This window comes from Avibacterium paragallinarum, from assembly GCF_900450705.1.
GTDB lineage: Bacteria > Pseudomonadota > Gammaproteobacteria > Enterobacterales > Pasteurellaceae > Avibacterium > Avibacterium paragallinarum.
The window spans coordinates 683,238-736,123 of record NZ_UGHK01000002.1 but is presented as its reverse complement, the minus strand read 5'-3'; the positions used below and the strand labels follow the sequence as shown (position 1 = coordinate 736,123).

The window sequence follows — 52,886 nt, the reverse complement described above, 5'->3', positions numbered from 1 at the left end:
GTTCTGCCGTTATCAGCTCTAATTCATTCACTCCGGCAGATGCCAATACTTTTTCAAGCGGTGTGCCAGTGAGTTCAATTAACTGACGAATTTCTGCTACTTTTTCAGGCGTGGCGTGAATGATAGTTGTCGCAGTGGTGTCAATGACCGTTGGTTTTGGCGTTACATTTAACGGTTCTTTTTGATTTTCTACAATGCGTTCAGCTTCGTCTTGGTCGTAAATACCTGTAAAGCCAAAAGCTAACCTTGCACATTGAATCATTGCCTTGTGGCGTAACATCCTTTTAGGGTGCGTTCTCCAAGGGCCTTGTATATCACGATAGCATTCACTCATATATTCTGTAATGCTAATCGGTCTTGATCTATCTTTACGATAAATACGACAAGTACACTTTTCTTCGTCTAAATCGAATTCAATACCGTCAAATTGAGGGTTTTCATTTAAAATCCTTGCCCATCCATCAATACCAACAATTGGTGTAATACCGCCCCCTTTATCAGGGAAGGCATAAATTTCTTTTGTCCAAGGATTTAAGCCATATTGATTGGCTACAATTAAAAGTGCGGCCATCTGGCTGTCATTTACATCGCCTTTGAATGCCGTGTTTTTCAGGGTTTGTATTAAACCTGAACTGTCTGCAATTTCAAAGCGTTCAGCGAGTTTTTGGGTTAAAGTTTGAAGTGCTGTTGTCATTTTATTTTCCTTTGTTTGCTATTAAATCTGTTGTTATTCCACAATAATGCCCGTCGCAGTCTGAGCCTAAATCGAGTTCGTACGCACACCACAACAAGCCGATAATCATTAAAATTTTGAACATAATTTCACCTTTTGGCTGAATTTAGGTTGAGCAAAACCGCCACACGTTTTTTAAAGTGCGGTCGGTTTTGGATTAGATGTTAAAACTCGGTTCGTTTTTTATGTTGGGCTTTAACGTGTCGATTGATGATTTCTCTTGCTTGTTGCAGGTCTTTCTCTATATTCGGTGTGAAGACAAATAAGTAGCCCTGTTGAGCTGGCTCTCCCTCTGTGCAGAAATCGCCGATCAACTTGCCTTTCCCTACCTCATCATTGAGAGATGTGCCAAGTACTGCACGTTGATAATCAGAATATTGCAAGCCGTAGCAGTAAATACGCATCAATAGTTGCAATAATTCGTTATTTTCGGGTTCTGGCAAAGCGAGTTGTTGCTGTTTCACTTCACCTTTGTGCATTGCCAAGAAAGCACGCAAGACAACGAGATGAAATTTCGGGCTTATCCACATTGCATAGGATAGGACGAGTTCTTCGCAAGCGTAAGACCCCATACCATTTTTAACAACCAAAATCGTATTGCGTGGTTGGTTTTCGTTCTCCATCTCTGCAATAAGTTCTTTTGTTTGGTCAAGGCGAAGAAATTGATTTGGACGATGTTTACTTTCACCACCACTGGCAATATGTAGATCATTTAATGAGAATAAGCCATTATTTTCACGGATTGAAGTTTTTAGAATAGTTACGTTTGACATTTTTTATACCTATTGGATAGAAGTTTATAATCCAATCACTGTAAGTAGGGTGATCGGGCTTCACTTACACTGCCAATAGTCAGCTGGGGCTTATTCAGATGTGTTGTATATCGCCCTCTCGACCCGATCTTTGAGCTGCGCAGATCTGCGCAGGTAGAATTTAGGTATAAAAAATCCGCCATTCGGTCGGGTGCGGATAGCCGCTATTGGTAAATTGTGTAAGTGCGGTTATCTTAATCCGAAGTAGGGCGGTTGTAAAGTCTTATTTTTTCACAATCGTTGCCGTAATTCCCAACGCTTTAACTGGAGCGAAATATTCTCTTAATTGTTCAAGCGTTCCTGTAAATGGGATTTCTTGAGCAGGGATTTTAAGAATAAATTGCGTTGTCGCTGGTGGCGTTGCTTGGCTTGGCGTTTGCGGTCCACTATTCGCCGTATTTTCATTGATGTTTTCCTGTTGGCTGTGGGCGTTTTCTTGTAACTTCGCTTCCGCACGGGCTTTTGCCTCTTGCTCCGCTTTGGCTTTGATTTCCGCTTCGCGTTTTTCTTCTTCGGCAATTCGTGCTTGAATGATGGGTTCAAGCTCGTCATCGCCAGTAATCAGATTGAGCCAATCCTTAAAGAGATACTCATAAGAGATAGGGATTAGCTTACGACGCGCAGAAAGTCGAGCAGCTTCGGTTGCAATTTCTGCCCCGATAAGGGTTTCTTCGGCATTTACAGCTTTCGTGAGAGTGGCAAGAGTGCTACGGCGTTTGGTTGCTTCGTCTAAGCGTTTTTTAATCGTGGCTTTTGAGATAACCTGTTCAAGTGCAATGCACACATCGTTTTCAAAGCCTGATTTGACGACGGCAAGTCGTTCAAATGCGTCATTAACAATGCTCGCTTTGATTTCCGCTTCTTTGGTTTTCACCAGCTTTTCACGCTCTAAACGAGCTTGGCGGAAACGTTCTGCTATCGCTTGAGCCTGTTCAATAAGCTGTTTAATTTCGCCATTTTGAGCATTGGCAATGGCTTCTTTAGTGCGTTTTTCTAGCTCGGTTAAATCTTTAATGTCTTGCTTTGCTTGGGCGAAGTCGTCATCCGTTTCAAATCTGTTGCTAAGCCCGGCAAGATAGTTTTCGGCTTGTTGTTGGAAGGTGGAAATGTTGGTAGAAAGCACTTTGCTTTCGGTGGATAAAATTAAATTGAATTCCATTATTAAATCCTCTGAATGATTTTTTGCTTGGCTAATTTCTCGATGGCTTGTTGTCGGTAGGGGAGGTAATCCGCCCCGCTTCCTACGGCAAGCCAAAATAAATCGTTGTCGCACAGGGTTTGGGTGAACTCGTCAAAGAGCGTTTCATCGCCCTTTCTGATTTGCTCGTCAATGCGTTGGATTTCTGCTTGTAACCGTTCTTCAAAGCCATCTTCAGCGTAATGGGCTTCTAACAATCGGTCGCTTTTGCGATCATAGGTTTGTGCGATTTGTAGGTAACTCATTGTTCCTCTCCTGTGCTTGTGTCGCCTTGACCATATCCGCAAGCATTGCGAACATTTCAGGTTCAAGCGTAATAGTTTGGGCGTTGGCTTTGCGGTCAAGCATTAGCCGTACTTTGCCGTTTTTGTCCACGAGATAACCATTCAAGCCATAAGGCGTAAACGGCTTGCGTGGCGTGACTTTTTTACGTTGGGTTTTAATCGTTACGGTTTGGATTTCTTGTGGGCTTTCGGTGTTCATTGTGGCTTCCTTTGTCTGTGTGGGTTCTTCTTTTCGCATTGGAATAACGGACAACTCACGCGTATTTTGGGGCTTTAGTGTGGCAGTTTTCCATTTGTCATCTGGCATTGCGGGCAGAATAACTTGATAAGGAGAAGTTTTTTCAAGGTCGAAGTTTGGAATAACCGTTGAGGTTTTCACCGCTCCTGAATGTTGTAAGTTGTAGCTATCAATAATTTTATTTAGACGGTTGATTGCCACTTTTTGATTCACCATTTTTAATGTGGCTTTCCATAATTTGTCATCAATCCAACATTCACCGTGCCAATAAAATGAAACAGGGTCTTGAATGAGTTTGTAAAGATACTTGCGTTTTTTACTTGCCATTGTTTATTTCCTCTTGCAAAAGTGCGGTGTAATTTTTGAGGTATTTTTCAGCCTCAACGGTTAAATTGGGCGGTAAGTCGCCTTGTTCTTGTTGCCACTCAAGGTTGGCTTGGCGTTCCATTTCGGCGAGTTGTTCAGTGCTGAAACCTTGCATTGCGTAGTAATCTTCCGCCGTTTGTGCGTAGGCATCGGCAAGGCTTAGCACGGTGATAATGGCAACAAGAAAGAGTAGGGTTTGTAGTGTATGTTTAATAAGATCGTTCATTTTTGTTTCCTTTTTAATTGCTTTGTGATGGTTTGAGCAAATTGCTTTGCCCACTGATAAGCCTCTTCTTTATTTGTAAAACGTTTCCGCTTCCGTGAGATTTGATGTGGATATCCATCAATGATTTGAAATATCCTCACATCACCACGAAAACAGTCGTGCCGTTTATGTTTAATGTCGTGGCGAAATCCTTTAGTTGAGCCATCGTGGTAAGCACTGCTATGTACGCGATAAATTGGCATTGTTCTTCTCCATCTGTTTTAGATGTCTGAGTAAATAACTTACTTCCGGTTTTAGTAAGCGTTGAGTTTCAAAGGTCAGTAGTTTTCGTCCCGTTCGATAAATTAGTTCATGCGTGAAATGTACTGCGAAGAGTTGGCGATTAATGTCGTCTATCTGTAGGGTGGTTGGATTATCAAACACGGCGATATACAGTTTATTGTTGTGATAAAGGCTAACCTCACCATATTGCGTTGCAATCTGACTTGTGGTGATGTTCTCACCTAATTTTGATTTAACGTAATCTGCCACCAATGTTTCATAACCACGCTGTTTCATCTCTGTTTCCTTTTTAATCAAATTACTGAATTTAGGGTGTAGAAAACCGCCACACGGTTCACAGGGAAGTGCGGTCGGTTTTGAGTTAGATTTTAAAATTCGCTTCGCGTCTTATGCTGGGCGTGGACGTGTCGATTGATGATTTCTCTTGCTTGTTGCAGGTCTTTCTCTATATTCGGTGTGAAGACAAATAAGTAGCCCTGTTGAGCTGGCTCTCCCTCTGTGCAGAAATCGCCGATCAACTTGCCTTTCCCTACCTCATCATTGAGAGATGTGCCAAGTACTGCACGTTGATAATCAGAATATTGCAAGCCGTAGCAGTAAATACGCATCAATAGTTGCAATAATTCGTTATTTTCGGGTTCTGGCAAGGCGAGTTGTTGCTGTTTCACTTCACCTTTGTGCATTGCCAAGAAAGCACGCAATACGATTAAGTGGAATTTTGGGCTTATCCACATTGCATAGGATAGGACGAGTTCTTCGCAAGCGTATGTTCCGCCGTGCGTACCTCGCAGAGTTTTCACCGCTTTTGTGTTAGGTTCTTCACTTTCGATTTCGGCGATAAGCTCTTTTGTTGTATCAAGACGAATAAAAAGGTACGGTTCATTTTTCTTTAATCCGCCACTTGCCAAATGAAGATCTTTTAAATTGAATAAATTTTCGTAACTACGAACGTCAGTGTTAAGAATTGATAAATTTGACATTTTATGCCTCTAGATGTTTTCAAGTTAATTTGTCCGAACACTTAAGTAGGGTGATCGGGGTTCAACTTACCGCATCTAGACGGCGGAACTTATTCAGATGTATTGTATATCGTTCTCTCGCCCCGATCTTTGAAAACCACATATCTGTGGTTTTTCTAAATGTGAGATTTTTCACATTTAAATTTTAGGCATAAAAAAACCGCTATGCTATCGGGTGCGGATAACCGCTAGATGTTGTAAGTGCGGTTATCTTAATCCGAAGTAGGGCGGTTTGTCAAATAAAAAATAATTAGTAAATACTAAATAAATCTTGCTTATTTATGAAGTATAAACTACAATAATCTTGTTTTTGGAATGGTTCTAAAAATGAGAAGCCCGACTGAAATCGGGCATCAAAAAAGGAGTTAGGATATGTGTTTGAAGCTCGCAATCCTAATTATCCTGCTAATGGTGGCAATGCCAGCATTCTAGGATAAACCTGCGGGGGATATGTGGAAGTGTCCCCCAATGGCTCCTACTATAAACCGTTAATTTATTAAATGCAAGAGGTTAATATGTCTCGTGGTCGTCCTAAGTCAGGTTTAACGCGTCAAGAACAGCAAGAAAAAAGCGATAAAAAACGCGGTGTGCGTTTGGCTGGCTTTAAGCTGAAAGAAGAAACCATTTCACGCTTAGCAGAATTAAGCGAACGCACAGGGAAATCTAAAACCGCCCTAATTGAAGAGATGATTTGGAATTATTAAATTTACCGTTGTTTTAATCCGAAGTAGGGCGGCGGTTGTCAATGTTACTTGTTTAATTCGTGATGATAAAGTTTATGTGAGCTAACCACTTTACCAATTAAGGCAATGACAAAACTATGTTGCGTTTCCTTATCTTGATTTTTAAAATAAGTATATAGTTTTACTTCAGGGCTTTGCCCTTCAAGAAATTCATCAATTAAATAAATATGATCTTGGAGATTCATTATGATTACCTTTGCTTATGATTGCCCCCATTGTGGCGTTAAACATGGGGGATTTGAGATTAAAACGTACTATGAAAATGATAAATTTACTAATTATTCTATTTTCTCATTATTAGCCACTTGTAATACCTGCAGTAGTGCGATTATTGGTGATCTTGCAGTACAAGATGATTCACATTCTAAACAAAAGCTAAACAAAATTCGCTCTCTTTTAACTAGTAAAAATAATTACAATTTACAGGAGTTATCCGATGGGAGATGGATTCAATTCTATCCTAATAATACGAAAACTGCAGAAATTCCCGAATATTTACCTAGTTCGGTAGAAGAAGAGCTTCTGACAGCTGAAGATCTTTTTTTACAAGTAAAAGCTAAACCGCATTTTGTCAAAGCTTCTGGAAATGCATATCGCTCAACTTTAGAGCGTGCATTGTGTGAATTAGCAGAGAATGATAGCAGAGCAAAATTAAATAAGCGTATTGAGAAGTTATTTGAAGAGGGAAAACTTACCAAAGATTTGAAGAATTTTGCATTGCATATTAGAACATTAAGTGCTGAAGCTTCTCATACCTATAATGATTTTACACTCGATGAATTGGAGGAGCTAAGATTATTTAGCCAACTCTTTTTACAATATACTTTTACCTTGCCAGCAATGATCCCTGAGAGCTCAAAAGATGATATTGATAAAAATAAGAGCTAAATTCCTTCAATACTCACTAATTAATATGAGCAATATTTTTTAGATTTTGCTAAAAAAGCCCACCTGTTACAGTGGGCAACCTTAGGAGTATGTCTGCACGGGGTTTAACGCCTTCCGTGTGGGCGTATTAGTTGTTCAACCTTGATTTAGCGACTTCAATCAAAAGTTGATATTCTCTTTTCGTTTTTTCATCGTGAACTTCCGCGGATTTTTTCAAAAACTCCTCAACAGAGCCACTAAAACAGCCTCTAGTAGCCCACAATACTCCTTGCTTAGTTTTAAATACGGTTAATGTACCGTACTCCGTACCCACGTTTGAAAACCAGACAATATCAGATCTTTCACACACCACGGCATCACCGGACACCACGGCATCGCCGGACACCTTGGCATCACCGGACACCACGGCATCGCCGTACACCTTGGCATTACCGTACACCTTGGCATTACCGTACACCACGGCATCACCGCACACCACGGCATCACCGTACACCTTGGTATTACCGTACACCTTGGCATTACCGCACACCACGGCATCACCGCACACCACGGCATCACCGTACACCACGGCATCGCCGTACACCTTGGCATTACCGTACACCTTGGCATTACCGCACACCACGGCATCACCGGACACCACGCCATCACCGGACACCACGGCATCGCCGTACACCTTGGCATCACCGTACACCTCGGCATCACCGGACACCACGGCATCGCCGTACACCACGGCATCGCCGTACACCTTGGCATCGCCGGACACCTTGGCATTACCGTACACCTCGGCATCGCCGTACACCTTGGCATTATCGTACACCACGGCATCACCGGACACCACGGCATCGCCGTACACCACGGCATCACCGGACACCACGGCATTATCGTACACCTTGGCATTACCGTACACCCAGGCATCACCACTCTGATCTAAGTTTGACTCTTTCTCGACATATCCACCCAAATCACCAGCACTAACGCCGATTGATGCGATTACTACTAAAGCTTTTATGCGATAGAGTTTAATTTTAGTTGTAAATCCGATCTCAATATATTCATCGGTTAATTCATATTTTTTCACTGCGTTTCTCCTATTTCTCATCTCATTCAGAACCGCACGCAAAGCCACGATGAAAAAGACTAAAAACGAGCGGCTAAGAATGCGGTTTTGAATGAAAGTTATGACAAGGCACACTAACTACGGCAAGAAGATTGGTCTAAAATAATCCGTAGATAATGACTCAGTGTGCCTTGTGATAAATTGGCGACCGCAGTAGGACTTGAACCTACAATCTCAGGTGGTGACAGCACCTTAGCTTATCCTTTTGCTATGCGGTCCTTTTGTTGCTGTTGCTTTTTGAGTTTTATCAATTTTTCTCGTAGTTGAATAAACACATTAAAAGTTTGTTTCACACTGCTGTCTAATTCGTGGTAATTCAGCTTATGTCGCCATAGCATTTCATTACGACTGATTAGTTCTAAATTAGATAACTCACAATTTTGAATATTGCCGTCTTTAAACCACAAAACAAATCCTTGAGGGATTTTGCCAAAGGCTTGCTCCCAGATAACACGTGATTTTCTTTCATAACGCTTAACTCCTGTTTTTATCAACACGGCTTTTGCCATAGGGCAAAATCGCTCGTAACCAATAGGCTTTAAATGTTCTCCTTTTTTAAATCGCCCATTTCTACCAGTCAGCCAACCTCTTTTAGCACACAGTACCCTAATTACTTGTGCGGTCTGATTACGGTTAAACTTTTGATTAAATAGTTTGGTTAATTCCGCTTGCGGTAAAGTGCAATTTTCTTTGATAAAGGCTAACTCTTCTTTGGTATATCGATTGCAATGTTGAACCGTTGAGATAATTCCTAATCGTTTTTTTAGCTTTCTAAAAACCTGCCTATTCTTTAGCAAACCAAATTGTTGATAAAAGACCTGAATGAGATCTTTAGGAGCTAAATCTTTATGTTCACGGATAAAAGCAATATGTTCATCAGTAAACCTAAAGCGTTTTTTTGTCATTTTGTGCCTTTGATATTCTTAAAAAATCGGGTGCATCTGCCTCAATAGTGCGGTCACCGAAAAGCTGCATTGCTTTAATGGCTGTATTAGAATTTTGAATGATATTCGATGCAATACCAGATACCGCATTCGCTCTAGCAATTTCCCTTTTTAATTCTTCATCTGTTAAATCTTCATCTAACAATTTTTCTAATTGACTAAAAAGATGGTTGTTTAAATCAGTAATTTTATTTTTCATCGTCTAAATCCTCATTAACTCCTGACAACCACGGCGGATTTTTTGTGTGGCCCGCACGGTATTTACGCCGATTTCGCCTTTGTGGTAATTCGGTTTGACGGCTTGAAATTGAGCCGCCGCTTTTTCAATTTGGGATTTTGACGGAATCGGCAACATTACAAGTGCGGTCTTAATTCGGTCAGGTTTTCCCGTTTTGATTTTTTTCTGGCGAGATTTGGCAAACATTCTTGCTAATCTGCCAGCCTTGCCCATTGAGCGAATTTCTGCCTTTTCGCAGTATTTTTTGCTCGCTGGGTTACGTTCAATGACGATATTCATCATTCACCTCCGTTGTTGTTATTTATTCAATGCCGCACTTGTCTAACGTTCATCTCGGCTCGGTATCACGGTTGATTCTTTGCATTGCATTCCTCTCGGTTCTGCTGCCTTGGTTCTCCGTAAATACGGCATTGAATAAATAAGCCTGTTTGCCTCAGCCCCACTGGCACAGACTTGCCAACCTTTCGGCTTCCTTTTGTAAAAAGGGGAGTGGGTTCTAAATTGTTAAAGAGCATCATCACCAAGATGAAATATTGAATTAGCTAAATTTATGTAGTAGCTTTAAAAGCAACCTTGCAATGCGTGATTGTGGCTTGACTGGAACATATATTGAACAGTAAAGCTCACCATCAATAGTTGCTTGGGACATTGCTTTGACTTTTTCTTGTGCTTCTTCAAATGAGTTGGCGTAGACATCTGAACACCACTTCTTCCCTTTGAAGAAGTAAGAAATTGCATAGCGTTTCATTTCGTTTTGCATAAGGAGTTACCTCTATGTATTTTGAAATTTTCAAAGGTGTTAATGGTCAGTGGTATTGGCGACTAAAAGCCGCCAATCACGAACCTATAGCTCAAAGTGAAGGTTATACGACCAAACAAAACTGCTTACATTGTATCGGGCTTGTTACGGACACTAACCGACAAACACCTGTTCGCGAAGTTTAATTATCCAAGCCCTGTTACCTTAGGGCTTTTTATTTCATCTTGATTGTTAAAGAGCATTAAACGTTGTTTCGTTTTGATGTTGGCATTATCACAAATTGAAATTATTTAATCAATAACATTTTGAAATAAATTTATATTAAAAATTTCATTTTGAAATTATTTTATTGATTTATAAAGAAAAATAATTTGAAAAAATTTGTTTGATTGCTTATTTTTTAACCTGCAAGCGGTTGTGAGATTAAGGTTGAACGCATTTTTGTTGATTTTAGTTCACAGCTTAAGGCGGTTGAGGTATAATTTTTGTGTGGGAGGGTAACGATGATCCAAATAAAATCAACAACCTTATTTAAGAAATGGCTTGATGAATTAAAAGACTTAAGAGCGAGGGCGAAAATTCAAACCCGTATTAAGCGATTGCAGTTAGGGAATTTTGGTGATGTTAAGCCCGTTGGTGAAGGGATTTCAGAATTGCGTATTACGGAGGGCAAGGGCTATCGCATTTATTTGAAAAATCAAAATGGAGTGGTGGTGATTTTGCTTTGTGCTGGCGATAAATCAACACAATCCAAAGATATTGAAAAAGCGAAATTATTAGCGAAAGAATTGGGAGTTTAAATGATGGAATTACAAGATTTTGATATTGCCGAACATTTAAGAAGTGAAGAAGAAATCCAGCTTTATTTAAATGAGGTGTTACAGGAAAATGATGTGGATTTAATTTTGTCTGCATTGGGGGATATTGCCAAAGCTCGCAATATGAGCCAGTTAGCCAGAGAAGTGGGGGTAAGCCGTGAGGGGCTGTATAAGGCGTTTTCAGGCAAAGGCAACCCGACATTTTCTACTGTGCTTAAAGTGATGAAAGCCCTCAATCTTAGCTTTGAAGTGAAACGTGTTACGCACGCGTAATCATTTTCGAGACATCACGAAAGCGTTAAGCAAGGCGAGGTGATTTACCTAACTCCTTGAAATGATTTCAGTTTGGGGATTTAAGCAAGATTCGAGTAGGGATAAGCAAGATCTGAGGCAAAAGAAAACCGCCGTGAGGCGGTTTGTTATTGAATTTGATTTGTCTTTGCTGATATTTCTATCAATCTTGATAGTGGAACAGCCTTAACCAATGAAGCAATAATTTGAATTTCTTCTTCTGCTTTTTGCTCGAAAAGCTGATCGCTTCTATCATCAACAACAACCAACATTTTACGCCCAGCTAAGTCATTACCACTTAGAATATCACCTGCTTTTCGCATAACTGAGCCAACGGCATTAGGTGTTGGATTAATCGCCATTATAAGTTGATCATCTAGTTGAAAATCCAGTGTGTAGCTATGCCCTGAAATACCATTTACTTTTGGCGATCTAGTGAATTTGGCGTAAGGTTTCCACGCTTTTAAATAAAGTTCCACCTCATCGGCAAGGTGATTAACTTGCATTGGTATGCCTGCAAGCTCTCTTTCGTAGTGCATTAAACCGCACAAAGCTGAAGTATAATCAGCAATCGCGTAAGTCGCTTTTTCTTGTGTGGTAATACATAAAATTTCACCATCATCTTCCAATGCAATATCGGTATGAACAGTATTCAATTTATCTTTGATTTTTTTCCAAGATCGCTTATGTTCAATGAGTCCGGTGGTGTGGAAATGGAACAAGGTATCGCAATCATCGGTGATTAACAGCTGTTCGCCCTGTGGAATAATATAAAAACTTAATAGAGAACCATCTAGCCATTTATGGTTGGTTTGTACGCACACGCCAGCAGAACCATTAAGGCTAGTTACCTTATGGCAATGTAAGTCAATTTGGTTGTGTAGCCATTGGCAATCTATCATTTTATTCCTCCGGCAAATTAAGTTTGCTTCCAGTAAATTCTAAACGGATTTTATCGCAAAATAAAGCAAACCAGTGAGCAATATTTTCAATTTCTGTATCAGGGATAATCTTTCTCACCTGTTTACCTATATGTTCGTGGCTACCTTTAATAATTGTATTTCCATCGTGTGAACTGATTTTATTTTCATCAGATAGCTCTAATTGGTAAGCTCGTAATTTCTCGTGTTGTTTGCGTTTGAATAAAGTCAAAACAAGTTTTCCTGACTCTTTCACACGTTTACTGTATTTATAGTCAACTTGAACCGTTGCTCCTGGTACAGGTCCAGCTAACTCATCTCTGTCATTAGGCACAAAATTAATCGTTCGCCAATGGATATTTCGCCCTTTATTCCAATATAAGTCTTTATCGTAAGATTTTAGCAATTCGATAAATTGCAGGGCTTCTTCATTGTTTAGGCAAAATTTATGTTCATTTAATTTGTTCATTACAAATAATTCCTATCCTCAACCTTTATCTTTATTTTCGGTTGTTATTGACCCAGAAACCTGTTGTAAATTTTCTAAATCAACAGATAGAAGACTGGTGATGAGAGTTCGTAAAGAAGCGGGCTCAAATTCACGCATTAAACTTTCTAAATATGCTTTTTGCTCTAACTTAGAATATTCAGTGCGACTTAATGATTCTTTTAACAAATCAATGAGAAATTGATCGTGTTTTTTCATTTTATGCTCCATATAACAGCTATAATACCTGCCTATGCTCAACCGCCACGCCAATAATAGTAATATTATGTTCTTTGCTACTGAGTGTTGGGAAGCTGTCATTTAATGGAACAAGATTAAAATGTGGTCTGCCGTGTTCGTCATAAGAACCAAGTTGCTTATATTGTTTGAATGTGGCTTCGTTATCTTCATTGATTGCGGCAACAAATTTTCCGGGCGTAGGGGCAAGATTAGGGTCAATCAGAACTAAATCTCCCTCTTTAAAGCGGGACAACATACTCTCGCCATTAATCACCAAAAAGAAGGCTCTATCACTAGCTTTTACTTGGGAGGCAACCATTTCAAATTGTTCATCGCTATCAATATTATCGAGATAGTTTATATCGCACCACATACCCGCTTGAATTGTGCTGAGTAAGGGGTATTGATAGCTTTTGATAACGTGCGTAAAGGTTACATTGTTATCGAATGCAAGGCTCTGCGGTGTAATATTTAGAGCTTTAGCAATAATTTCAATGTCATCTAAATTAGGCGTGCGATTTCCCTTTTCATAATTAGCAATACGAGGTTGCCCCCAAGGTTTTCCGTCTTGATCAAGAACACTGCATTTTTCAGCAAGCTCTTTTTGGCTTAATCCGAGTTGTTCGCGGTAAGTTTTTATTTTTTCACCTAATGTCATTCTATCTTCTCCTAATGATCATTAAATCATTTTAATACGCTACGTTATAATTTCATAATTTCAAAATGAAATTGCATAAAATTTCTTTTTGTGATTTAATTGGGTTGAAAAATCACAATTGGAAATTTAAATGAATAACATCTCAAAATTCCGCAATCAAATTGGGCTTACTCAAGCCCAGCTTGCTGAACATTTAGGTTGGAGCCAACCACGAATTGCAAATTATGAAACTGGGGTTAGGAAGCCTTCACTATTTGTTGCAAGGGAAATCGTTGCAGGGCTTAATCGTTTAGGTTGCAAAGTTTCTTTAGACGATGTTTTCCCGTTACAACAGTAATCTATCCAAACGCACTCAAAAAGTAACCATAAAAAAACGAGAAAATTTTATGAAAGATGAATCACCGTTTTTGTACATACAAAAAGCTCTGCATACGCAGTTATCCCGTAGTCGCGAAATCTCAAATTTCGCGCCAGCAATGGGGAAAACGACAACCCAGCTAGCGAAAGAGCTAAAGACAGATTATGACCGCAACAAACTTGGTTTTGCCGATGCTATTCATCTGATTGCTCTCACCGATTCGATCAACATTGTTGAAATGATTGCTCAGGCAGTCGATCGCACACTAATGCCTAGCCCGAAAGAATGCAAAGGATCGTTAGATTTATTGCGCGAAGTCGTCGTGCTGTCTGAATCAGTGGGGAAATTATGTGGGGAAAGTGCAAATGCCTTGTCTGATAACTCAGATTTAGGGCAAGAGCTATCCGCAAAAGAGCGTGAGAAATTAACAGGATTGATAAATCAGCTACTTTCTCAGCTGGTTTGTCTGAAATGGGAATTAAAGCAATAAAAAACACGACAAATCAAAGTTGTTAATCCTTTTTGAAGAATTTTTTTAGTGCAATCGGTAGCAATACAATAGCCCAAATATGAAAGTAAATTTTAAACATAGTAAATGTACTAATTTTTTCGACTTTAAACCCTAGAGAAATTAATTCTAACTGGCTGAATGAGCCGAGTGCGGCAAATATAGCAACGCCCAAAATCGCTGAAAAGTATGCAAATCTATCCAGATCTTGCTTGAACTTACGCTGAATAGTGATGTTGAACATAACAAAAAGTGCTGGGGTTAACAAAATAATGAGCTGCTGCATATTAACGCCGAACTTACCAATATAGGAAAGTAAAAATAGGCTAGACAGCAAAATAGAATAAGCAAATAAATCCCGAACGATAGCAAATAACATAAGGAAATCCTAATGAAAAAATGGCTAGAAAAATTGAAAGTCTTTTATTTGAGTAATGATTTTATCATTGTCCACTTGATTATCGCAATGTGTCTAATCTGGTGGGTTTTAGGGCAATAAAAAACCACCATTACAGCGGTGGTAATTCATTAGAAAGGAATTATCTATGAACGGATTATCAATGATTTCGGAACAAAATGCAAGCATAAAAATGAGCAGTCGTGAGATTGCGGAGTTATGCGGAAAACAACATAACCACGTATTAAGAGATATTAGAGCTTATGTTGGAGCTATTTTACAAATAGAACGAGGTATCAATGTTAAATCTCTTGATTGGAGTGAGAAAGAGGGTGTAGAACTTTTTGGACATACCCCCATTGGCGGTGTTGTGTGCCAGTATGAAGTTAATTCTCAAAATAATCAACGCTATCCAATCTATTATTTAGACAAATCTGCAACGTTAACAGTTATTTCTGGTTATAACGTCATTCTGCGTAAGAGAATTATTGATCGCTGGCTTGAACTAGAAAATCAGCAACAAAGCACCGCACTTTTGCCTCAAAACTATTTGCAGGCATTAGAGGCGTTGGTTGAGAAAGAACGACAAAATCAAGCTCTTGCATTAGAAAACAAGGAGCTAAAACCTAAAGCAGCATTTGTTGATCATTATGTTGACGTTGGCACAAGCAAATCCCTGCGAGAAACCGCCAAAATTTTAAATATGCCGGAGAAAGCAATGATTATCCGCCTTATTGAAGATAAGGCGTTATATCGTCAATCTGGCAACCTCTTACCTTATGCAGATAAACAGCAACAAGGTTTATTTACCGTGAAAACGGGGACAACTGATCACGATCACAATTACACGCAAACGCGAGTAACGGGCAAAGGTATTGAGTGGATCGCACAACGTTATGCTTCGGAGTTAATGCTATGAGTATGTTACTAATGGTTAAAGCAATGCAGTGCAAAGTGGGTAACCCTACCCGCAAATTAGTATTATTGAAATTAGCGGACAACGCTAATGATGAGGGCATTTGTTTTCCGTCTTACCAAAACATTGCGGATCAGTGTGAAATTACCCGTCGCAGTGCGATCTCGCATATTGAGGCATTGATAGAAACAGGCTTTGTTGAGAAAAAAACACGCAAAACACCAGAGGGTAACACCTCAAATTTATATGTGTTACACCTTGATCGAGATGGTGAAAATTCTGCACTACCTAGTGAAAATGATTCACTAAGGGTAGTGAAAAATTTACACCACCCTAGTGAAAATATTTCACCAACCCCTAGTGAAAATATTTCACCCAGAACCAGTCACTCTATTAACCAGTCAATTAACCTTCCTTCTTCGTCCGAAAAAAATTCGGACGGCGGCGAGAGCAAAAAATCTCGATTTAAATTTTCCGATGATGATATGACTGCCGCACAGTGGATTTTTGGATTAGTTCAAAAACTTAACCCCGACGTCAAACCGCCGTCTTTCGACAGCTGGGCGAATGAGATCCGCCTGATGCGTGAGCGTGATAAGCGAACGCATAGGGAAATTTGCGGACTGTTTCAGTGGGCAAACCAAGACTTGTTCTGGAAAACCAATATTCTTAGCCCTGCCAAGCTGCGGGAGAAATGGGATCAGCTCACGGTGAAGAAAAATAACGCAAAACCACAGCGCAAAACAGTTTCAGAGCTGAATGCGATTGAATGGAACACTGACGAGGGTTGGAGGGGAATGCTGTGATCACTCAAGTTAATCCACACACAATGCAAAACGCAATGGCAATGCAATCTCAATTGCCTACGACGCAGCGAAAATCTCAACGCTTGCCAAGCGAGATTGAAAAACTGGTCGATCAAATTTTTTCGCAGTTATTCGCCGCTTGCCCAGCAATGCGTAGTCAATTTGACGAAGTGCAGCTACCCATCACCAAGCGCACTTGGGTTTTAGGCTTTGCGGAAAACAATATTCGCACCATTGAGCAAGTTCGTGCGGGAATGCGTAAAGTGCGGTCGAAACCGGATGATTATTTCCCAAGTGTGGGCAAGTTTATTTCTTGGTGCAAGCAAGATCGCTTTGAAGCGTTAGGCTTGCCGAACGAAGACGAACTTTACGACCGCCTGAAAAAATTTCAAGGTTACGGAATGTTGGAAATTCACAAATTCCACTTTGAGAGCGATGCGGAATATTGGCTGCTGACGGATTTGTATTGCAACAACCGAGAAGCCACGGAAGAAAAATTGTGCAAAGCAGTGAGCAAAGCGTTGAAAGCGATGGCAGCACGCTTGGAAGCGGGCGAAACGTTGCCTAAACCGCAAATCACCCTGCCAGCGAAACCGAGCTTTGTTCCGCCTGAAGTGCAAAGAAAAATTAATCAACACGGCATTGAAAAATGCAAAGCGATTTTAGGGATGAAATGATGACCGAACAACAATTCGACAAAGACACGTGGTGCACGCCGAAATATGTTTTTGACTGGCTCTTACAGCGTTCGGTTACGTTAGATTTTGTGAAGAAGTGCGGTGGGTATGGAAACTAAACAACGCTTTTTCTTGCGTAACGCTCGCATACAGGCGAATGCGATTGGGGTAATACATTCCCTTGCCCTAGATGATAAAAACCCCGTAGTGGTGGAAATAAAGCCCTTAACGCGTACGTTGGCACAGAATGCAAAACTCCACGCAATGCTTGGCGATATTGCCAAACAATGCGAGTTTCAGGGCAAAAAGCGAGATATTGAAACGTGGAAAATGATTATGGTGTCCGCTCACAAAATCGCAACGGGCGGACAAGCTGAAATGGCGATTGGGCTAGAGGGCGAAGTGTTGAACTTACGTGAAAGCACGGCACAAATGGGCGTGAAACGGTTAGCGAGTTTGATTGATTATATTGAAGCGTGGGCAGCAGAGCAAGGGGTGAGATTTAGCGACAAGCAAGGCTTTTACGGCTATTAAAAATTGCTTAGTGGCGGATTGTCAAGATTGGGAGATGAATTAATGATTATGGAAGGTTGGGAAGTTTAATGGCAAAAGCACCAAAACAGCATAAGTGCAAAGTCTGTGGCATTTATTACACAAAGACAGTCAGCAGCCTGCAAAAAGTGTGCGGTGTACCTTGTGCGATAAAGTTGTCTGCAGAGCAATCACGAAAAAAGCGGGAAAAAATTGCAAAAGCAGAACGGGCAGAAACTCGCAAAAGAATGACCGCACTTAAGGAAAAGAATAAAACGCATAATCAACTCATTGCTGAAGCTCAAAGTGCGGTGAATAAATATATCCGTTTTCGTGATGCGAATAAGGAATGTATCTCGTGCGGTACGCCGTTGATTAGCGAGAAATTAGGCGGGGGATTTGATGCGGGGCATTATCGTAGCCGTGGTTCAGCCCCGCACTTGCGGTTTTATACGCTTAATATTTTTGGTCAATGCAAACGCTGCAATCGATGGTTGGGCGGAAATTACCACGAATATCGCATAGGGCTGATTGAGCGTTTGGGTATTGAAAAGGTGCGAGAAATCGAAAACGACCAACGCCCAAGGCATTATAGCGATGAGGATTTAAGGCGGATTAAGCGGATTTTTGAGCGGAAAGCGAAGTGGTTAGAAAAGCGAGGTAAGCAATGGAATTAGTTTTTAACGATATTAAAAAAGTTTGTACACAATGGGGCTATTGGGCCACACCACGATTAGGCACGGAATATCCTTGCCTTTCGGTGAGCATTCCCACGCCGATTGATGAGAGCAAAAGACGAGTTGATCCCGTTAGTGAGTCGTTAGCTGAGGAAATCGAGCGTTGCGTGCTAGTGATGCGTAAAGCAACACCTGAGCTTTACGATTTATTTATGGCAACTTATGCCTACCGGTTGCCACTTTATAATGAGTACGATCACAATCGTGCGTTAGTAAGAATGGGGATTTTGGAACGATTTGGGATTAGCAAAGCACATTATTTTAATCAGATTAAGATCGCTGAAATTTCTCTTAAATTAATGTTAAGCAAGGAACGATGCATATTTTTGGCGTAATGCGAAGAAAACACTTGTTTTGTCTAGACTAAAAGTGTATGATTTTATCTATAGTGCGGTTTTGCACGTTTAAAACGCACGAATGAATTTTTACAGCCCTAGAATACAATCTAGGGCTTTTTTGTAGGTTTATTTTTCACTATAAATTGCTCTGCATTTGGTCAATCCTAAAAGGAGATAACTATGTCATTTGAATTGCGTAAACAGCTTGCAGATTTAAAGGCAGAATGTAATGCGTTATTTGAACAACGTTTGAGTGTGTTGCGAGATAAAAAAGAAAACGCAATTTCGTTAATGGTAGATGAAGCAGTTTCTTTTTTACAAGAGCAAGGTTTTACCGTAATAAATAATATTCCAAGCACGATTGAAGCTAACTATAAAGGCTCAATGAATATACGTATTCAATTTTCTGATCCAGCAGATAGCTTTATTGGTGCAGATATTACTATTGATGTCGATTACTTAAATCAATCCTATGGCTTTAGTGTTAATTTAAAACGAGCATATTTTAATGCGATTCAAACGGGTGATTTATCCGCGGAGATTATGCAGTATCAAGCGATGATAAAACGTTTAGCCGAGTTAGGGTGGACAGATATTGATGGCTCATTTGAAATTGTGTTGATTAAGCAAGATTTAAACAAACTCACGTTTTCATCAATGGAAGAGGTGTTGGCGTTTGTGTTAGAGATGTAACAAAATAGAGTGAGCAAACTTTTAACAGCCCTGATCGGAAACGGTCGGGGCTTTTTATTTGAAACTTAGAAGCTCAATATTGGAGGAATGATGAAAGCTGAAAGCGGTTTTATTCAACCTTTTACTTTTTTAGGTATAGAGCTTTGGATAGATGAAAACGATAGATTAATGCTTTCCGTTCCTAACTCTTGCCAGAAAAAGGAACTAGAAGAGGTTTTATTACCTATTCGTAATCAGTCAGGTGAATTAATAGCAAATCTTGTGTTTAAGAAACAGATTTCTGCAAGGACTCAAACGCTATTTTCAGCAGAGGGATTGCTTGATCCGCATTCTCAAATCCAAGATCTACCAATTTCGTTATTACCCGCTCTAGGGCTTTTCCGCTCAACCCTTTTAAAATGTTGAGTAGTGATGATTTTTCCTCTTTAGGAAGAGAAGATGATTCTATTTTGGTTGATAAAATAGATTTAATTGTATCCTCATGGAATTTTATCTTAGCAGAACTTATAGCCCACTGTAACAGGTGGGCTTTTTATTGCCTCAAAAAGGAGGCGGAGTGATGAAAATGCCAAACAACGATCCGAATATATGGCTTATTTTAGGGGCATATATTCATCAAAATTACAATGCCATTGTGGGTTTCACGATGGCGTTTTTTATGTCTTTGCTACGCGCTGCCTTTTTGCGTCAGAAAACGAGTTTTCGCCAGCGGATATTGGATGGGGCAATTTGTGGTGCTTTAACCTTATCAAGTATGTCGCTGTTAAATCATCTTGGTTTCCCTGATAGCCTTGCCTCGTTTATCGGGGGAATGCTCGGGTTTATTGGTGCGGAGAAAATCCGTGAATATTTGATGCAGGCGTTAAAAAAGCGGGTGAATAAAGATGTTTAAATTTAGCCAACGTAGTGAAAAGCATTTACAAGGTGTTCACGATGATTTGGTTAAGGTAGTGCGAAAAGCCCTTGAATATAGCACCGTTGATTTTGCGGTGATTGAAGGGGTGAGAACAAAAGCACGCCAAGCCCAACTCTTTAAGCAAGGGGCAACTAAAACAATGAATAGCCGTCATTTAACCGGTCACGCGGTGGATTTAGCCCCGCTGGTTGAAGGAAAAATCCCTTGGTCAGAACGGGATAAATTTAAGGAAATTGCGAAGGCAATGTTTCGAGCGGCCAAAGAATTAAATGTCACCATTCGCTGGGGTGGAGATTGGAACGGTAATGGGAAAAGTGAAGATGAACGTTTTTATGATAGCCCGCATTTTGAATTACATCGTGCCGTTTATCCGTAAATATTCCTCGCTGTTGTGGTTATGCGTGATTTTGGGCTTATGTGGTTGGGTTTGGTATCAGTCGCAGAGGATAAGTAGCTTAAGTGCCAAAAATCAAATGCAAGCCCAAACCATACAGCAACTGAACCATAATCTCGCAGAAAGAACAAAACAGCTCGAAGATGAACGGAAAACGACACAAAAACAGACCGCACTTGAACAAGTACAGCGAGAAAAAGCCGATGAAGATATTCGCGTTATTTATAAAAGGATTAAAGGGCAGGATTGTAGCCGCGAGCCTTTGCCTGATGATGTTATTAAGCGGTTGCAGCACAAAAACTGAAACGGAGTATCACCTGCCGCCGAGTATTTATTTAATCCCTTGCCCGCAAACTGCCTTTAGCGGTTCAACCTATGGTGAGGCGATTATTTATTTGCGAGTGGTGCAGAAAGAACGTGAGATTTGTGCGGGGCGGTTAAGTGGGGTGATTGAGTGGAGTAAATCAAATGGGAATGCTTTATAAGTCGAAAAAGAAATTGATTGAGGAAGGCTTCACGCATTATGGATGGCTTTGGGGTATTCCTGTTTATGTCAAAGATATTGATAGCGAAGCCCCCATTATTGAAGCGGCTAATTTTATTCCTGAATGGGTTTTAACTGTCGCAGATCAAATCGGCTTTTTTATTGAGGGACTGCTGAATATCCACAACCCTGAATATGTGCCAATGTTTAAAATTCGTATTACTGGAGAAATTAAATAAGGATTAACCTATGCCAAAGAAAGACGGGGTTAACTCCACGTCTAAAAGAGGCGTGGTTAAAGAAAAAAAGAAAGTTGGGCGTCCATCTTCATTTATGCAAGAAGTGGCAGATGATATTTGCACTTTATTAGCGAATGGGGAAAGTTTACGGAAAATTTGTGAAAGACCTGGTATGCCATCAAGTCGAACAGTGCATAGATGGCTGCAAGAAAATGATGAATTTTGTCAGCAGTACGCGCGTGCACGCGAGAGTCAAGCTGATTTTTTGTTCGATGAAATCTTAGACATCGCAGACTGTGCGACTCCTGAAGATGTTTCTGTGGCTAAACTAAGAGTAGATAGCCGCAAATGGTATATCACTAAAGTTGCCCCGAAAAAGTATGGGGATAAGCAAACGGTGGAGCATTCGGGGGAAGTAAAAATAGAGCAACGCACTGAATTGGATTTATCAGGATTGAATATTGATGAACTTGAGCAACTTGAAAAATTACTCGAAAAAGGAAATATTGCACCAAATTCAGCGTGAAAAATCTCGTCAATCCTTATTCCATTTTACCACTCACACGAAACCTGACTTTGTTACGGGCTGGTTCAATCAGATCATTGCCCAAGAACTCCAGCAATTTTACCAAGATGTGATTGATGGCAAACAGCCAAGACTGATGATTTTTGCACCGCCTCGTAGTGGTAAAAGCGAGTTATTTAGCCGTCGTTTTCCTGCGTGGGCGTTTGGAAAAAATCCTGATTTGCAGATTATTGCTTGTTCTTATTCCGCAGACTTAGCTAGCCGTATGAATCGCGATGTACAGCGGATTATGGATGATGAGATTTATCACAATATTTTCCCAGAAAGTTCGTTGAATAGTAAACGCATTTCAACCCTTTCAGGGCAAGCCTTACGCAATAGCGAGATTTTTGAAATATTGGGATATAGCGGGGCATATCGTAGTGCGGGCGTTGGCGGCGGGATTACAGGAATGGGGGCGGATATTGCGATCATTGATGACCCTGTAAAAGACGCGAAAGAGGCTAACTCACAAACTGTTAGGGATAGTATTTGGGATTGGTACACCACAACACTTTATACAAGATTATCGCCTAAAAGTGGGGTGTTATTGGGGATGACCCGCTGGCACGAGGACGATTTAGCGGGGCGATTAATTAAAGAGATGGAGCAAGGGGGCGATCAATGGCGAATTATCAGCTTTCCTGCCATTGCGGAAAAAGACGAGGCGTTTCGCAAAGAGGGTGATCCATTACACCCTGAACGCTTTTCACTGGAACGCCTCGAAAATATTCGTAAAGCGGTAGGGGTTCATACTTGGAACGCACTCTATCAGCAACGTCCATCAAGCAAAGGTGGAGGCATTATCAAAGGGCGGTGGTTTGGGCGATACCAAACCCTTCCGCCGATTAAATTAAAGGCGATTTATGCCGATACCGCACAGAAAACCAAGCAGCATAATGACTACACGGTGTTTCTCGTTGCGGGTAAAGGTGATGACGGTAAGGTATATCTTATCGATCTGATTAGAGGGAAATGGGAAGCCCCTGAGCTTGAGCAGAAACTTAAAGATGTTTGGGCTAAACATCAGCAAGATAGATCGTCAGGCTTGCTTACTAAGGTGAACGTAGAAGATAAATCAAGCGGAACGAGCCTTATTCAAACGATTAGACGGAAAACGCAAATTCCAATTAATCCTATACCGGTTGATTCAGACAAATATACCCGTGTTTTGGGTGTGCAAGGTTATATTGAAAGCGGTTATGTGGTCATTCCGCAATCCGCTCATTGGATCAATGATTTTATTGATGAGTGTGAAGCCTTTACGGCAACAGATAGCCACAAGCACGACGATCAGGTAGATGCTTTAGTGATGGCAATTAATGATTTAATCGCGGGCAATATCGCAATTTGGGACGCACTATGACAACAAGTATAAATGATAGTTTAACCTCAATGTCAATGGCGTTGGGGCGACGACAAGAGCAGGCAACTTATCAGCCCTCTGTAAAATTAACAGATAATCAAAAAGAGCTTGATACGCTATGGGCGGAAAATTGGATTGCCCAAAAAGTCTGCTTAAAAAGAGCGGAGCATATGACGCGTAAATGGCGGGAGATTAAATCGAATGATTTAGCTGCCAAACAGCTTAATGGCTTTTACGATCTAGAACGTCGCTTAAAATTGCAAGAAATCACAAAAGAGGCTTGTATTACAACAAGCCTTTACGGTGGGTGCGGTGTACTCATTTTAACGAATGCGAGCGTGCAATCTCCATTAAACTCAAATCAAGTCATTGAACGTTTATTAGTGATTAAGCCAAATTTAATACAAGGAAAAGGCAATAAAAACACAGATATCCTTTCTGCTAATTTTGGCAAATATAATTACTATATCCTCAACGGTCAAATTGAGGTGCATCATTCCCGTTTATATTTAATGCAGGGAGCGTATCGCAGTGAAAGTGATAATTCGTTGTTTGGTTTTTCTGATTTAGAGGGCATTTACCCTACGCTTAAACGCTTTGATATGCTCAGTATTAATATTGGTGAGTTGGTCACTGAGAGCAAGACGGATATTTTTAAAATATCCGGGCTTAACGTTAAGCTTGCGTCAGGTGGGGCGGAAAGCATCACTGAAGCAATGAGCCATATACAAAATATTAAATCGATTACAAACTGCTTATTGATTGACGGTGAAAGTGAGTATGAACAAAAAGAGCTAACCTTTACGGGATTAAAAGAGTTATTAGTGGAGTTTCGCAATGCCGTAGCGGGTGCCGCTGATATGCCTGTGACGATATTATTCGGACAATCCGTAAGCGGTTTAGCCAGTGGTGATGAAGATATTCAAAACTTCCACGAAAGCATTCACGCATTGCAAGAAAGCCGACTACGACCATTATTTGAACGGCTTGACCCATTATTAGCCCAAATGGTGATAGGGTTTCAGCCGAAAGATTGGTGGTTTGAGTTTCCGAGCCTTCAAGAAATCAGTTTTGAGCAAAAAATGAATGCCTTAACAAGCTTTGCCAATGCAATGAATATCTTTATTCAAAATGGCGTATTGAGTGAAGTGCAGGTGGCGAATGAACTCAATGAAAATGGGTTATTTGCCAATATCTCAGCAGAAGATATTGCGTTACTTGAGGAGCAACAAGATGTTGATGAATTTACCTGAGCTTCTTCGCAACAACAAGCTGATCAAACTGAAGCGATACAAGCCGATCAAGAACAGTAGGCGGGCAGAAATCTGGTATAAGCGGGAATTGTTACTGTTCGTGAAGCAGTTGCGAGATGAAATTGAAAGTGCGGTGGAAAATAACCGCACTTTTTTTTCGTCGCAATTTCACGATGCTGCTAATGATGATCGCACTGCATTACTCGACAAGCTCAATCGCTTAGGGGAAAAAAAGATTGATGAAATGGCAAGCCGTATCGCAGGTGGCTTTACTCAACGAGCGAAAGCTCAGCACGATAACGATTTTAGCCAACGCCTACAGCAAGCCACAGGGCTTGATTTAAAAAGCTATATTCAAAGCAACCCTACAGTGAACGATAAGGTAAACCAGCTTGCTCAAGCCAATGTACAACTGATTAAATCCATTCATAACCAATATTTGGATAAAGTGCAAACTGTAGTACATCAATCCGTATTAAATGGCAAATTAAACCGTGATCTACTTAAATCACTCAAAGAGATTGGCAATATCACCGAAAAAAGAGCCAAACTGATCGCAAGAGATCAATCAAGCAAATTTAACGGAGCGATTGACCAAGCACAGCAGGAGGCGTTAGGGATTACCCACTATATCTGGTCAACCTCCGGTGATGAGCGAGTGCGAGAAAGCCACGCGGAAAACGAGGGGAAAATTTTTAGCTGGGCGAGTCCACCACCGACAGGACATCCGACGCACGAGGTAAACTGCCGTTGTGTTGCTTTACCTTATTTCGGCAAAGATAGCGAAAAACTTGTGGTAGGACTCACACAACAGTTTGAAGAAGATCGGTTATTAAAAGGCTTAATCGGAGCAACCGCATTTAATTTTGTTGCTGAGCATTTGACTAAAATCGTGCCGAATATTGCGGCGTATCGCTTATCCCGTAGTGAGGCAATGTCAGTCATAGCTTATACGGGGGCAATCCACCGACCATTAAATAAAGCGTTAAGGACAGGAACAGCCAGTGCCGAGCAGTTAGTATTAGCAAAAACCTTAGATAACGCACTGAAGAAGATACCCGTACATAATAAAACCACGTATCGCAATATTGAATTGTCGAAGAAAGAGCTTAAAGCCTTTCTAGCCCGCTACCAACAAGGGGCGATTGTGGAGGAATATCAATTTACAAGCACGTCTAAAACAGAGCAAAATATAGGCTTTTCGGGAAATGTGAAATTTATCATTCACGGCAAAACAGGGCGAGATATTGAACAAATCTCTTTATATCCTCACGAAAGAGAGGTATTATTCCAAACTAAGAAAAGGTTTTATGTGAGAAACGTGCAACAGAAAGGTTGGTTTAAGAAAACTTATCTCGTTGAACTTATTGAGGAATAAATATGAGATTAACGTTAGAACAGCAAAAAGAGTTGGCTAAATTTGAAGGTTATTCCGATTTTGATGCTTGGCTAGAAATGGACAAGAAAAGGGCAGAAAAAACAGAGCGTGAACTTGCCGAAGCAGAAGCCTATAAACCCACAAAAGCGGAGATAGCCCGCAAGATTAATGATTTACGGACTAATCCTTTTGCCATTGAATATTATCGCCGTATTTCGATGAATGATGATTTGACTGTGGAGCAAGTTATCAAACGCTTAGAAAAAACCAAAACAAGCGATTAGGAAAAATTAAACCAAAACAGGCCGCACTTTTTAGTGCGGTTTTTTTATGCCTAAAAAAGGAGTGGCTATGCGATTTAATGATAAAGCACAGACCGCACGCACCTTTACTAAAGACGGTTATTTAGTCGTGCCGGCTACCTTGTCTAAGGTGGGGATTTTTGATTATTTAGATAGTGAGTTGAATGTAGGTAATCAAAAAGCGGTGAAAAAGGTTGCCCGAACGGAAGGCTCGTTATTCGGGAATGAAACCATAAAAAGTTTTGAGGGCGTGCCTATTACGGTGGGCCACCCTAAGGAAAATGTAAATGCGAAAAACTGGAAAGCCCTTTCTGTTGGGGTAGTTCGCAATGTCGTGCGTGATCAAGATACGCTAAAAGGGGAGGCGTGGATTTATGATGAGGAAACCATTCGCCTTATTCAAGATCACGGCATTCAAGAGCTTTCTTGTGGGTATGACTGTAAATTGACGCAAACTCAAGTCAATGGGGCTGATTATGAGATGTCGCCGATGATCGGCAACCACGTGGCGATTGTGGCTAGAGGTCGCTGCGGGGGAACGGTTAAGCTAGCCGATGAGGAGAATGCGATGAGCAAAAAAGTGAAACTTCTTGACTCTATCTTAGGCGTTTTTGGTATCAGCCTTTCTGATGAGCAGAAAAAGCAAATTGAAGAAGAGGATGATGAGCAAACCAGTGAAATGCCTAAGAAAAAAAGCGGAGAGAATCAACCTGAAAAACCCGCAGAACAGTCTGCTAAAAAAGAAAAAAACGCCGCTTCTGATGAGGAAAAAGAAAAGGAGAAACGAAACGTGAAAGATGAAGCACTAGTAAAAGAGAATGCGGAATTGAAAGCTAAAATTCAAAAACTTGAAGATGAGGCTAAGGCGAGTGTAACTGCTCAGAAACGTTCCGCTGTGTTGGCTGATGCAAAAATGATTTCCGCTGATTTGAGTTTTGCTGATAGTGATACGGTTAGACAAATTCAAGAAAAAGTGATTGTTCATAGTGGTATTGCTCCCGCTGAAACCTTAACCGCCCTTTCTGATGAGGCGATTGAGGGGATGTATCAAGCGGCAAAAAATATCAGTAAGAAATTGCAAGATCACCAGTTAGGCTCGGCATTTTTAAACGATAGCAAGCCTCAATCGGTGGGCATTGATTTTAATAAACTCTATGGAGGACAACAATAATGGCATATGCAAATAGCACTACTCGTACATTTGCGGGGGAAGTGGGTAAAGGCGGATTAGCCAGTGCGAAAACCACTTCAGAACAATTTAAAGGCAAAAGTCCTATTCAGGCGGGCTTGTTTGTTGCCATTGACGCGACAGGAGGCGTTAAGCCATTAAGTGCGCTAACAGATGTGATTGCGGGGGTGATTGTGCGATCGCTAATTAAAGATGATTTTCAGCCCAATGATTTGGTCGATGTGATGCATATTACGCAAGGGGACAGTGTTTGGGTTACCGTTGGTAAGGGCGTTAGCGTTGTGCGTGGCGATAAGGTCTATGTAAGAGCGGTGAAAAATGGCGATAAAGAGGTTGGCACGATTGATAAAGCTGAAGATAGCGGTAAAACCATTGCCACCGATTTTGTGGTCATCAATGCCACGGAACATTTAGCAGAAATTACACGTTTATAGGAGTAAATTAAAATGGCATTATCTTATTTAACTAGTGCATTAACGCAAGTGCGTGGGCAAATGACACAAACGAAATACCCTGAAATTGTGTTTCCTCAATTTGTTCACGTCGATCAAAATGGTGGCGTGGGGATAACGGAAAAAATCCACTTTGGTGCAGATATTTCAGGGGATTTAGATAGTGGTTTAGTTGGCGATAACACCACGACCTTTGATCAAGTTTCTGTCACCTTTAATCACGCACGTACGCCGATTGTAGATTGGATCAAAACCGTGCAATATAATCAGATTGAGCTAGAGCGTGCTAAATTGTTTAATGTGGCGGTAGATACGCAAAAAATTATGGCATTAAACAAAAATGCTCAACAAACCTTGCAGAAAGTGGCGTTTTTGGGACACGGGCGTGATACTCGCTTAAAAGGGCTGTTAAATGCTTCTGGTGTGGAGGTTTATTCACCGACAGTTAAAAAAGCGGTGAAAACGATGAGCTTTGAGGAGGCGGTTACCTTCTTCAAAGAGATTTTCTTGCGTGGAATGGAAAAAACACACCGTATTGATACGCCGAATGTCTTTGCCATTGACGGTATGGACTTGGCTCATCTTGCGTTACTTACCCGTGATAAAACCGATATTAGCGCTCTTGAATATTTGACAAAAAATTTAAGTGCGGCTGCGGGGAAAACGGTATCAATTAAAGCGTTACCGTCTAATTTTGGTACACAAGTGACGACGGGTAAAACACGGGCGATTGCTTATATTAACGATCCAAATTATGTGGTGTTTGATGTGCCGATGTCGCCGAGTGTATTAGGGGCGAAAGAAAAAGGCTTGGTCACTTATGAAACAGGATTACGTATGGCTTTTGGTGGCGTAACCTTCCTCGAGCCTGATTCTGCATTATACATTGACTATTAGGAGGCAAAATGCCAACCATTGAAGCCTTTAAGGGGCGTTATCCTGAATTTGAGCGAGCCGATGATAATACCATCGGCTTTTTTATTGAGGATGCAAAACAAGAGATTGACGAAAGGCAATGGCGTCATCTGTATTGTCGCGGTGTGTTGGCATTAACGGCTCATTTTATCGCAATGCGTAAAAGGGTGAGTGAAAATGCGGGAGGACCAATTGCGTTATTGGCTAGTGAAAGTGTGGGCGAATTATCGGCAAGTTATGCTATACCGCCTAACGGCGGTGAGGCTTACCATTTAACCGCTTATGGACAGGAGTATCTTCGATTACGCAATCTTGTTGGCATAGGGGTGATGGTGGTATGAGTGTGGAATGGAATGGGGAAAATGCGATCCAAGAACTGGCAACAAAACTGGAACAGTTAGCTAAACGTGATATTGCTGTGGGTATTCCCGCTGAGGATAACGCGGTGTTGGAAGAGGGGTTTAATCTTGCGACTTTAGCGGCTGTTTTAGAGTTTGGTTCAGCGGATAAACGCATTCCAGCACGTCCTTTTTTAACGCAAACGCTGAAAGAAAATACCGCAAAATACACCGCACTTTATCGTGAGGGCATTAACAACGGAGAGGACGCACACCATTTGTTAAGTAAAATCGCTCAAATTGCCCAAGCTGATGTTCAGAAAAACATTGAACAGGGTGATTGGGCGAAAAATGCACCTTCAACGATAAAACGCAAGAAATCAAGTAAACCCTTAATTGATACGGGGCGTTTACGGCAATCAATTAAAGGAGTGGTGAGATGATTAACCAATCAGGGCGATTTCGCTCAAGTCTTTTTCGTAAAACGGTAACCGTTTTTATTGCTAACGAAGATGAAACGGATTTCACAGAAGAAATGAGGGTGGCGATTGTTATTCCCGCAAGTGCTAACGATCTTCAACGACTTCCTGAGGGGGAGCGTTATTTACCCACATTGAAAATTTTTACGCAAGAACCGCTTAAATGCGGGGATTTAGTGCTATTTCGTCATTTCAAATACCGTATTACAAGTGCGACAGACTGGGGGGACTATGGTTACTACCACTATTTCGCAACTCGACTTAGTGCAACTACGCAAGGCCATTCAACAGGCTTTACAATTACCTGAACACAGTGTGATAAGTGGTTATCTACCAAAAGGTCAGCGTTACCCCTGTGCTTTTGTTACGGTTGATTTACTCTCAACGGAGGAAATCGGGCAGAGCAGGCGAGCATTTAATGGTAAGACTGAGCGGATCACCACGAGCTGTTTATCAACAATTAGCCTTTCAGCCTATGGGACAGGGGCGATCACGCTTGTCAATAAATTACGCAGTGTACTGCAAAGCTCAGCAATGATTGACGTATTCAACGCAATGCACTGTGCGATCATTGATTATTCTGCTGTACGCAATCTTACGGCAACGCTCGGTGGCGGCTATGAAGAACGCGGGCAGATGGATCTCACCTTATCTCATCAAATTATTATCGAAACACCACTTGAAGCAATCGCACAAGTTGATGTCGCAACCAATCAGCAATTAACCAAAAATATAAGGAGATAAGCTATGGCATTATCGATTTCGAATATTGTCAATGTACAACTTAATACCGTGCCAAAATCTGCTTCACGTAAAGATTTTGGCGTAGTGGTATTATTTACCCCCGAGGCGGGGAATGTGTTTACAGATATGAAAACCCGCTATCTATACGTTAATAGCCAACGTGAGGTGGAGCTTGCCTTTGGGACGGAAAGCGAAACGGCAAAAGCGGCATTGCCTTTTTTTGCCCAAAGCCCACGAGCAAAACAATTAATTATTGGACGCTGGCAGAAAAACGCAAAAACCATTGAGGCGACCAAAAATGAATTGCGGGGTGCCACCCTTAACCATACGCTAGAAGCCTTTAAGAAAATTACCAACGGCTGTTTTGCCTTTACGCAAGGCAGTACGATTCAAAAAGTAACGGGGTTAAATTTTAGTGAATGTGCGGATTTTGCTGCGATTGCGAGCAAAATTCAGGAAAAACTCACCGCACTTAAAATTCAAGTGAGCTACGATCAAACGGGTAACCGTTTTATTTTTAGTGCGAAAACGGCAGGTGAGGATAAGACAACGTTACTTCATTATGTTTTTGCCGATAGTAGCGATGGCGATTATATCGGAGCAATGCTTAAGCTGGAAAACGGACAAGCTAGTCAGATTATCGGTAAAAATCAGATAAGTTTCAATGCGGAAACGATCGGTGAAGCCTTATTTAATTTTGCGGAGGTCAATAATAATTTCTATGGTTTCTTATTCGCCGCACAATTAACCGATGAACAGGTAGAAACCGCAGCAAAATACGCACAAGCCAATACAAAATTATTTGGGGCAAATGTGATCCGCTCTGAACAGTTAGAATTTACTACAGGCAATATTTATAAAAAATTATTTGATGCCGGCTTAGATCATACGCTGGCGATTTACGATAAAGATGATATGTACGCCGCGTCTTCCGCAATGGCTCGCCTCCTTGCGATGAATTTTGCCGCGAATAATTCAACCATCACACTCAAATTTAAACAGCAGCCCACCATTACCGCAGATGATGTCACCTTAACTGAAGCGAATAAAGCGAAACGATTAGGGATCAACTTTTATACCTATTATGACGATGTAGCAATGTTAGCTGAGGGAACCGTTATTGGCGGTAAATTTGCGGATGAAATTGTGATCTTAGATTGGTTTACTGATGCCGTACAAAAAGAAGTGTTTGCACGGTTATATAAATCCCCAACCAAAATTCCACTTACCGATAAAGGGCAGGCAATTTTAATTTCAGCGGTGGAAAAAGTTTGCCAAGAGGGGATTAATAACGGGGCTTTTGCACCTGGTCAATGGACTGGCGACAGCTTTGGAAATCTCAATACGAACGATTATCTCGAAAAAGGCTATTATGTTTGGGCCGCTCCAATGGATACGCTTTCTGATAGCGATCGAGAGCAACGCAAAGCCACGCCAATTCAAACGGCGGTGAAGCTAGCGGGGGCAATCCATCAATCTGATGTCATTATTAACTATAACCGATAAGGAGGCTTTATGGCGGTTTTTGATCCAAAACAAGTGATTGTTTTGTTAGACGGCAGAGAAATTAGTGATTGGGCAGACGGTGCTGATGTGATTAGTGCGGTGCAAAATCAAGATGCGGGGAGCTGGACAATTGGAGCAAATGGCACAGGGGTTTTTGTGGCAAATCCTGATGCGTCAGGCAAACTTACCCTAAAAATTAAGCAACATTCTGAGGACAATGCGTATTTAAGTAAATTATTTAACCAACAAAAATCCGCGATTAAAACCTTTAGCCCGATGACCCTATCTATTCGAGATTTACTTAATGATGATGTGGTGACCGCAACGAAAGGCTATTTCACCACCCCAACCGGTTTTACGCGTGGGGCGGGGCATAACGCTCAAACTTGGGTGATTGAATTTGAAAAAATGACGCTTAATCTTGAGAAAGGAGTATAACAATGCAAGAGTTTGTTTTTCAATTAGATGAGGTTGAATACCGAATGACACCGGCTAATGCAATGGGGGCGTGGTCGGCACTTAAAAACGCATTGAAATTAGCACAAGGTATTCAGCTTGGCGAAGATACCACAAAAATCGGTGAATCGGTATTAGGGGCATTATTAGCTCATTTAGGTTCACCTGAGATCAAGGCCATTGAAGAGATTGTACTTAATCATACCGTTGCCAATCTACACGGTCAGCAATATCGTTTATCTCATCAGCTCGATAAACATTTTAATCAATATCGAGGGCATTTATTCCCCGTTTTGATAAACGGGACGAGATATCAATTTGCGGATTTTTTTATCGGTGGGGGTGGATTGCTGAAAGATATGCTACCCTCAATCAATCCACTAAACGACATCAAACCTGCCAATCCTTAGTTGATTGGTTTATTTTTACCCCGATTGTGAAAAACCTTTGCACCCTAAACGATTTAAGAACGGTCTATAGCTTAGGCGATTTGCTCGATTTTCATTCGGTGGTCGTAGAAATGTTGGAGGCTGAGCAAAATGCTACTGAGTGAGTTATTAGTGAAAATTGCCGTAGAGGCTGATACAGGAAAACTAAAAAAATTTGATAGTACACTCAAAGCCGTTGGGAAAGCCGCAGGGGTTGTCGGGGCGGCAATCGGGGCAATGGCAGTGGGGATCGGCGTTTTTTTAGACAAAAATTTGACCGCACTTGATGAAATCGCTCAGCTTTCACGTGTGACGGGAGAATCAGCGAAACAAATTCAACTACTCGGCAAAGTCGCTGAAGTCAATGGCTCATCCGCAGAGGCAGCTCAAGCCTCCATTGCGGGGCTTTCTCGCACGATCGGTGAAGCAGCAAATGGTGTCGGCTTAGGTGCGAAAGCCTTCGAGCATTATGGATTGAGTGCGAAAAAAGCCAATGGCGATGTGAAAACCGCTTCTGAAATGATGGAAGAGATTCGCCAAAAAATGAAAGGGTTGAGCGAACAACAGCAAATTGCGATGTTAGCTAAACTCGGTATTGATGCCTCAATGATTCAGACACTGCGATTAAGCAATGAGCAAATGGAAGCAGCATTGCAAAATGCGGAAGCCCTTTCGTTAGGTACGGCTGAAAATGCGGATGAGGCAGCCGCGTTTAAAGATGCTATGACGGAGTTCTGGCAAATCATTAAAGGGGTGAGTGAGTTTGTTTCGCTTCGTCTATCCCCCGTCGTGCGAGAGCTTATTGCGATATTTAAGCAATGGTTTATTACCAACAATCAGCTCATTAAAGGCACCTTGACGAAATTTGTCGATAAACTGAGTAAAGTCATTCGCTTTGTAAGCGGCTTTGTCAACGCGTTAGATCGGGTTATTTCGGCAACTATCGGCTGGAAAAATGTCATTTATCTTGTCGGGGCGGCCGTCGCCTGGTTAAATCGGAAATTGCTCATTACCTTAGCAACAAACCCAATGCTACTCGCCGTTACCGCAATTTGTGCCGCTTTAGTGGGGTTGATCGCCTTAATCGACGATCTTATTGTGTATATGCAAGGTGGCGAAAGCTATTTTGGCAAAGCCTGGGAGCCTGTGATTAAGGTTATCGCAAAAATTCAACAAAAACTTGAGGAGCTACAGCCGATATTTGCACTGATGAAGGCTTGGGTGGAAGAAAGCATTCATTATGTTATTGAGCTATTTTCAGGGCTTTGGGATTATCTGAGTGGGCTTTGGGATTTCCTACAAGGGATATTTAGCGGTGATGGCGATCTGATTGCACAAGGCTTTACTAAAATGATAAGCGGGGCGATCAAGGTGGCTAAAAATTTCTTTAACCTTATGGTTCATTTAGTCAAAGCGAGTATAACAATGCTCGGATCGGTACTATCGGGCTTATGGCAGATTATCACCTCGCCGTTTCGCCTCGCGTTCAAATGGGTAAAAGCGAAATGGAATCAATTTACCCAATGGTTTAGTATGTCTTCCCTCTCAGAGATTTTTAACACTGTGATTGAGATTATCACCTTTCCGTTTAAAGCCGGATTTACGTTCGTCAAAACCCTTTGGGATCTGTTTACCGGCAAAGAAATTAGCGTAGAAAATGTGAAAGAGAATTTTGCTCAAGTCACTGATTTTATCAAAAAGCCTTTTGAGGCGGCGTTTAATTGGGTAACGGAAAAATACGATACTTACATTAAGCCGATTGTTGAAGGGGTAAAGGGATTTTTCTCTTCTGACAAAGAAGGCGGAGGGTGGTTCAGTGGCTGGTTTGGCGGTGATAAGGCGGAGAAAAACGATCTCAATCCGACCGCACTTCCTGCCGCAGGGGCGGTTGCGAATAACGCGGATAACAGCGTAAAAAATAGCAACAACAAGGTAACGACGAACATTACCTTGCAAAGCTCAGGAAACCCTCAACAAGACGCAAAATTGATCGCTAATGAAGTCAATCGCACAATTCAAAATGGACAATCTAGCTTCGCAATGTGAAGTTAGAAATCAAGTTGTTCAGGGTTGATCCCTAATGCGTTAGCGATTTTATTTCTTGTTGTAGGACTTAATATCCTCTCCCCCCACCTAAAGGACGGAGTTTTACGGCACGGAACTGATAAAAAAGGAAATAATAAAAAAGGCAATAATTATGTTAGATTTTGTACAAATTTCTAACCGTGCGATCGGTAATATTAAATTAGATGCGACGACAGAAGAGAGCCATCAATCGGAATTATCTATTACGGAAAATCCGATTGAGTCTGGAGCAAGCATTGCGGATCACAGCGTATTGCAACCTAAACAAATCACGATTGTAGGGGTAATGGTCGATCACGATCAGCAAGGTTTAGGATTGTCTGAATTGGGGCTTCCTCACATTCGGGGAGCAACAGATTTTCTTAACCAATTGCCTTTACCTGTTCCTTTTGCTATGCAAACCGCACAAACTTTGAGTAAAGCAACGCGACTACTTAGTCAAGGGTTAGGAATGGCTGCTCAGGCTCAGCAAGTTTTTGGGCAAGTCAGAGCCTTAGCCCCTTTTTTACCGGATTTTGGGTTAGGTAATCTGCTTGATAGTTCACCGAATAGCAGCAGAGTAAAAAAATGCTATGCGGATTTAATCGCCTGTCAAAAGTCAGGTGAAACCATTGATATTCAAACGGGCTTACACCTTTACCAAAATATGCTATTACAATCAGTTAGCGTAAAACAAACGGCGGACGGTTCGGCTGAATTTACCCTGACTGCCCGCGAGATTTTTATTGTCGAAACAAAATCAATAAAGGGAGCAAATTCGGTAATGGGGAATAAAAAAAGTGGGCGGGCAAGTGTGCAATCTGCGAGTAAAGTCAATCAAGGAATCACTCAACCTAAAGCGGCTGAAAAGATAAAATCTTGGCTGAATAATTTGCGGAGTTAAACGATGTGGTATCAACTTCCAATTACAAACGCCCCTTATCAAGAGCAAGTATTTGATTTTAACGGGGTGAAAATTAAACTGACATTACGTTATAACAGTATTGGGCAATGCTGGGTGATGGACGTAAGCGAGCCGATCAACCAACGCACAATCTGTGAAGGGATGGCACTCGCTATTGGTGTGCCATTATTGCACCGCACATCACAACCCTATCAGTTTTGGCTAATGGAGTTAAGCAAAACACATTTAGATCCAACTACTGTTGAGGATTTAGCCAATCGTTGTCAGCTATTTATTGAGGCCAAAGTATGAAACAGTTCGGACGGCAATGGAAACTTGATTTAATCAGCGACAGTGAGACCCTCTCAATCACCCAACTGCGAGTGGCTTTTTCTATCGATAAGACCATAAGCGAAAAACCTAACCCAGCCCAGATTCAAATATGGAATCTAAACCGTAATCATATCAATCAATTGTTAAGCCAACAGTTTAAAAAGGTGAGGTTATCGGTGGGGTATCAGCGAATTAGTCAGATTTATCAAGGGGATATTACTAAGGCAAAAATCAAGCGTGAAGGACTTGATTTTATTTTAGAGCTTGAATGTGCAGATGGGCATCAAGCCTACACGCAAGGGCGTTCAAATATCACGTTAAATTCAGGGGCAACGGATGAACAAATCCTCGCGGAAGTGCAAAAAAATATGCCCGCACTTGAGGCGGGGACGCAAGATGTCGTCAATAAACGTCAATTACCCCGTGCAAGAGTATTAAATGGTGATAGCCGAGAGATCCTTAATCGTATCGCTAAAAATAATAAAGCAAACTGGTCAATTCAAGATGGCAAGTTGCTTTTTCTTCCTTATGACAAGGTGCTTAATGATGAGGCGGTATTATTAAACCAAGCAACGGGGATGATAGGTACGCCAGAACAAACCGATGATGGTTTGGAGCTGACTTATTTACTTAATCCCGCATTGCAAATTGGCGGACTTGTCAAGGTGCAGTCTATTATCGAATATTTCAATGGTGAATACAAAATTGTCAAACTCTCGCATAATGGCGACGGTCTAGGTGGGGATTGGCTAAGCAAAATGACCGTAGTTGGCGGCAAGTTTAATAAAGTGAAAGGGGAAAGTAAAAAATGACTGATTTCCAATATCAAACCGCAACACCTGAAAGTGCGACAGATATTCAAATTCAAAACACCTTACGACAATTACATACGGCATTGCCCGCCAAAGTTATACATTTTCATCCGACCAAGCAAACGGTGAGCCTTGCGGTGCAAATTAAGCAGGTGTTAGTTGATGGGAAAAGTATTGCTATTCCTCCTTTAATGGACGTACCGATCTGCTATCCACGCGGGGGAGGCTTTGCCATAACATTTCCGTTGCGTGCAGGTGATGAAGGGATCGCTATTTTTAGTGAACGTTGTATTGATGGCTGGTGGCAATCAGGTAACGCCAGCGAGCCGTTAGATCACCGTTTTCACGATCTCTCTGACGCGATGTTTATTCCAGGTATTTGTTCGCAACCGCAATGTGTTAAAAATTTTGGGGCTGTCCTAGATAACAACTAAAAAATCTATTTAGGTTAGAATGAACCAATGAGAAAAAGTCGTCTAAGTCAGCACAAACAAAATAAACTCATTGAGCTATTTGTTGCAGGTGTTACTGCAAGGACAGCAGCAGAGTTAGTCAATGTAAACAAAACGACTGCCGCATATTACTTTCATCGTTTACGCCAACTCATCTATCAAAACAGCCTTCACTTAGAGATGTTTGAAGGTGAAATTGAAGCCGATGAAAGTTATTTTGGCGGTGCTCGCAAAGGCAAACGTGGTCGTGGTGCGGCAGGGAAAATTGCGGTATTCGGGCTTCTCAAGCGCAATGGCAAGGTTTATACCGTTGCGGTTCCAAATACGCAATCTGCCACCTTGTTACCCATTATTCGGGAGCAGGTAAAGCCTGATAGTATTGTTTACACCGATAATTATCGTAGTTATGACGTGCTTGATGTGAGTGAATTTAGTCATTTTCGTATCAATCACAGCACACATTTTGCTGAAAATCATAACCACATTAACGGAATTGAGAATTTTTGAAGCCAAGCAAAACGCCATTTACGCAAATTTAATGGTATCCCAAAAGCGCATTTTGAGCTTTATTTAAAGGAATGTGAATGGCGTTTTAATTACAGCAACATAAAAAGTCAAATTTCTATTTTAAAACAATTGGTTAAAGGGAGTTTAGTCTAGTTATCTAGGACAGCCCCTAATTTTTAATCTAGAAAGGCTCTATGCTTTTTATTCTCGCCGTTTAAGTCACGTCTTAAGTGAAGATACGATAAATGTTCCTTTGATGCGATGTAACGCAGTATCATTTTGAAATCAAGTGGCGATATTTAGCACCAAATTTTATTTGGTAGCCACATATTCTTACTTGCATACTGCGTTATTTTATCTTGCTTTACAGTTATACTGTTTTTAGCTAGCGGTTTGATATGTAAATAAAGTTAATTTAGTGATATAAAAAACTTTAAGTACATACAATTTTTACTGCCAATCCCCCTTGGGAGGTTTCGCGGTATTTAGCGTTCATATCTTTTCCTGTTTCGTACATCGTTTCAATAACTTTATCTAGGGTTACTCTTGGATTGCTGGTGCGTTGCAGTGCCATTCGGCTGGCGTTGATGGCTTTGACTGAGGCGATGGCGTTGCGTTCGATGCAAGGCACTTGCACTTGTCCGCCGACGGGATCGCAAGTTAATCCAAGATTGTGTTCCATTGCGATTTCAGCGGCAATGCACACTTGTTCAGGGCTTCCGCCCAAAATTTCGGTTAAGCCTGCCGCAGCCATTGAGCAAGCCACGCCAACTTCGCCTTGACATCCCACTTCAGCCCCTGAAATGGAGGCGTTCATTTTGTAGAGTGAGCCGATCATTCCGCAGGCTAATAAATAGCGTTCGATCACTTCGTCTGTGATTGGAGAAACGAATTTTTCGTAATAAGACAACACGGCTGGCACAATGCCGCAAGCACCGTTGGTTGGAGCAGTAACCACTCGCCCGCCAGCGGCATTTTCTTCATTCACCGCAAGGGCGTACATATTCACCCAGTCAATCACTTTCATTGGGTCGTTAGAAAGCCCGCTATTAGCTTGTAGTAAACGGTGGAGCGACGCTGCACGACGAACCACTTTTAACGGGCCAGGTAATAAGCCTTCGGTGCTTAAGCCGTGTTCAATACATTCTTTCATTGTTTGCCAAATGCGTTTCAGATGAGCTTGCGTTGCTTCTTTGCCGTGTAAGGCGATTTCATTCTGCAACATTAGGCTTGAGAGTGCTAAGCCATTTTCTTTACAGTGATGTAAGATATCGGCGGCATTTTGATAGGGGAAAGGTACATTCACTTCGTTGTCTTCGCTTTGCTCAAAATGAGCTTCATCAACGATAAAACCGCCTCCTATGGAATAATAAGTTTGGCGATAAAGCAGTTCTTCTTCCGCATAAGCAGAGATTGTCATACCATTTTCGTGTAACGGAAGGAAAGTTTGGTGGAAAACCATATCCGTTTCGTAATTAAAATGGGCGGTTTTTTGTTCTTGGGCAAGGGGTAAAAGTGCGGTGCGTTTTACCTCAGAAATAAAATGCGGAATGAGATCAATATCCACATCGTGCGGTAGATACCCAGCCAGCCCCATAATGATCGCAATATCGGTATTGTGTCCACGCCCTGTCATCGACAGCGAGCCGTATACATCAACTTTAATGTGGCTTACTTTTTCTAGTAAATGTTGGGCGGCCAGGTCATCGACAAATTGTTTGCCTGCTTTCATTGGCCCGACGGTATGGGAGCTTGACGGCCCAATACCAATTTTAAACATATCAAAAACACTAATCATAAAATACTCTAAAATTTTATTGCAGGGCATTTCAGCCCTGTATTCAAAAGAGGGTTATTCTATCTCAATTAATAAAATAAGCCATAGACAACCGCAGAGATTGCAATGATTCCCATAATGGTAACGAAAATATTGCTGATATGACCTTGGTAACGTGACATTGCTGGCACTTTACGGATTGCATACATCGGCATTAAGAAGAGAATGGTGGCAATAATTGGGCCGCCAATTGATTCAATTAAGCCTAAAATGCTTGGGTTAATAATTGCTACCGCCCATAGGGTCAGTAAAAAGAAAAGTGCGGTGCTAAAATTAAGTGTTTTTCGGTTTTGAATGCCTTGCTTGCCAGAAAGTTTTAAGTATAGCCCTTGAATGCCTTCTCTTGCACCTAAATAATGTCCAAAGAAAGAGCTGGTGATGGCTAAAAATGCCACAAGAGGTCCAAGGTAGGAAATATAAGGATTGTCAAATTTGTTTGCCAAGAAGGACAAAATGCTGATATTTTCCGCTTTGGCTTGCACTAAATCTTCTGGCGTGAGGGTTAAAACACAGCTAAATACGAAGAACATTACAAAAAAGAGCAATAATGTTGAGGTATTTTTGAGGGTTTTGCTCGCGTGTTGTTCCGTTAATTCAAAGGTCTGGTATTCCCGTTGTTGTGATTGAGAAAAGCAAGAAATTGCGGGGGAGTGGTTGAATGAAAAAACCAGTACGGGAATGGTGATCCACAGGGTACTGATGAAACTGGTGGCATCAGGCATTTGGTGCAGCATTGCCGTATTCCATTGGGGAATTAAGTAAATGGATAGGGCGAAAAGAATTAATACCAGCGGATAAACCAAAAATTCGGTGAGTTTCAGCATCATTTTTTCACTCATCAGCATTACTGAAATCAAACTTGCAATCAGAATGAACGAAAGCAACACGCGATTAGGGGCAGGGAGTCCAAGTTGATTTATCATAAAAGATTCAACTGTATTGGTGATCCCATTGCCATAAATTAATAAAATCGGGAAAATGGCGAAAAAATATAATAATGTGATGATCTTTCCCGCATTTTTACCAAAATGTTCTTCTACCACTTCCGTAATATCACTGCCCGCTTTGGACGAGGATAAAACAAATCTGGATAAAGCACGATGAGAAAAATACGTCATCGGTCCGACAAGACACATCATTACCACTAATGGCCAAAAGCCCCCCATACCCGCATTAATCGGTAAAAATAGCACGCCCGCACCAACCGCAGTGCCAAATAAATTTAGCGTCCAAAGTAGATCAAATTTATTGCTTATTGTTTTCTTTGACATTGAATAACTCCGTTTTTATTTTATTCTAATTACTAGGCAAAATGCCCCGTAATATTACCGCGGCAGATGATATAGGGATTATAGGTTTATCGCATAAAAAGATTATGAATATGTGATGGTGATCAACTTTTTGTGGTGAGTTTGATTAAAGAATAATAATTTCTCAAAAGGTTAGCGTACTAGATTTGAATTAACCTAGTACGACATAGATAGGAATTATGCGATTTTAGCTAGTCCTAGGGTTCCATCATCAATGGACGCTGTTGCCTTGCCGAGCACTTCATAAACTTTGTCACCATCTTTGAAGAAGACAAAACCACCGTGTTCCATTTTGATCCAAGGCTCATTTTTTGTGAGAGGAAAAGTGGTAATGATAGTGACTTTATCTTTTTCTGTGGTGTATTCGCGGAAATCAATGACATCATCGTCATCAATACGTTGGGCTGTACCAAAAGGGGATTTTCGCGTGAGATAATGTAAATTGGTAGAACAATGTGCAATCATCCAATTGCCATTGGAAAGGATAAAATTAAAGGTTCCATTTTGTGCTAATTCTTTAGTAATCTCTTGAATAGTTTGAAAAATTTCCTCTTCAGTTGGCTTTTTTCGGAAACGATTTTTGAGCTGCTCTGCCATATAACAAAATGCTGCTTCAGAATCCGTTGAGCCAATAGGTTGGCAGAAACTTTCTGACATATCAGGTATGGAAGTGAGATTGCCATTGTGAGCGAATACCCAATTCTCCCCCCAAATTTCACGAATAAACGGGTGGGTATTTTCAATGGTTACAGCCCCTTGTGTGGCTTTGCGGATATGGGCGATCACATTGAAGGATTTAATGTGATATTGCTTAACGCAATCGGCAATAGGTGAACTATGTCCCGCTTTGTTATCACGAAAAATACGAACGCCTTTCCCTTCAAAAAAGGCAATACCAAAGCCATCTGAGTGGCAGTCAGTTAATCCCGCTCTACGGCGAAAGCCTTCAAAAGAAAAGACAATATCTGTTGGCGTATTACAATTCATTCCTAATAAGTGGCACATAAAGACACCTAAAATCATAAACTTATATTGATTTAACAAAAAAACTCACAAAAATTCAACCGCACTTTTAGAACAATGGATACTATTTCATAACCTATGGTTATTTGAGCTACTGCACTACAATTAATCCTAAGCAACCTTTATCTGCAGCAATTAAATCGGCAGCACCAAATGTAAAAGGGTGGCTATTGGAAGAGGCGTGTTCAAAACGAACTAAAATTTGTACTTTACCTTCAATCCATAGACTGTCTTTCCAAGCAATATCACTGTCTGAGATGGGCTTATCGTTAATACTTTCTACAATAAATTTTGCCCCTTGTATCTTAAATCCTGTAGGTGAGATAGAGGTAAGTATCCAGCGTTCTATTGAACCTAAGCGGGTGTTTACATCAATACGTCTAGGATCAAAACGCTGTTGATTCAGCATTCCATTATCGGCATCAATGTGAAATTGACGCTCTTGGCTGATGTTTGCTTTTAAGCTTTGCGGTGCATCAGTATTAAATTGCATTGCGGTATGTTGCTCGAAAGCACTACTTAATCCTTGTGGGCGAAGCTCTAGCACAGTATTGTCGATGAGTTCATTTTCACCACTGAAAAAACCAGTTACTCTACTGAAAATGTTACGTTTTTTACCCGCAATGAGTGTGGTATTATCCCCTTCATTTAAATTGACTAAAATTTCTGCACGTTCGCTTGGAGAGAGAGAAAGAACATTCATTGTTTTAGCTTGTGGCAAGAAGCCTTGATCAAGGGCGATGAGTTGAAAATCACGGTCATCATCAAAACGCAGTTCATAACGACGGGAAAGGGAAGCGTTAAGTAAACGCAAGCGTACCCAGCCACGAGGTACTTCTAAATAAGGGGATTCCTGTCCATTGACAAATAAACGATTACCAAAAAAGTGCGGTCGGTTTTGTTGAAATAATTGCACGCCTTCATCATTTAGCCGCATATCTTGCAAAATTAATGGAATATCGTTAATTCCATATTTTTGCGGCAAACTGGATTTACGGCTTTTTTTATCTTCAATAATACATAGTCCGAGTAACCCTCGATAGGTTTGATAAGCTGAATATCCCAGTGTGCAAGCGGAATAGTAACAAGTACAGGCGGCTTGGGTAATTGGTAAAATCGGCGCCCAGCTTTGTCCCGGTTTGAATGGATGAGAAATGCCACCTAATGCTTCACCTTCTACTTGTAATCCTTGAATGGCTAATGCGATAACTTGCGATAGGCTGTTACGATAGTTTAATTTTGCAAAATCCCCTTGCCGCATTTTGAGTGTTGGACCAAGATAATTACCATTAAATCCCCAAACTTCTGTTTGTTTTTCTTGTTGAAGAGGTATTCGCACGCTAGTCATTTCTAAAAAAAGAGGTCTGCCTCGACGGGTTTCCATTAAGGGAGGAATCGGTAAAGGTTGGCGAGTCGCAGCCCATAGTGAATTTGGAATAGTAGAAAACGCCCCGAAAGTCAGGGCATTTTTGAATAATTGACGGCGAGAGATCTTCTTCATTTTAGTTTGCTGATTTTGATTGAGCGGCAATTTCAGCATCAAGTTCATTAATTTTTTGTTCCATTAATGAATGGCAATAATTCGCTAAGTCGCGTACAGTGTCTTTCGTGTAGGAAGAGGTATCAATGGGGGGCAACATTTCGCAAATTACTTTTCCATTTTTACAACGATTAAGGTCAATTTTATTATGTGTTGTTGAACAAACCACTGGCACAATCGGCACACCTGCAGCAATGGCAGCGTGAAAAGCCCCTGTTTTGAAAGGTAATAAGCCACGCCCTCGACTACGTGTCCCCTCTGGAAACATCCAAATTGAAAGATTGTCTTTGTTGATACGTTCGGCAAGTTGTGTCATTGTGCTGTGGGCTTTAGAACGATTATCGCGATCTAAAAAAATATTCCCCGATGCCCAATACAAAATGCCAAAAAAAGGTATCCAAATCAGGCTCTTTTTCCCAACACTCACCGTGCGAGGCATAACCATATAAGAAATGGTTACCATATCATAATTATTTTGATGATTGCCAATATAGATACAAGGACCAACAGTTTCGGCATTTTCGGGAAAACGATGTTCTACCGTTAAACCAAACAGGGGATACAAACGCCCGAACCAACGTGCAACATCACCGACATTACTTGGATTTCTAAAACGAATAAGAGAATAAATCGTGCCGCATAAACAAATCAATATGCAACATAGAGTAATGACAATAATTCGGAGAAGTTTTAACATAAATCCATACCTTGGAAAAAAATTTGCACAAGTATAGCGAAAATTCGCAAATATTTGTATCAATCCACTAAAAAAATGCTAGTCTAACCAACAATTTTTATTGCGGAAAAATAAGCTAAACTATGCCGAAAACCTATTTTATTGCCGATTTACATTTAAGCGAAAATCGCCCTGATTTAACCGCCCTTTTTGTGGATTTTATGCAAACCCAGGCGAAAGACGCTGAAAAATTGTATATTTTAGGCGATTTGTTTGATTTCTGGATTGGCGATGATGAACAATCTCCACTTATTGATTTAGTTAAACAGCAAATTTGCACTTTAACGCAAAAAGGCGTGGCGTGTTATTTTATACGTGGCAATCGAGATTTTTTAATTGGTAAAAAATTTGCCCAATCTTGTGGTTTAACGCTTTTACCAGATTATCAAGTGATAGATTTATATGGCACGCCAACGTTGCTTTGCCATGGAGATACGCTTTGCACGGATGATGAGGCATATCAACGTTATCGTACAAAAGTACATCAAAAATGGCGACAATGGCTTTTTTTACACCTTCCATTAAAAGTGCGGTTAAAAATTGCTGAGAAAATTAGAGCAAAAAGCAAGCAGGATAAGCAGTATAAACCCCATCAAATTATGGATGTGAACGAAGAGTTTGTATTAAAAATAATGCGACAATTCAATGTATCTCAACTTATTCACGGTCATACGCATCGTCAAAATCAACATAAAATTCCACCGCACTTTGAACGTATTGTACTTGGTGATTGGGGAAAAAAATCATCAGTATTGGAAGTAATGCCCAATCGGAAACAATTTATTAATAGGAGGAGGGAGGGGATTTGTTGAAAGGCATAATCTATTGATAAATATAGTGCTATTTTTTTAAAATAATAGAGGTGATTTATTAAATAGAGTAATTATTCCTATTATGCTATTCATTTGGGAAGTAGAACAATCATTAATCATATTGTTGAGATAAAATAAGAAAAACAGTGTATAAATATGATGTTTTAGAAAAGAAGCTCTAATCTAACTTATAAGTGTGTTGATTATTGTAAGGTATTCTTTATTTTTTATTTAATAGGTGTTTAATTTGTCTAGTCTAATTATTACGCTTACCCCTCAAGATAACGCCCGTTTGCAGGCACTTTGTGGGGCATTTGATGAAAATATCCAGTTGATAGAAAAGGCGTTTTCCTTAGAAATTGCACGGCGTAATTTTACCTTTACGCTCAAATTTAATGAACAGTCGCCAAAACCGCATCACGAAAAATTGTTGAGTAAAGTCGCGGCATTAATTCAACGGCTTTATTTGGAAACCGCTCCTGTGCGTGGTGTGGTAAAAGAAATTGATTTATCTGATGTCCATTTAGCCATTCAGGAAAATCGAATGTTACTGCAAGACGACACGGAACAGACAGAGCAAAATGCCGTGCCAAAAGTGTATCAAACCACGATCAAAACAAAACGTGGTTTAATTAAGCCGCGTGGAGCAAATCAAATTCAATATTTGCATAATATTTTACGCCACGACATTTGCTTTGGAATTGGGCCAGCGGGAACGGGCAAAACCTTTTTAGCGGTTGCCGCTGCGGTGGAAGCCCTAGAGCGTCAAGAAATCCGCCGAATTTTGCTCACTCGCCCTGCCGTGGAAGCGGGGGAAAAGCTCGGTTTTTTACCAGGGGATTTAGGGCAGAAAATTGAGCCTTATTTACGACCGCTCTATGATGCGTTATTTGAAATGCTTGGTTTTGAAAAAGTGCAAAAATTAATGGAACGCAACGTGATTGAAATTGCACCGCTGGCGTATATGCGAGGTCGGACGCTCAATGACAGCTTCATTATTTTAGACGAAAGCCAAAACACCACCACAGAGCAAATGAAAATGTTTTTAACGCGGATAGGCTTCAATTCCAAAGCGGTGATTACGGGCGACATCACTCAGATTGACTTACCGCGTAGCCAAAAATCGGGCTTACGCCACGCCATTGAAGTGTTAGAAAACGTGCCAGAATTAAGCTTTAATTATTTTGAGAGCAAAGATATTGTTCGCCATCCCGTGGTGGCTAAAGTGGTGCAAGCCTATGATCTTTGGGACGAAAAAGAAGAAATCCGCCGCCAAGAACGAGCCTTGCTACGTCAACAAGAGCATAGCCAACAAGAACAAAACCAGAGCCAACGAGAAGAAACAAACTGAGAAACACAAAATGAAACCCGTGATTATTGATTTACAAATAGCGACTGAAAATAGCGAAAATTTGCCCTCAGAACAGCAGCTTCAACAATGGGCGACGGCGGCGGTTCAAGCGGAAAATCTTGAGCCTGAGATTACTATTCGCATCGTGGACGAGGCGGAAAGCCAACAGCTAAACGCCACTTATCGCGGTAAAGATTACCCAACGAATGTGCTTTCCTTTCCGTTTGAATGCCCCGAAGAGGTGGAATTGCCGCTACTTGGCGATTTAGTCATTTGCCGCCAAGTGGTGGAACGAGAAGCCGCAGAACAAGGCAAACCGCTGATGGCACATTGGGCGCATATGGTCGTACACGGTTGCTTGCATTTGCTTGGCTATGACCATATTGAAGACGACGAAGCGGAAGAAATGGAAAGCCTCGAAACAGAAATTATGCAAGAGCTAGGCTTTGCTGATCCCTATTTAACGGAAAAAATCTAGCCTTGCAACCTCGTCAGCTTGTTATATTAAGCGGGGATAATGATTGGCTACACGCCCAGCTTTCCCCGTTATTATTCTCGCTATCGGCACAAAGTGCGGTGCTTTTTTTTGATGAAAATATTGCACCGCTCTTTTCATTGCCAGCCATCACGCCAATCCCTTTTTTCAAAGCGAAAAATCAGCTCGGCAGCGAACAGCAATGGATTTTTTACGATGCTCGGCACAGCTTTAACCTTGATACCCTTGCCATTGCTGCAGGCACGTTGCAAGCGGGCGGTTTCTTATTCTTGCTTTTTAACCATTGGCAAAGGTTAGCCCACCAAATTGATTTAGATAGCCAACGCTGGAGCGGCGTGCCAGAGGGGATTGCCACGCCAAATTTTGTACAATTTTTTCAGCAGATCGTGCAAAAATACGGTTTTCCCATTTATCAACAGGAAAACGCAGCACAGTTTGTTCCGCCAAATCCGTTGATTAATAGCAAGCCGCAAACCGTTTCTCATTTAGCCACAATCGATCAACAGCGAATTTTGGAGCAGATCTTAACTGCTCCGAAAGCAATAAATGTGATTACCGCAAAACGCGGGCGAGGAAAATCCGCTTTGGCAGGATTGCTAGCGGCACGTTTGCCGAATGTACTCATTACCGCCTCGAATAAAAGTGCGGTGCAAATTTTGCAAGATTTTTCCGCCAAGCCTTTGGATTTTATTGCCCCTGATGAACTGGCGGAAAAACTGCAACAAAACCCCGAGCTATTTCGCTCCCGTTGGTTGATTATTGATGAAGCAGCGATGCTCCCCTTACCGTTGCTTCGCCAGCTTTGTCAAGGATTTTTGCACGTTTTATGCACAACCACCGTACAGAGTTATGAAGGCACAGGGCGAGGGTTTTGGCTGAAATTTATGCAAAAAAATGACCGCACTTTGCAACATTTCACTTTAACAGAGCCATTGCGTTGGCGAGCCGATGATCTCATCGAACCCTTTATTGAAGATCTTCTGCTGTTGAATGCGGAGGAGCATTTAAGCCAACCGAATTTTTATTTGCAAGCAACGATAGACTTGCAGTGGCAGACTCAGCAAACCCTTTTCCACCAAGGGAATTATCAAGATTTTTACGGTTTGCTGACGCTGGCACATTACAAAACCTCTCCAGTGGATCTCCGCCGTTTGCTTGATGGCACAAAGCAACGATTTTTACTCGCAAAGTCGGATCACCACTTGATCGGCGGGGCGTGGTTGTTGGAAGAGGGCGGAATGGCGGACGCTTCACTTATCGAAAGCATTATGCAGGGTGTTTGCCGCCCGAAAGGCAATTTAGTGGCACAAATGCTTTGTCAGTATGGCTTGCAAGAAGCGGCGTGTCGGCTGAAATCCTTGCGTATTTCCCGCATTGCGATACAATCGAAATGGCAAAATCAGGGCATTGGACAAGGTTTAATCGCCACATTGGATCATAATTTAGCAGTGGATTTTCTTTCCGTAAGTTTTGGCTATGCTGAGGAGCTGGCGTATTTTTGGCAGAAATGCGGATTCGAGCTGGTTTATGTGGGGGAACATAAAGAGGCGAGTAGTGGTTGTTACACTGCGATTGGCGTTAAAGGACTGAGCCACGCGGGTAAGGCGTTTTGTGCCAAGCTCAAAGCCCAATTTCAACGGGACATTGGGCTAGCTTTCCACCCTATGGCGGAAAAATTGGCTTCCCCGCCATTGGATTGGACGCTCAATCTACAGGATCGCAACGCCTTACATTATTTTGCCTATTACCAACGTAGCCTCGTCGCAACCATTCCCGCAATTCGGCGATTACTCGCTACGGTAGAGCTGGATAAAATGCCGTTATTATCCCACTATTGTCAGCTCAAAAGCCCGCCCACAACGGGCAAAAAACAATGGTTACAGGCTTGTCGTGCGGAGGTAAAACAGCTATTGCAAAAGCCATAAATTCTTTTATGATAGCTTATGATTTTAAACTTAAAGTTGGTATTGCATTGTGGAGGGAAAACAATGACAGAAAAACAAAAAGGCTTATTCAGAAGATTATGGGATAAATACAGCGAATTTTGCAAAGAGCTTGGAATCGACCAAGGTGCGTGCCGTAGCTGTGTTCCTGTGGTGAAGTTCGATGAAGATCCACCGAAAAAAGAGAAAGAGGCGGACAAATAATGCTATTGGTGATAGTGTGGACGCAGTTTTTGTATTTAATTTAATCAGTTAAGTAATCGTTCGATAAATAAAAATAGTAAAAATGCAGCATAATGACGAGGCGTATGCGATACGCCTCTACGGATTTCGTTCTATGAAAATAAAAATATTTGCTATCTGTTTTCCCTCGTGTCCTAGATCATAAAAAGTGCGGTGTTTTTTAATACCATTTTTATCTAATTTCCCCAAAGAATAAAAACACCCTCAAAATCCCACCGCACTTTTGACTATGAACACTCCACTCTCCCGTACAAATTGCCCTCATTCAGCGAAAATTTTTAGAAAAGTAACGCCTGAACGCAGCGAAGCGAGTATGGGCTTACTTTTCGTTAAAAAAATTTTTGCTGAATGAGGAAAAGCAATTTGAGCGGGTACACTTTTCTTTGCTTACTTTCTTTTGAGTAAGCAAAAGAAAGTAAGTCGCTCAACGAGCGAAACCCGTTATAACTACCAAAGAAAAAAGTCATCAGCCCAAATATCAAAAAAATAAAAAAACAAAAATAGAGTGTTCTATAAGTAAATATCTAGCACAGGGGCGTATGCGATACGCCCCTTGTATATTAAAATTAATATAAAATAGCAACAAAACCCCGTTATCTGCATCTCGCGTCCGCCCTAGGCAACAAACCGAGTTGTAGCAATGAGAGCAGATAACATTTCACCAAAAAACCGAACAGTTGCCAGACTTAAACCCGAATGCAAGGCAGGTTAATGATGAATGAACAAACTTATTGTGGTATTGATGTTGCTAAACGTCATTTCGTCATTGGGCTTTCTACCCAAAAACGAACAAAAACCGAAACCAACAACCCGAAAGGGATTGCACATACCATTGAGTATTTACGTCGTTTCAGTGTGGACTTAATTGTCCTTGAAAGCACCGGTGGGCTTGAACTTCCATTAGCTAAAGCACTCCACCGCGTAGGCTTGTATATTAAAATTAATATAAAATAGCAACAAAACCCCGTTATCTGCATCTCGCGTCCGCCCTAGGCAACAAACCGAGTTGTAGCAATGAGAGCAGATAACATTTCACCAAAAAACCGAACAGTTGCCAGACTTAAACCCGAATGCAAGGCAGGTTAATGATGAATGAACAAACTTATTGTGGTATTGATGTTGCTAAACGTCATTTCGTCATTGGGCTTTCTACCCAAAAACGAACTAAGACCGAAACCAACAATCCGAAAGGGATTGCGCATACCATTGAGTATTTACGTCGTTTCAGTGTGGACTTAATTGTCCTTGAAAGCACCGGTGGGCTTGAACTTCCATTAGCTAAAGCACTCCACCGCACAGGCTTTCGTGTGGTGATTGCTAACCCGCGACAAACCAATCAGTTTGCGATGTCGCAATCACTAGCAAAAACCGACAATAAAGATGCCAAAATGTTGGCTTTTTACGCCCAAATGCTCGCAATGCGTGATAATGTAGCACAGCAGCTTTACATACCACCCACTCCCGAGCAGGAACAGCTTGAAGCCCTTGTTTCACGCCGTAATCAGCTTGTTGAAATGCGTTTTGCGGAGAAAAACCGCCTTGAACAAGTTCATTCCACACAAGTATTCAGTGTTGAACAGCATATCGACTATCTCAGCCTGCGTATTGATGAGCTGGATAGGGAAATCGAACAGCATCTCAAACATTTTGACGATACAATAAAAAAGTTTAAAGACATCAAAGGGTTGGGTACACAAACAATAGCCGTTTTGATGTCAATGTTGCCTGAGTTAGGTCAATACACACATAAACAAATCGCTTCACTTGTTGGTGTTGCACCCCATCCTAAAGAAAGTGGCAACACCAAATGGAAAAGCCGCTGTTCAGGTGGTCGCAAAGCCGTACGAAATGCACTGTATATGGCAACATTTGTTTGTGTACGTTTTGAGCCTAAACTCAAACAATTTTACGAACGCTTACGTGCTAATGGTAAGGCGTTCAAAGTGGCGATTAACGCCTGTATGCGTAAGCTTCTCACCATTTTAAATGCGATTGTCCGCGATGACTCGCAATGGGACGCTCACGCACTTTAATTAACGAATTTGTATTTTTGCTTTTTAGCTGAATACAGTTGCTACGGATTTCGCTCTATGAAAATAGAAACATTCACTATTCCTAGTGTTCTAGCTCATAAAAAGAGCGGTGTTTTCTAATACCATTTTTATCTAATTTCCCCAAAGAATAAAAACACCCTTAAAATCCTACCGCACTTTAAACGACCCAATAAACCAAATCAATGCCTCTATCCATTTGATTTAAAAAATAAACAGCAATTCCTCTATACAAAACTTTACATTACAACCGATCAAACTGCTTGCAACTTAGGCGAAGTCAGACTAAACTTAGCAAAAGTGGTAAAAAGTGGTGTTTTGTGGTAAAAACTGCAAAATTTAAGCAAAAAACTGACCGCAGTTTAAGAGAACGCATACTATGTTTCGAGGGGCATCATCAGTCAATCTGGATTCAAAGGGACGGCTTGCTATTCCTACGCGTTATCGTGCGGAGATTTTAGAAAAAAATAACGGTCAGATGGTTTGCACGGTGGATATTCGCCAACCTTGTTTACTGCTCTATCCCTTAGATGAATGGGAAATTGTTGAACAAAAATTGCTTGCGTTATCAAATTTTGATCCTGTGCAACGCAGTTTGCAACGTGTGATGTTGGGCTATGCAACCGAATGCGAGTTGGATAGTGTCGGGCGGGTGTTGATTAGCGCGCCTTTGCGTCAGCACGCGAAACTTGAAAAAAGCACGATGCTTGTTGGGCAGTTGAATAAATTTGAAATTTGGAGCGACGTCGAATGGCAAGCTCAAATTCAGCAAGATATGGCTCTTGGTGCGAGTGGACAGCTTGCACAATCTCCAGAATTAATTACGCTGTCGTTATAAGAGAAGGCTAGCTTCCAGAAAATTACAGCGACACTAGCAGAGATAATCGGCGTACTGAGTACGCCGCATTATCCTATATTAATCAAATAGTTATTGTTAATAAGCAGCATTTTATAAATAATGATGAACGCTCAAAACCTTTTTTCTTCACCAGAACATTTCACCGTTTTACTTACTGAGGCGGTGGACGGCTTGGCATTGAAAGAAAAAGGCATTTATATTGATGGCACTTTTGGGCGTGGCGGTCATTCTCGGCTTATTTTATCTCGCTTGGCTCAAGACGGCAGGTTAATCGCCATTGATCGCGATCCGCGAGCGATTGCAGCGGCACAGCAGATCCAAGATCCGCGTTTTCATATTGAGCATAATAGCTTCTCGGCAATTCCTGAAATTTGTGAAAAGTTGGGTTTGGTTGGCAAGATTGATGGGATTTTGCTCGATCTTGGCGTTTCCTCTCCGCAATTAGATGAAGCGGAACGTGGCTTTAGTTTTATGAAAGATGGGCCTTTGGATATGCGAATGGATACTACGCAAGGCTTGTCGGCGGCACAATGGTTACAGCAGGTTTCAGAGCAGGATCTTGCGTGGGTGCTGAAAACCTTTGGCGAGGAACGCTTCGCCAAACGCATTGCACAAGCCATTGTTAATTATAATAAAATCGCATTGCAAAATGGCACTGAACCGCTGAGCCGTACCTTGCAACTGGCGGAATTGATTGCTCAATCCGTTCCTTTCAAAGATAAGCATAAACACCCCGCAACTCGCAGTTTTCAGGCGATTCGCATTTTTATTAATGCGGAATTAGACGAATTAGAACGGGCGCTAGAGGGTGCGTTGCAAGTGCTTGCTCCACAAGGGCGATTGTCGATTATTAGCTTTCATTCCCTTGAAGATCGTATGGTGAAGCACTTTATGCGTAAGCAGAGCAAAGGGGAAAGTCTGCCGAAAGGCTTGCCATTGCGTGAAGATCAAATTCAGCGTAGCCAAACCTTGAAAACCATTGGCAA

General features: G+C 41.3%; 74 protein-coding genes, 1 tRNA gene and 2 pseudogenes (2 of these 77 cut by a window edge). 50 read left to right on the top strand and 27 right to left on the bottom strand.

Annotated features, from left to right (window positions below; all coding sequences use genetic code 11):
* The 10 genes from bet to DXZ23_RS08310 form a co-directional block, all read right to left on the bottom strand.
* Nucleotides 1-694, bottom strand: partial view of a phage recombination protein Bet gene (gene bet, locus DXZ23_RS08350; protein WP_021723958.1) — the 5' portion only. Its footprint begins 95 nt before the window's first position; the window shows 694 of its 789 coding nt (coding positions 1-694); its start codon is at nt 692-694; its stop codon lies beyond the left edge, outside the window.
* 1 nt (nt 695) lies between these two features.
* Nucleotides 696-818, bottom strand: a complete 123-nt coding sequence (locus DXZ23_RS15900) for a hypothetical protein (protein WP_256593712.1) — start codon at nt 816-818, stop codon at nt 696-698.
* Nucleotides 819-897: 79 nt separating this feature from the next.
* Entirely contained in the window at nt 898-1,506 is a 609-nt protein-coding gene (locus DXZ23_RS08345; RefSeq protein ID WP_021724205.1) for a KilA-N domain-containing protein, read from the bottom strand.
* Nucleotides 1,507-1,768: 262 nt separating this feature from the next.
* Nucleotides 1,769-2,704, bottom strand: coding sequence for a hypothetical protein (locus DXZ23_RS08340; protein ID WP_021724204.1), 936 nt, complete (start codon nt 2,702-2,704; stop codon nt 1,769-1,771).
* Nucleotides 2,705-2,706: 2 nt separating this feature from the next.
* On the bottom strand, nt 2,707-2,988 hold the full coding sequence (locus DXZ23_RS08335) for a hypothetical protein (RefSeq protein ID WP_035695777.1): 282 nt from the start codon (nt 2,986-2,988) through the stop codon (nt 2,707-2,709).
* Nucleotides 2,957-3,592, bottom strand: coding sequence for a hypothetical protein (locus DXZ23_RS08330; protein WP_017806439.1), 636 nt, complete (start codon nt 3,590-3,592; stop codon nt 2,957-2,959). Before DXZ23_RS08330 ends, DXZ23_RS08335 begins: the two co-directional genes overlap by 32 nt.
* Nucleotides 3,582-3,857, bottom strand: a complete 276-nt coding sequence (locus tag DXZ23_RS08325; RefSeq protein WP_051185288.1) for a hypothetical protein — start codon at nt 3,855-3,857, stop codon at nt 3,582-3,584. Before DXZ23_RS08325 ends, DXZ23_RS08330 begins: the two co-directional genes overlap by 11 nt.
* A complete protein-coding gene (locus DXZ23_RS08320; protein WP_017806442.1) occupies nt 3,854-4,099 on the bottom strand; it encodes a hypothetical protein in 246 nt (81 codons plus the stop codon). The genes DXZ23_RS08325 and DXZ23_RS08320 overlap by 4 nt, the downstream gene beginning before the upstream one ends.
* Complete coding sequence (locus DXZ23_RS08315; protein ID WP_017806443.1) at nt 4,077-4,415, bottom strand: hypothetical protein; 339 nt, start codon at nt 4,413-4,415, stop codon at nt 4,077-4,079. Before DXZ23_RS08315 ends, DXZ23_RS08320 begins: the two co-directional genes overlap by 23 nt.
* A 92-nt stretch (nt 4,416-4,507) precedes the next feature.
* Nucleotides 4,508-5,119, bottom strand: coding sequence for a KilA-N domain-containing protein (locus DXZ23_RS08310; RefSeq protein ID WP_021724202.1), 612 nt, complete (start codon nt 5,117-5,119; stop codon nt 4,508-4,510).
* Nucleotides 5,120-5,673: 554 nt separating this feature from the next.
* Here DXZ23_RS08310 and DXZ23_RS08305 point away from each other — a divergent pair.
* Complete coding sequence (locus DXZ23_RS08305; RefSeq protein ID WP_021724201.1) at nt 5,674-5,862, top strand: ribbon-helix-helix protein, CopG family; 189 nt, start codon at nt 5,674-5,676, stop codon at nt 5,860-5,862.
* Nucleotides 5,863-5,906: 44 nt separating this feature from the next.
* Here DXZ23_RS08305 and DXZ23_RS08300 read toward each other — a convergent pair whose 3' ends face one another.
* Entirely contained in the window at nt 5,907-6,086 is a 180-nt protein-coding gene (locus DXZ23_RS08300) for a hypothetical protein (protein ID WP_017807553.1), read from the bottom strand.
* A gap of 1 nt (nt 6,087) precedes the next feature.
* Between DXZ23_RS08300 and DXZ23_RS08295 the strand changes: the two genes are divergently transcribed.
* Complete coding sequence (locus tag DXZ23_RS08295; protein WP_017807554.1) at nt 6,088-6,789, top strand: DUF4145 domain-containing protein; 702 nt, start codon at nt 6,088-6,090, stop codon at nt 6,787-6,789.
* A 127-nt stretch (nt 6,790-6,916) separates the two neighbouring features.
* On the opposite strand, the gene DXZ23_RS08290 is transcribed toward DXZ23_RS08295, so the two are convergent.
* The 6 genes from DXZ23_RS08290 to DXZ23_RS08270 all read right to left on the bottom strand — a co-directional run bounded on the left by DXZ23_RS08290 (nt 6,917) and on the right by DXZ23_RS08270 (nt 9,848).
* Nucleotides 6,917-7,867, bottom strand: coding sequence for a bactofilin family protein (locus tag DXZ23_RS08290; protein ID WP_021724200.1), 951 nt, complete (start codon nt 7,865-7,867; stop codon nt 6,917-6,919).
* Between the two features lie 181 nt (nt 7,868-8,048).
* Nucleotides 8,049-8,124: transfer RNA gene (locus tag DXZ23_RS15430), tRNA-Asp, on the bottom strand.
* On the bottom strand, nt 8,104-8,811 hold the full coding sequence (locus DXZ23_RS08285) for an HNH endonuclease signature motif containing protein (protein ID WP_017807507.1): 708 nt from the start codon (nt 8,809-8,811) through the stop codon (nt 8,104-8,106). Before DXZ23_RS08285 ends, DXZ23_RS15430 begins: the two co-directional genes overlap by 21 nt.
* Nucleotides 8,792-9,049: a hypothetical protein gene (locus DXZ23_RS08280; RefSeq protein WP_017807508.1), complete on the bottom strand. Its 258-nt coding sequence runs from the start codon at nt 9,047-9,049 to the stop codon at nt 8,792-8,794. Before DXZ23_RS08280 ends, DXZ23_RS08285 begins: the two co-directional genes overlap by 20 nt.
* Nucleotides 9,050-9,052: 3 nt before the next feature.
* Nucleotides 9,053-9,370, bottom strand: coding sequence for a hypothetical protein (locus DXZ23_RS08275; RefSeq protein WP_035660437.1), 318 nt, complete (start codon nt 9,368-9,370; stop codon nt 9,053-9,055).
* Nucleotides 9,371-9,626: 256 nt separating this feature from the next.
* On the bottom strand, nt 9,627-9,848 hold the full coding sequence (locus DXZ23_RS08270; protein ID WP_017806446.1) for a hypothetical protein: 222 nt from the start codon (nt 9,846-9,848) through the stop codon (nt 9,627-9,629).
* Nucleotides 9,849-9,862: 14 nt separating this feature from the next.
* Here DXZ23_RS08270 and DXZ23_RS08265 point away from each other — a divergent pair, with 14 nt between their 5' ends.
* The 3 genes from DXZ23_RS08265 to DXZ23_RS08255 all read left to right on the top strand — a co-directional run bounded on the left by DXZ23_RS08265 (nt 9,863) and on the right by DXZ23_RS08255 (nt 10,939).
* Complete coding sequence (locus DXZ23_RS08265; protein WP_021724199.1) at nt 9,863-10,033, top strand: YegP family protein; 171 nt, start codon at nt 9,863-9,865, stop codon at nt 10,031-10,033.
* A 318-nt stretch (nt 10,034-10,351) separates the two neighbouring features.
* A complete protein-coding gene (locus tag DXZ23_RS08260; RefSeq protein ID WP_021723612.1) occupies nt 10,352-10,648 on the top strand; it encodes a type II toxin-antitoxin system RelE/ParE family toxin in 297 nt (98 codons plus the stop codon).
* Nucleotides 10,649-10,939, top strand: a complete 291-nt coding sequence (locus DXZ23_RS08255) for an addiction module antidote protein (RefSeq protein ID WP_017807324.1) — start codon at nt 10,649-10,651, stop codon at nt 10,937-10,939.
* A gap of 146 nt (nt 10,940-11,085) precedes the next feature.
* On the opposite strand, the gene DXZ23_RS08250 is transcribed toward DXZ23_RS08255, so the two are convergent.
* Genes DXZ23_RS08250 through DXZ23_RS08235 form a run of 4 tightly spaced genes read right to left on the bottom strand, consistent with a single transcriptional unit; the run spans nt 11,086 to nt 13,262 of the window.
* Nucleotides 11,086-11,859: a DUF1828 domain-containing protein gene (locus DXZ23_RS08250; protein WP_017807325.1), complete on the bottom strand. Its 774-nt coding sequence runs from the start codon at nt 11,857-11,859 to the stop codon at nt 11,086-11,088.
* Nucleotide 11,860: 1 nt separating this feature from the next.
* The gene (locus tag DXZ23_RS08245; protein ID WP_021724198.1) at nt 11,861-12,346 is read right to left on the bottom strand and encodes a hypothetical protein; all 486 of its coding nucleotides are present in this window, start codon (nt 12,344-12,346) and stop codon (nt 11,861-11,863) included.
* Between the two features lie 18 nt (nt 12,347-12,364).
* Nucleotides 12,365-12,583, bottom strand: a complete 219-nt coding sequence (locus DXZ23_RS08240; RefSeq protein WP_017807540.1) for a hypothetical protein — start codon at nt 12,581-12,583, stop codon at nt 12,365-12,367.
* A 19-nt stretch (nt 12,584-12,602) separates the two neighbouring features.
* Nucleotides 12,603-13,262 (bottom strand): LexA family transcriptional regulator, encoded by a 660-nt coding sequence (locus DXZ23_RS08235; protein ID WP_017807539.1) that lies wholly within the window; start codon nt 13,260-13,262, stop codon nt 12,603-12,605.
* 130 nt (nt 13,263-13,392) lie between these two features.
* Here DXZ23_RS08235 and DXZ23_RS08230 point away from each other — a divergent pair, with 130 nt between their 5' ends.
* Together DXZ23_RS08230 and DXZ23_RS08225 are read left to right on the top strand one after the other, a co-directional pair.
* Complete coding sequence (locus tag DXZ23_RS08230; RefSeq protein ID WP_017807538.1) at nt 13,393-13,599, top strand: helix-turn-helix transcriptional regulator; 207 nt, start codon at nt 13,393-13,395, stop codon at nt 13,597-13,599.
* Between the two features lie 49 nt (nt 13,600-13,648).
* Nucleotides 13,649-14,110 (top strand): phage regulatory CII family protein, encoded by a 462-nt coding sequence (locus DXZ23_RS08225; protein WP_035695773.1) that lies wholly within the window; start codon nt 13,649-13,651, stop codon nt 14,108-14,110.
* Between the two features lie 22 nt (nt 14,111-14,132).
* Here the strand turns inward: DXZ23_RS08225 and DXZ23_RS08220 are convergent, their stop codons facing one another.
* Nucleotides 14,133-14,507 (bottom strand): hypothetical protein, encoded by a 375-nt coding sequence (locus tag DXZ23_RS08220; RefSeq protein ID WP_017807418.1) that lies wholly within the window; start codon nt 14,505-14,507, stop codon nt 14,133-14,135.
* Nucleotides 14,508-14,673: 166 nt separating this feature from the next.
* Here DXZ23_RS08220 and DXZ23_RS08215 point away from each other — a divergent pair, with 166 nt between their 5' ends.
* The 34 genes and pseudogenes from DXZ23_RS08215 (at nt 14,674) to DXZ23_RS08055 (ending at nt 37,852) form a co-directional block, all read left to right on the top strand.
* Entirely contained in the window at nt 14,674-15,444 is a 771-nt protein-coding gene (locus DXZ23_RS08215; RefSeq protein ID WP_017807420.1) for a phage antirepressor KilAC domain-containing protein, read from the top strand.
* Entirely contained in the window at nt 15,441-16,247 is an 807-nt protein-coding gene (locus tag DXZ23_RS08210) for a helix-turn-helix domain-containing protein (RefSeq protein WP_017807421.1), read from the top strand. Before DXZ23_RS08215 ends, DXZ23_RS08210 begins: the two co-directional genes overlap by 4 nt.
* Nucleotides 16,244-16,924 (top strand): replication protein P, encoded by a 681-nt coding sequence (locus DXZ23_RS08205; RefSeq protein ID WP_017807422.1) that lies wholly within the window; start codon nt 16,244-16,246, stop codon nt 16,922-16,924. Before DXZ23_RS08210 ends, DXZ23_RS08205 begins: the two co-directional genes overlap by 4 nt.
* 108 nt (nt 16,925-17,032) lie before the next feature.
* Nucleotides 17,033-17,458: a recombination protein NinB gene (locus DXZ23_RS08200; RefSeq protein WP_035695771.1), complete on the top strand. Its 426-nt coding sequence runs from the start codon at nt 17,033-17,035 to the stop codon at nt 17,456-17,458.
* A gap of 68 nt (nt 17,459-17,526) precedes the next feature.
* Complete coding sequence (locus DXZ23_RS08195) at nt 17,527-18,132, top strand: recombination protein NinG (protein WP_114995489.1); 606 nt, start codon at nt 17,527-17,529, stop codon at nt 18,130-18,132.
* Nucleotides 18,123-18,527, top strand: coding sequence for a hypothetical protein (locus tag DXZ23_RS08190; RefSeq protein ID WP_035695770.1), 405 nt, complete (start codon nt 18,123-18,125; stop codon nt 18,525-18,527). Before DXZ23_RS08195 ends, DXZ23_RS08190 begins: the two co-directional genes overlap by 10 nt.
* 183 nt (nt 18,528-18,710) lie before the next feature.
* A complete protein-coding gene (locus tag DXZ23_RS08185) occupies nt 18,711-19,223 on the top strand; it encodes a hypothetical protein (protein ID WP_017807600.1) in 513 nt (170 codons plus the stop codon).
* A gap of 87 nt (nt 19,224-19,310) precedes the next feature.
* On the top strand, nt 19,311-19,628 hold the full coding sequence (locus DXZ23_RS08180) for a hypothetical protein (protein WP_130239081.1): 318 nt from the start codon (nt 19,311-19,313) through the stop codon (nt 19,626-19,628).
* 154 nt (nt 19,629-19,782) lie between these two features.
* Nucleotides 19,783-20,115 (top strand): phage holin, lambda family, encoded by a 333-nt coding sequence (locus DXZ23_RS08175; protein ID WP_017806471.1) that lies wholly within the window; start codon nt 19,783-19,785, stop codon nt 20,113-20,115.
* Nucleotides 20,108-20,515, top strand: a complete 408-nt coding sequence (locus tag DXZ23_RS08170) for a M15 family metallopeptidase (RefSeq protein WP_017806472.1) — start codon at nt 20,108-20,110, stop codon at nt 20,513-20,515. The genes DXZ23_RS08175 and DXZ23_RS08170 overlap by 8 nt, the downstream gene beginning before the upstream one ends.
* Nucleotides 20,472-20,837 (top strand): DUF2570 family protein, encoded by a 366-nt coding sequence (locus tag DXZ23_RS08165; RefSeq protein ID WP_256593711.1) that lies wholly within the window; start codon nt 20,472-20,474, stop codon nt 20,835-20,837. Before DXZ23_RS08170 ends, DXZ23_RS08165 begins: the two co-directional genes overlap by 44 nt.
* Nucleotides 20,803-21,018, top strand: coding sequence for an Rz1-like lysis system protein LysC (gene lysC / locus DXZ23_RS08160; protein WP_223810410.1), 216 nt, complete (start codon nt 20,803-20,805; stop codon nt 21,016-21,018). The genes DXZ23_RS08165 and lysC overlap by 35 nt, the downstream gene beginning before the upstream one ends.
* A complete protein-coding gene (locus DXZ23_RS08155; RefSeq protein WP_017806475.1) occupies nt 21,002-21,256 on the top strand; it encodes a hypothetical protein in 255 nt (84 codons plus the stop codon). The genes lysC and DXZ23_RS08155 overlap by 17 nt, the downstream gene beginning before the upstream one ends.
* A gap of 10 nt (nt 21,257-21,266) precedes the next feature.
* Nucleotides 21,267-21,782 carry a terminase small subunit-like protein gene (locus DXZ23_RS08150; RefSeq protein ID WP_017807114.1) on the top strand — a complete coding sequence of 172 codons (516 nt, stop codon included), beginning with the start codon at nt 21,267-21,269 and terminating at the stop codon, nt 21,780-21,782.
* Nucleotides 21,763-23,187, top strand: coding sequence for a phage terminase large subunit (terL, locus tag DXZ23_RS08145; RefSeq protein ID WP_242510712.1), 1,425 nt, complete (start codon nt 21,763-21,765; stop codon nt 23,185-23,187). The genes DXZ23_RS08150 and terL overlap by 20 nt, the downstream gene beginning before the upstream one ends.
* Nucleotides 23,184-24,440 (top strand): anti-CBASS protein Acb1 family protein, encoded by a 1,257-nt coding sequence (locus DXZ23_RS08140; RefSeq protein WP_017807112.1) that lies wholly within the window; start codon nt 23,184-23,186, stop codon nt 24,438-24,440. The genes terL and DXZ23_RS08140 overlap by 4 nt, the downstream gene beginning before the upstream one ends.
* On the top strand, nt 24,421-25,818 hold the full coding sequence (locus tag DXZ23_RS08135) for a phage minor head protein (RefSeq protein WP_051185301.1): 1,398 nt from the start codon (nt 24,421-24,423) through the stop codon (nt 25,816-25,818). The genes DXZ23_RS08140 and DXZ23_RS08135 overlap by 20 nt, the downstream gene beginning before the upstream one ends.
* Nucleotides 25,819-25,820: 2 nt before the next feature.
* Nucleotides 25,821-26,102: a hypothetical protein gene (locus DXZ23_RS08130; protein ID WP_017807110.1), complete on the top strand. Its 282-nt coding sequence runs from the start codon at nt 25,821-25,823 to the stop codon at nt 26,100-26,102.
* Nucleotides 26,103-26,169: 67 nt separating this feature from the next.
* The gene (locus tag DXZ23_RS08125) at nt 26,170-27,291 is read left to right on the top strand and encodes a DUF2213 domain-containing protein (RefSeq protein WP_017807109.1); all 1,122 of its coding nucleotides are present in this window, start codon (nt 26,170-26,172) and stop codon (nt 27,289-27,291) included.
* Nucleotides 27,291-27,743, top strand: coding sequence for a structural cement protein Gp24 (locus DXZ23_RS08120; RefSeq protein WP_017807108.1), 453 nt, complete (start codon nt 27,291-27,293; stop codon nt 27,741-27,743). The genes DXZ23_RS08125 and DXZ23_RS08120 overlap by 1 nt, the downstream gene beginning before the upstream one ends.
* A gap of 12 nt (nt 27,744-27,755) precedes the next feature.
* Entirely contained in the window at nt 27,756-28,658 is a 903-nt protein-coding gene (locus DXZ23_RS08115; protein ID WP_017807107.1) for a major capsid family protein, read from the top strand.
* An 8-nt stretch (nt 28,659-28,666) separates the two neighbouring features.
* The gene (locus DXZ23_RS08110; RefSeq protein WP_017807106.1) at nt 28,667-29,017 is read left to right on the top strand and encodes a DUF4054 domain-containing protein; all 351 of its coding nucleotides are present in this window, start codon (nt 28,667-28,669) and stop codon (nt 29,015-29,017) included.
* Nucleotides 29,014-29,457, top strand: a complete 444-nt coding sequence (locus tag DXZ23_RS08105; RefSeq protein WP_017807105.1) for a hypothetical protein — start codon at nt 29,014-29,016, stop codon at nt 29,455-29,457. Before DXZ23_RS08110 ends, DXZ23_RS08105 begins: the two co-directional genes overlap by 4 nt.
* The gene (locus DXZ23_RS15245; RefSeq protein WP_017807104.1) at nt 29,454-29,801 is read left to right on the top strand and encodes a hypothetical protein; all 348 of its coding nucleotides are present in this window, start codon (nt 29,454-29,456) and stop codon (nt 29,799-29,801) included. Before DXZ23_RS08105 ends, DXZ23_RS15245 begins: the two co-directional genes overlap by 4 nt.
* Complete coding sequence (locus tag DXZ23_RS08100) at nt 29,725-30,237, top strand: phage neck terminator protein (RefSeq protein WP_051052690.1); 513 nt, start codon at nt 29,725-29,727, stop codon at nt 30,235-30,237. Before DXZ23_RS15245 ends, DXZ23_RS08100 begins: the two co-directional genes overlap by 77 nt.
* A 3-nt stretch (nt 30,238-30,240) precedes the next feature.
* Nucleotides 30,241-31,743, top strand: a complete 1,503-nt coding sequence (locus DXZ23_RS08095) for a DUF3383 domain-containing protein (RefSeq protein WP_017807102.1) — start codon at nt 30,241-30,243, stop codon at nt 31,741-31,743.
* A gap of 9 nt (nt 31,744-31,752) precedes the next feature.
* Complete coding sequence (locus DXZ23_RS08090) at nt 31,753-32,181, top strand: phage structural protein (RefSeq protein WP_017807101.1); 429 nt, start codon at nt 31,753-31,755, stop codon at nt 32,179-32,181.
* A gap of 2 nt (nt 32,182-32,183) precedes the next feature.
* Nucleotides 32,184-32,609, top strand: a complete 426-nt coding sequence (locus DXZ23_RS08085) for a phage tail assembly chaperone (protein ID WP_017807100.1) — start codon at nt 32,184-32,186, stop codon at nt 32,607-32,609.
* Between the two features lie 129 nt (nt 32,610-32,738).
* Nucleotides 32,739-34,673 (top strand): phage tail protein, encoded by a 1,935-nt coding sequence (locus tag DXZ23_RS08080; protein WP_017807099.1) that lies wholly within the window; start codon nt 32,739-32,741, stop codon nt 34,671-34,673.
* A 151-nt stretch (nt 34,674-34,824) separates the two neighbouring features.
* A complete protein-coding gene (locus DXZ23_RS08075; protein ID WP_017807098.1) occupies nt 34,825-35,595 on the top strand; it encodes a phage baseplate protein in 771 nt (256 codons plus the stop codon).
* A 3-nt stretch (nt 35,596-35,598) separates the two neighbouring features.
* On the top strand, nt 35,599-35,907 hold the full coding sequence (locus DXZ23_RS08070) for a phage baseplate plug family protein (RefSeq protein ID WP_017807097.1): 309 nt from the start codon (nt 35,599-35,601) through the stop codon (nt 35,905-35,907).
* On the top strand, nt 35,904-36,740 hold the full coding sequence (locus tag DXZ23_RS08065) for a phage protein (protein ID WP_017807096.1): 837 nt from the start codon (nt 35,904-35,906) through the stop codon (nt 36,738-36,740). The genes DXZ23_RS08070 and DXZ23_RS08065 overlap by 4 nt, the downstream gene beginning before the upstream one ends.
* On the top strand, nt 36,737-37,174 hold the full coding sequence (locus DXZ23_RS08060) for a Gp138 family membrane-puncturing spike protein (protein ID WP_017807095.1): 438 nt from the start codon (nt 36,737-36,739) through the stop codon (nt 37,172-37,174). Before DXZ23_RS08065 ends, DXZ23_RS08060 begins: the two co-directional genes overlap by 4 nt.
* Nucleotides 37,175-37,201: 27 nt before the next feature.
* Nucleotides 37,202-37,852 (top strand): annotated as a pseudogene (locus DXZ23_RS08055) (IS1595-like element ISHpa1 family transposase).
* Between the two features lie 280 nt (nt 37,853-38,132).
* Here the strand turns inward: DXZ23_RS08055 and DXZ23_RS08050 are convergent.
* The 5 genes from DXZ23_RS08050 to DXZ23_RS08030 all read right to left on the bottom strand — a co-directional run bounded on the left by DXZ23_RS08050 (nt 38,133) and on the right by DXZ23_RS08030 (nt 44,106).
* Nucleotides 38,133-39,497: an L-serine ammonia-lyase gene (locus DXZ23_RS08050; RefSeq protein ID WP_035687667.1), complete on the bottom strand. Its 1,365-nt coding sequence runs from the start codon at nt 39,495-39,497 to the stop codon at nt 38,133-38,135.
* Nucleotides 39,498-39,565: 68 nt separating this feature from the next.
* A complete protein-coding gene (locus DXZ23_RS08045) occupies nt 39,566-40,807 on the bottom strand; it encodes a serine/threonine transporter (RefSeq protein WP_017807170.1) in 1,242 nt (413 codons plus the stop codon).
* 216 nt (nt 40,808-41,023) lie between these two features.
* The gene (locus DXZ23_RS08040; protein WP_017807169.1) at nt 41,024-41,851 is read right to left on the bottom strand and encodes a class II glutamine amidotransferase; all 828 of its coding nucleotides are present in this window, start codon (nt 41,849-41,851) and stop codon (nt 41,024-41,026) included.
* A 109-nt stretch (nt 41,852-41,960) separates the two neighbouring features.
* Nucleotides 41,961-43,370 (bottom strand): multicopper oxidase domain-containing protein, encoded by a 1,410-nt coding sequence (locus tag DXZ23_RS08035; protein ID WP_021724174.1) that lies wholly within the window; start codon nt 43,368-43,370, stop codon nt 41,961-41,963.
* Nucleotide 43,371: 1 nt separating this feature from the next.
* Complete coding sequence (locus tag DXZ23_RS08030) at nt 43,372-44,106, bottom strand: 1-acylglycerol-3-phosphate O-acyltransferase (RefSeq protein ID WP_017807167.1); 735 nt, start codon at nt 44,104-44,106, stop codon at nt 43,372-43,374.
* A 122-nt stretch (nt 44,107-44,228) separates the two neighbouring features.
* Between DXZ23_RS08030 and lpxH the strand changes: the two genes are divergently transcribed.
* From lpxH to rsmH, 9 genes and pseudogenes are all read left to right on the top strand, one after another.
* The gene (lpxH, locus tag DXZ23_RS08025) at nt 44,229-44,957 is read left to right on the top strand and encodes a UDP-2,3-diacylglucosamine diphosphatase (protein WP_017807166.1); all 729 of its coding nucleotides are present in this window, start codon (nt 44,229-44,231) and stop codon (nt 44,955-44,957) included.
* A gap of 238 nt (nt 44,958-45,195) precedes the next feature.
* Complete coding sequence (locus tag DXZ23_RS08020; protein WP_021724172.1) at nt 45,196-46,308, top strand: PhoH family protein; 1,113 nt, start codon at nt 45,196-45,198, stop codon at nt 46,306-46,308.
* A gap of 10 nt (nt 46,309-46,318) precedes the next feature.
* The gene (gene ybeY, locus DXZ23_RS08015; protein WP_017807164.1) at nt 46,319-46,786 is read left to right on the top strand and encodes an rRNA maturation RNase YbeY; all 468 of its coding nucleotides are present in this window, start codon (nt 46,319-46,321) and stop codon (nt 46,784-46,786) included.
* A 2-nt stretch (nt 46,787-46,788) separates the two neighbouring features.
* Nucleotides 46,789-48,729, top strand: coding sequence for a tRNA(Met) cytidine acetyltransferase TmcA (locus DXZ23_RS08010; protein WP_017807163.1), 1,941 nt, complete (start codon nt 46,789-46,791; stop codon nt 48,727-48,729).
* Between the two features lie 63 nt (nt 48,730-48,792).
* Complete coding sequence (locus tag DXZ23_RS15425; RefSeq protein ID WP_017807162.1) at nt 48,793-48,951, top strand: DUF5363 domain-containing protein; 159 nt, start codon at nt 48,793-48,795, stop codon at nt 48,949-48,951.
* A gap of 750 nt (nt 48,952-49,701) precedes the next feature.
* A pseudogene (locus tag DXZ23_RS08005) lies at nt 49,702-49,932 on the top strand (IS110 family transposase); the annotation flags it as partial.
* A 143-nt stretch (nt 49,933-50,075) separates the two neighbouring features.
* Nucleotides 50,076-51,023 (top strand): IS110 family transposase, encoded by a 948-nt coding sequence (locus DXZ23_RS08000; RefSeq protein WP_017805811.1) that lies wholly within the window; start codon nt 50,076-50,078, stop codon nt 51,021-51,023.
* A gap of 397 nt (nt 51,024-51,420) precedes the next feature.
* Complete coding sequence (gene mraZ, locus DXZ23_RS07995) at nt 51,421-51,879, top strand: division/cell wall cluster transcriptional repressor MraZ (protein WP_017805964.1); 459 nt, start codon at nt 51,421-51,423, stop codon at nt 51,877-51,879.
* 123 nt (nt 51,880-52,002) lie between these two features.
* Nucleotides 52,003-52,886: the 5' portion of a 16S rRNA (cytosine(1402)-N(4))-methyltransferase RsmH gene (gene rsmH / locus DXZ23_RS07990; protein ID WP_021724169.1), read on the top strand. The gene runs 82 nt beyond the window's last position; only the first 884 of its 966 coding nucleotides appear in the window; the start codon lies at nt 52,003-52,005; the stop codon falls past the right edge of the window.

Excerpts from the sequence above, each read along its gene's own strand:
- DXZ23_RS15900 (WP_256593712.1), bottom strand. The coding sequence starts at position 818 with ATGTTCAAAATTTTAATGATTATCGGCTTGTTGTGGTGTGCGTACGAA.
- DXZ23_RS08345 (WP_021724205.1), bottom strand. The coding sequence starts at position 1,506 with ATGTCAAACGTAACTATTCTAAAAACTTCAATCCGTGAAAATAATGGC.
- DXZ23_RS08340 (WP_021724204.1), bottom strand. The coding sequence starts at position 2,704 with ATGGAATTCAATTTAATTTTATCCACCGAAAGCAAAGTGCTTTCTACC.
- DXZ23_RS08335 (WP_035695777.1), bottom strand. The coding sequence starts at position 2,988 with ATGAGTTACCTACAAATCGCACAAACCTATGATCGCAAAAGCGACCGA.
- DXZ23_RS08330 (WP_017806439.1), bottom strand. The coding sequence starts at position 3,592 with ATGGCAAGTAAAAAACGCAAGTATCTTTACAAACTCATTCAAGACCCT.
- DXZ23_RS08325 (WP_051185288.1), bottom strand. The coding sequence starts at position 3,857 with ATGAACGATCTTATTAAACATACACTACAAACCCTACTCTTTCTTGTT.
- DXZ23_RS08320 (WP_017806442.1), bottom strand. The coding sequence starts at position 4,099 with ATGCCAATTTATCGCGTACATAGCAGTGCTTACCACGATGGCTCAACT.
- DXZ23_RS08315 (WP_017806443.1), bottom strand. The coding sequence starts at position 4,415 with ATGAAACAGCGTGGTTATGAAACATTGGTGGCAGATTACGTTAAATCA.
- DXZ23_RS08310 (WP_021724202.1), bottom strand. The coding sequence starts at position 5,119 with ATGTCAAATTTATCAATTCTTAACACTGACGTTCGTAGTTACGAAAAT.
- DXZ23_RS08305 (WP_021724201.1), top strand. The coding sequence starts at position 5,674 with ATGTCTCGTGGTCGTCCTAAGTCAGGTTTAACGCGTCAAGAACAGCAA.
- DXZ23_RS08300 (WP_017807553.1), bottom strand. The coding sequence starts at position 6,086 with ATGAATCTCCAAGATCATATTTATTTAATTGATGAATTTCTTGAAGGG.
- DXZ23_RS08295 (WP_017807554.1), top strand. The coding sequence starts at position 6,088 with ATGATTACCTTTGCTTATGATTGCCCCCATTGTGGCGTTAAACATGGG.
- DXZ23_RS08285 (WP_017807507.1), bottom strand. The coding sequence starts at position 8,811 with ATGACAAAAAAACGCTTTAGGTTTACTGATGAACATATTGCTTTTATC.
- DXZ23_RS08280 (WP_017807508.1), bottom strand. The coding sequence starts at position 9,049 with ATGAAAAATAAAATTACTGATTTAAACAACCATCTTTTTAGTCAATTA.
- DXZ23_RS08275 (WP_035660437.1), bottom strand. The coding sequence starts at position 9,370 with ATGATGAATATCGTCATTGAACGTAACCCAGCGAGCAAAAAATACTGC.
- DXZ23_RS08270 (WP_017806446.1), bottom strand. The coding sequence starts at position 9,848 with ATGCAAAACGAAATGAAACGCTATGCAATTTCTTACTTCTTCAAAGGG.
- DXZ23_RS08265 (WP_021724199.1), top strand. The coding sequence starts at position 9,863 with ATGTATTTTGAAATTTTCAAAGGTGTTAATGGTCAGTGGTATTGGCGA.
- DXZ23_RS08260 (WP_021723612.1), top strand. The coding sequence starts at position 10,352 with ATGATCCAAATAAAATCAACAACCTTATTTAAGAAATGGCTTGATGAA.
- DXZ23_RS08255 (WP_017807324.1), top strand. The coding sequence starts at position 10,649 with ATGATGGAATTACAAGATTTTGATATTGCCGAACATTTAAGAAGTGAA.
- DXZ23_RS08250 (WP_017807325.1), bottom strand. The coding sequence starts at position 11,859 with ATGATAGATTGCCAATGGCTACACAACCAAATTGACTTACATTGCCAT.
- DXZ23_RS08245 (WP_021724198.1), bottom strand. The coding sequence starts at position 12,346 with ATGAACAAATTAAATGAACATAAATTTTGCCTAAACAATGAAGAAGCC.
- DXZ23_RS08240 (WP_017807540.1), bottom strand. The coding sequence starts at position 12,583 with ATGAAAAAACACGATCAATTTCTCATTGATTTGTTAAAAGAATCATTA.
- DXZ23_RS08235 (WP_017807539.1), bottom strand. The coding sequence starts at position 13,262 with ATGACATTAGGTGAAAAAATAAAAACTTACCGCGAACAACTCGGATTA.
- DXZ23_RS08230 (WP_017807538.1), top strand. The coding sequence starts at position 13,393 with ATGAATAACATCTCAAAATTCCGCAATCAAATTGGGCTTACTCAAGCC.
- DXZ23_RS08225 (WP_035695773.1), top strand. The coding sequence starts at position 13,649 with ATGAAAGATGAATCACCGTTTTTGTACATACAAAAAGCTCTGCATACG.
- DXZ23_RS08220 (WP_017807418.1), bottom strand. The coding sequence starts at position 14,507 with ATGTTATTTGCTATCGTTCGGGATTTATTTGCTTATTCTATTTTGCTG.
- DXZ23_RS08215 (WP_017807420.1), top strand. The coding sequence starts at position 14,674 with ATGAACGGATTATCAATGATTTCGGAACAAAATGCAAGCATAAAAATG.
- DXZ23_RS08210 (WP_017807421.1), top strand. The coding sequence starts at position 15,441 with ATGAGTATGTTACTAATGGTTAAAGCAATGCAGTGCAAAGTGGGTAAC.
- DXZ23_RS08200 (WP_035695771.1), top strand. The coding sequence starts at position 17,033 with ATGGAAACTAAACAACGCTTTTTCTTGCGTAACGCTCGCATACAGGCG.
- DXZ23_RS08195 (WP_114995489.1), top strand. The coding sequence starts at position 17,527 with ATGGCAAAAGCACCAAAACAGCATAAGTGCAAAGTCTGTGGCATTTAT.
- DXZ23_RS08190 (WP_035695770.1), top strand. The coding sequence starts at position 18,123 with ATGGAATTAGTTTTTAACGATATTAAAAAAGTTTGTACACAATGGGGC.
- DXZ23_RS08185 (WP_017807600.1), top strand. The coding sequence starts at position 18,711 with ATGTCATTTGAATTGCGTAAACAGCTTGCAGATTTAAAGGCAGAATGT.
- DXZ23_RS08180 (WP_130239081.1), top strand. The coding sequence starts at position 19,311 with ATGATGAAAGCTGAAAGCGGTTTTATTCAACCTTTTACTTTTTTAGGT.
- DXZ23_RS08175 (WP_017806471.1), top strand. The coding sequence starts at position 19,783 with ATGAAAATGCCAAACAACGATCCGAATATATGGCTTATTTTAGGGGCA.
- DXZ23_RS08170 (WP_017806472.1), top strand. The coding sequence starts at position 20,108 with ATGTTTAAATTTAGCCAACGTAGTGAAAAGCATTTACAAGGTGTTCAC.
- DXZ23_RS08165 (WP_256593711.1), top strand. The coding sequence starts at position 20,472 with ATGATAGCCCGCATTTTGAATTACATCGTGCCGTTTATCCGTAAATAT.
- lysC (WP_223810410.1), top strand. The coding sequence starts at position 20,803 with ATGATGTTATTAAGCGGTTGCAGCACAAAAACTGAAACGGAGTATCAC.
- DXZ23_RS08155 (WP_017806475.1), top strand. The coding sequence starts at position 21,002 with ATGGGAATGCTTTATAAGTCGAAAAAGAAATTGATTGAGGAAGGCTTC.
- DXZ23_RS08150 (WP_017807114.1), top strand. The coding sequence starts at position 21,267 with ATGCCAAAGAAAGACGGGGTTAACTCCACGTCTAAAAGAGGCGTGGTT.
- DXZ23_RS08140 (WP_017807112.1), top strand. The coding sequence starts at position 23,184 with ATGACAACAAGTATAAATGATAGTTTAACCTCAATGTCAATGGCGTTG.
- DXZ23_RS08135 (WP_051185301.1), top strand. The coding sequence starts at position 24,421 with ATGTTGATGAATTTACCTGAGCTTCTTCGCAACAACAAGCTGATCAAA.
- DXZ23_RS08130 (WP_017807110.1), top strand. The coding sequence starts at position 25,821 with ATGAGATTAACGTTAGAACAGCAAAAAGAGTTGGCTAAATTTGAAGGT.
- DXZ23_RS08125 (WP_017807109.1), top strand. The coding sequence starts at position 26,170 with ATGCGATTTAATGATAAAGCACAGACCGCACGCACCTTTACTAAAGAC.
- DXZ23_RS08120 (WP_017807108.1), top strand. The coding sequence starts at position 27,291 with ATGGCATATGCAAATAGCACTACTCGTACATTTGCGGGGGAAGTGGGT.
- DXZ23_RS08115 (WP_017807107.1), top strand. The coding sequence starts at position 27,756 with ATGGCATTATCTTATTTAACTAGTGCATTAACGCAAGTGCGTGGGCAA.
- DXZ23_RS08110 (WP_017807106.1), top strand. The coding sequence starts at position 28,667 with ATGCCAACCATTGAAGCCTTTAAGGGGCGTTATCCTGAATTTGAGCGA.
- DXZ23_RS08105 (WP_017807105.1), top strand. The coding sequence starts at position 29,014 with ATGAGTGTGGAATGGAATGGGGAAAATGCGATCCAAGAACTGGCAACA.
- DXZ23_RS15245 (WP_017807104.1), top strand. The coding sequence starts at position 29,454 with ATGATTAACCAATCAGGGCGATTTCGCTCAAGTCTTTTTCGTAAAACG.
- DXZ23_RS08100 (WP_051052690.1), top strand. The coding sequence starts at position 29,725 with ATGGTTACTACCACTATTTCGCAACTCGACTTAGTGCAACTACGCAAG.
- DXZ23_RS08095 (WP_017807102.1), top strand. The coding sequence starts at position 30,241 with ATGGCATTATCGATTTCGAATATTGTCAATGTACAACTTAATACCGTG.
- DXZ23_RS08090 (WP_017807101.1), top strand. The coding sequence starts at position 31,753 with ATGGCGGTTTTTGATCCAAAACAAGTGATTGTTTTGTTAGACGGCAGA.
- DXZ23_RS08085 (WP_017807100.1), top strand. The coding sequence starts at position 32,184 with ATGCAAGAGTTTGTTTTTCAATTAGATGAGGTTGAATACCGAATGACA.
- DXZ23_RS08080 (WP_017807099.1), top strand. The coding sequence starts at position 32,739 with ATGCTACTGAGTGAGTTATTAGTGAAAATTGCCGTAGAGGCTGATACA.
- DXZ23_RS08075 (WP_017807098.1), top strand. The coding sequence starts at position 34,825 with ATGTTAGATTTTGTACAAATTTCTAACCGTGCGATCGGTAATATTAAA.
- DXZ23_RS08070 (WP_017807097.1), top strand. The coding sequence starts at position 35,599 with ATGTGGTATCAACTTCCAATTACAAACGCCCCTTATCAAGAGCAAGTA.
- DXZ23_RS08065 (WP_017807096.1), top strand. The coding sequence starts at position 35,904 with ATGAAACAGTTCGGACGGCAATGGAAACTTGATTTAATCAGCGACAGT.
- DXZ23_RS08060 (WP_017807095.1), top strand. The coding sequence starts at position 36,737 with ATGACTGATTTCCAATATCAAACCGCAACACCTGAAAGTGCGACAGAT.
- DXZ23_RS08050 (WP_035687667.1), bottom strand. The coding sequence starts at position 39,497 with ATGATTAGTGTTTTTGATATGTTTAAAATTGGTATTGGGCCGTCAAGC.
- DXZ23_RS08045 (WP_017807170.1), bottom strand. The coding sequence starts at position 40,807 with ATGTCAAAGAAAACAATAAGCAATAAATTTGATCTACTTTGGACGCTA.
- DXZ23_RS08040 (WP_017807169.1), bottom strand. The coding sequence starts at position 41,851 with ATGTGCCACTTATTAGGAATGAATTGTAATACGCCAACAGATATTGTC.
- DXZ23_RS08035 (WP_021724174.1), bottom strand. The coding sequence starts at position 43,370 with ATGAAGAAGATCTCTCGCCGTCAATTATTCAAAAATGCCCTGACTTTC.
- DXZ23_RS08030 (WP_017807167.1), bottom strand. The coding sequence starts at position 44,106 with ATGTTAAAACTTCTCCGAATTATTGTCATTACTCTATGTTGCATATTG.
- lpxH (WP_017807166.1), top strand. The coding sequence starts at position 44,229 with ATGCCGAAAACCTATTTTATTGCCGATTTACATTTAAGCGAAAATCGC.
- ybeY (WP_017807164.1), top strand. The coding sequence starts at position 46,319 with ATGAAACCCGTGATTATTGATTTACAAATAGCGACTGAAAATAGCGAA.
- DXZ23_RS15425 (WP_017807162.1), top strand. The coding sequence starts at position 48,793 with ATGACAGAAAAACAAAAAGGCTTATTCAGAAGATTATGGGATAAATAC.
- DXZ23_RS08000 (WP_017805811.1), top strand. The coding sequence starts at position 50,076 with ATGATGAATGAACAAACTTATTGTGGTATTGATGTTGCTAAACGTCAT.
- mraZ (WP_017805964.1), top strand. The coding sequence starts at position 51,421 with ATGTTTCGAGGGGCATCATCAGTCAATCTGGATTCAAAGGGACGGCTT.